The organism is Paracoccus sp. TRP (assembly GCF_000185925.1).
Lineage (GTDB): Bacteria > Pseudomonadota > Alphaproteobacteria > Rhodobacterales > Rhodobacteraceae > Paracoccus > Paracoccus kondratievae.
In genome coordinates this window covers 1-54,300 of sequence record NZ_AEPN01000021.1, presented here as the reverse complement: position 1 = coordinate 54,300, position 54,300 = coordinate 1, and the positions used below count along the sequence as shown (strand labels likewise).

The following is a 54,300-nucleotide window of genomic DNA, read 5'->3' as shown; positions in this document are numbered from 1 at the left end:
GATGATCTCCGCGGGGTGCCGTCTGACGCGACATCTTTCCGATCAGCCGATGTTGCGCCGCAGGCGGGCGGCGGTCTTGGCGCGGGGTGCAGATAAACTTGTCTTGCGTGCACCACCGCCCATCCGCACGGCAGGATCGGGCGCAGATGGGCAATCCCCCACCCCGGTATGCGAGTTTTCTTTTGCCCGACGGGTCCTGCGCGCCACGAAGCGTCCAGTCGATGCGGGGAGGCGTATCATGGCCGTTGAAAGCTACAGCAACGCCGACCGCTGCGCCAACCGAACGCGCGGCGCAGCGGTCTGCCCTCATCGCGGATACTTATTTTCCGCCACAGCTCAGCTATCGGGACCCGGGTACCTTTCAGGGTCGGCTAGAGCGGCGCAGCACCGGTCGTGTCTCGCTGTCGCGGCTGTGCACCGAGCCCACCTGTTACAAACGGGTGCCGGGGTTGATCCGTCAGGGCGAGGCCGGGGAATATCTGGTCACCATTCCCAGCCTTGTGCCGGTCCTGTTTCGCCAGCCTGGCCGCGACATCACCTGCACGCCGGGCGGCTTTATCATCGGACACGGGGATGAACCCTATCGCTTTGCCTGTCAGGCCCGCAACGATCTGCTGGTGATGAAGATTGCGCGCAGCGCGCTGGCTGAACGGCTGTGCGCCACGTTTTTTGACGGGCGCAAGGGACTGGGCGGGCTGTTTGCCAAGACGGTGCACCGCGCCCATGCCATACCGACGGACCCCGCCGCAGCCGAGGTTCTTGGCCGGCATCTGATCGAGCTGCTGGCGCTTGACCGACATGCCGAGGTCGACAGCGGGGCGGCCACCGTCATCCGCGCCGCCCATCTTAAGCGTGCGCAGGATGTTGTCCTGCGCCAGCTCACCGACCTTTCGCTGGCGCCCGAGACGGTGGCAGCCGCCTGCGGCATCTGGAAACACGATCTGCACGACCTGTTTGGCGATATCGAAACCACGGTGGTGCAATTCATCCGCGAGGCCCGGCTGAAGGCCCCGCGAGATGCCGGAGGTCTGTCGCTGGCCTTGATCGCCTATCGCTTAGGCCTCAGCGATCAGGCGCAGTTTTCGCGCCTGTTCCGGGCCATGTCCGGCCAGACCCCAAGCAGCTGCCGCACCGCCTTTCGTGAAGGGCGGCGCGGCAGCGACTAGCTTTCAAAGCGCCATTCGCCCTCGCCCAAGGACGGGGCGGCACGGTCGGTAACAAGCGGGCTGCGCGAAAAGCGCAAGGGGCTGCGCAGACCGGCGATGCCTTCGGGGGCGACGCGCAGACCACGCGCCTGAACCTGCGGATCAGCCAGCGCCTCGGCCAGATCATTGACCGGACCGGCGGGGACACCTGCCCCCTCCAGCGCGGCGATCAGATCTGCCCGGGTCCGAAGACGGGTGGCATCCGACAGCAACGGAACCAGCCGGACACGATTTGCAACCCGTGCGGGGTTGGTCGCATAATCGGGATCGTCCGCCAGACCGGTCAGCCCAAGCACGCGGCACAGGGCAGAGAACTGGCGGTCATTGCCGCAGGCAATAATCAGGTGCCCGTCCGAGGCCGGGAACAGCTGATAGGGAACGATATTCGGGTGGGCATTGCCCAGCCGATGCGGCACTACCCCACCCAACAGGTAATTCGTCGCCTGATTGGCCAGCACCGCCACCCCGCAATCCAGCAGTGACAGGTCCAGATGCTGACCAAGGCCCGAACGCTGGCGTTCGGCCAGCGCCGCCTGTACCGCGATCACGCCGTAAAGGCCGGTAAAGATGTCGATCCAGGCGACACCGACCTTTTGCGGCTCGCCCTGCGGCTCTCCGGTCAGGTCCATGATGCCGCACATGCCCTGGATCAGGAAATCATAGCCCGGCTGGGCGGCGCGTGGGCCATCCTGACCAAAGCCGGTAATCGAGGCATAGATCAGCCGGGGATTGCGCCCCGACAGCGTTTCGTAATCAAGGCCGAACTTGCGCAGGCCGCCCAGCTTGAAGTTCTCGACCACCACATCTGCCTGATCAATCAGCGCCCGCAGACGCTCAAGATCAGCGGGATCGTTGAAATCGCAGGTGACCGAGCGCTTGCCGCGATTGGCGGCGTGGAAATAGGCCGCGACCCGTTCGGTCGTACCATCGGCGCGCGCCCGCTCAATGAAAGGTGGGCCCCAGCGGCGGGTGTCGTCGCCCTCGGGCGCCTCGACCTTGATCACCTCGGCACCCAGATCGGCCAGGGTCTGGCCGATCCACGGTCCGGCAAGGATGCGCGCCAGTTCGACGACGCGCAGCCCCCTGAGTGCCGGCTCTGCCATCAGGAAAAGGCCTGAATGCCGGTCTGGGCACGGCCAAGAATCAGCGCATGCACGTCATGGGTGCCCTCATAGGTGTTCACCGTCTCAAGGTTTTGCGCATGGCGCATGACGTGATAGCCGATCTGGATGCCGTTGCCGCCGTGCATGTCACGGGCCATGCGGGCGATATCCAGCGCCTTGCCGCAGTTGTTGCGCTTGATGATCGAGATCATCTCGGGCGCGAACCTGCCCTCATCAAGCAGCCGCCCGACGCGCAGGCTGGCCTGCAGGCCCAGCGCGATCTCGGTCTGCATATCGGCCAGCTTTTTCTGGTAAAGCTGCGTCGCGGCCAGCGGGCGGTTGAACTGGTGGCGGTCAAGCCCGTATTGGCGGGCACGGTGCCAGCAATCCTCGGCCGCACCCATCGCGCCCCAGCTGATGCCATAGCGCGCCCGGTTAAGACAGCCAAAGGGGCCGCTCATCCCCTCGACATTGGGCAACAGCGCGTCTTCGCCAACCTCGACATCCTCCATCACGATTTCACCAGTGATCGAGGCGCGCAGGGACAGCTTGCCCTCAATCTTGGGGGCGGACAGGCCCTTCATGCCCTTTTCCAGCACAAAGCCACGCACCTTGCCGCCATGGGCTTCGGACTTGGCCCAGACCACAAAGACATCGGCGATGGGCGCGTTCGAGATCCACATCTTGGACCCGTTCAGCACATAGCCACCGTCAACCTTGCGGGCGCGGGTTTTCATGCCAGCGGGGTCCGAACCCGCATCAGGTTCGGTCAGGCCGAAACAACCGATGAATTCGCCTGTGGCAAGCTTGGGCAGGTACTTCTGCTTTTGCTCTTCGCTGCCATAGGCCTCGATCGGGAACATGACGAGAGAGCTTTGTACCGAGGCCATCGAGCGATAGCCCGAATCGATACGCTCGATCTCGCGCGCGACAAGGCCGTAAGAGACGTAAGAGGCGCCGACACCGCCGTAAGCTTCGTCAACCGTGACGCCCAAAAGGCCCGACGCCCCCATCTCACGAAAGATCTCGGGGTCGGTTTCCTCATTGAGATAAGCCGCCTCGACCCGCGGAGCCAGCCGGTCGGCGGCAAAAGCCGCAGCGGTGTCGCGGATCATCCGCTCTTCTTCGGTCAGCTGATCGTCAAGCAGGAACGGATCGGACCAGGAAAAGGCGCCGCCCTTATGCGATTTCGTCGTCACGTCATGCCTCATGCAATAATGCTGTCACTTTATTCATTACCGCTTTCAAACCCGGCCGGAAAATGGATAATCCTCATTAGTTCATGCATAGGATGAATGTTCTTGCGGCAAAGACGCTTTCTTCCCAACCTCAGCCTGCTGCTGGCCTTTGACGCGGTGATGCGCACCGGCTCGGTCACCGGGGCGGCGCAGGATCTGGGGCTGACGCAAAGCACCGTCAGCCGCCTTTTGCAGAGCCTTGAGGCACAGCTGGGCCAGCCCCTGTTTATCCGCCACAAAAAGCGCCTGACCCCGACCGAAGCGGCCGAGCGTTATTTCCGCGACATTGCAGCGGCGCTGGATCTGGTCCAGCGCGCCAGCATGTCGCTGATAGCCAATCCCGATGGCGGCAGCCTGGATCTGGCGGTGCTGCCGACCTTTGCCACGCGCTGGCTTGCGCCACGCCTGCCCGATTTCCTGTCGGCACATCCCGGCGTCTCGATCAACCTGACGACCCGCTTTCGCCGCTTCAGCTTTGATGAAGAGCCCTTTGACGCGATGATCTATTATGGCCAGGACGACTGGCCCGGGGCCGAGCATCTGAAGCTTTTCGATGAAAGACTGACCGCCTGCGCCGCGCCCGGGCTTTTGGCCCGCCGGCCGGTCGCCTGCGCCGCCGATCTGGCCGGGATGGTGCTGTTGCAGCTGCCGACGCGACCCGATGCGTGGCAGGCATGGTTTCGCGGACAGGGCGCCCCACCGCCCCAGCCGCTGAACGGGATGATGATGGACCAGTTCTCGATGATGATTCAGGCGGCGATCTCGGGTCTGGGAGTGGCGCTGTTGCCCGATTATCTGGCCCGCGTCGAAATCGCCGAGGGCAGGCTTGCGCCGCTGCTGCGGCAGGGGGTGCCGGGCAGCGGCGCTTATTGGCTGGCATGGCCCACCCGCAAATCGGGGCTGAAACCGCTGGCCGCCTTTCGGGACTGGATCGCCGTCCGCATGGCGCGGGACGGCGAAGGTCTTGATGATCAGGCCGGGACCAATGCCGCCTCGATCGAGGCTTCAAGGATGTCCAGCGCCTCGGACAACTGATCCTCGGGGATGGTCAGCGGCGGCAGCAGGCGGATGACATTGTAACGCGTGCCGCAAGACAGCAGGATCAGCCCCCTCGCCTCGGCCTCGGCAACAATGACGGCGGTCAGCTGCGGATCGGGCTGGCTGGGGTCATCTGTCCGCACCAGCCCAAACGCATTCATCGCGCCAAGCCCGCGCACGTCACCGATAGCAGGGAAGCGCCCGGCGAGCTTTTGTAACCGCCCGGATCGCCAGACCGATCTCTTCGGCACGGGCGCAGAGATCCTCGGCCGCGATCACCTCCGGCACTACCAGCGCCGCCGCAACTGCCAGAGGGTTGCCGGCATAGGTGCCACCCAATCCGCCGGGGGCCGGCGCATCGACGATCCCGGCCGGCCCGTCACCGCCGGCAAGGGAACGCCCCCTGCCAGACCCTTGGCCATGGTCACAAGATCCGGCGCGATACCGGAATGCTGAAAACCGAACATGCGCCCGGTCCGCGCCATACCCGCCTGAATTTCATCCCCGATCAGCACGATGTCATGGGTGTCGCAGATGCGGCGCAGCGCTGCCAGAAACTCGGGCGGAGCTATGTTAAACCCGCCCTCGCCCTGTACCGGCTCAACGATGATCGCGGCAACACGGCGGGGATCGGCGGATGAGGCGAAAAGCGCCTCAAGATGCGCGACTGCCTGCGCAACCGAAACCCTGGTCATGGGTTGGGGAAAAGGCCGTGATGGACCACGGGCGGCATGGCGCCGAAACCTGCTATAGGGCGCAACCTTGCCGGTCAGCGCCATGCCCAGCAACATGCGCCCATGGAAAGCACCGTTAAAGGCGATCGCCCCCGAACGCCCGGTAAAGGCACGCGCCATCTTAACCGCATTCTCGACCGCCTCAGCCCCGGTGGTGGCAGGCATGGTTTTCCTGGCGAAATCACCGGGGGTCAGGGCATTCAGCCGCTCGGGCAGATCGACATAGGTTTCATAGGGCGCGACATGAAAGCAGGTATGGGTAAAGGCCTGCATCTGGCGCTGAACCGCCTCGATCACCTTAGGGTGGCGGTGGCCGGTGCTGGTCACGGCAATCCCGGCGGCGAAACCCAGCATCCGCCGCCCCTCGGCGGTCCATAGCCCGGCATTCCCGGCCCAGACGGCATAGATATCCCGCGTACCGACCCCGCGCGCGCGACCGCCGCCTGACGGGGGTGCTCAACTGCGTTGATTCCATGTCCAGATCTCCGAACTGATGGAATCGGCTTATTTCATGCTCGATATATTGAGCATAGATTTTCAGGAAATCTCGTATCGGTATGGAGTTGGAACGCATCACCCCGCCCTGATAAGCTGCGCAAAAAAGGATAGGGGCAAGGATGAGCGATTTCGACGCCGGCGCACGGCTCAGGGAATTGCGCACCGCTGCGGGCATGTCCCAGCGGCAGCTGGCCGAAGCCTCGGGCGTGCCGCATGGCCAGATCTCGATGATCGAGACTGGACGATCCAGCCCCTCGGTCGCCTCGCTGCGCAAGATCCTTAGCGGGCTAAGCGTCACCATGTCCGAATTCTTTGAACCCGATCTGCCGCAAAGCCCGCAGCCCTTCTTTACCCCGGCTGAATTGCGCGACCTGACCTCGCGGCTGTACAATCTGCAAATCCTGCATGAACGCTATGAACCCGGCGCCGATACCGGCGAGACCATGCTGGCCCATCACGGCAGCAAGGGCGGCATCGTCATCGCCGGAGAAGTCGAATTGACCGTTGGCGATCAAAGCCGGGTGCTGAAAGCGGCGACAGCTATCTGTTCGCGTCGAACCAGCCGCACCGCTTTCGCAATATCCCGGACCGAGAGGCGGTCGTCGTCTCGGCCTGTACGCCGCCCTATCTTTAACCCTTGCGGGTGACAAAGCGGGTTTGCAGATAGGCGTTGATCGCCTCGGACCCGCCCTCGGTCCCCATGCCGGAATCGCCGATGCCGCCAAAAGGCACCTCGGGCAGCGACAGCCCGATATGGTTGATGGTCAGCATCCCCGCCTGAACCTCATCCTGCAAACGCTGCACCCGCGCCGAGCTGCGTGTCCAGGCATAGGCGGCCAGCCCGTAAGGCAGCCGGTTCGCCTCGGTAAATGCTTCGTCATCGGTGCGGAAACGGTTGATGACAGCAATGGGACCAAAGGGCTCTTCGTTCATTACGGCAGCATCGGCGGGCACATCGGTCAGCACGGTCGGGGCAAAGAACCAGCCCTTATTGCCGATCCGCTTACCCCCGGTCGCCAGCCGCGCGCCGCGATCCAGCGCATCGCGGATCAGCCGCTCGATAGCCGGGATCCGGCGTTCGTTCGCCAGCGGACCCATGGCGCTGTCAGGGTCGGTTCCGGGCCCCACCCTGGCCGAGGCAAGCGTGGCGGTAAAACCTTCGGTAAAACGATCCGCCACCGCCTCCTGCACCAGAAAACGGGTGGGCGAGATGCAGACCTGCCCGGCATTGCGCAGCTTGGACGCCGCCATGGCCGAGATCGCCGCCTCGACATCGGCATCGTCAAAGACCAGCACGGGCGCATGACCGCCCAGCTCCATCGTCGCTGGCTTCATATGCAGCCCGGCCAGCGCGGCAAGCTGCTTGCCCACCGCCGTCGAACCGGTGAACGAAACCTTGCGGATCACCGGATGCGGGATCAGATAGGACGAAATTTCGGCCGGGTCGCCATAGACAAGGTTCACCACCCCCGCCGGTACACCCGCATCGACAAAGCAACGGATCAGCTCAGCCGGAGAGGCGGGCGTTTCCTCGGCCGCCTTGACGATAATCGTACAGCCTGCTGCCAGCGCCGCCGAAACCTTGCGAACTGCCTGATTGATCGGAAAATTCCACGGGGTAAAGGCCGCGACGGGGCCCAAGGGCTCTTTCACCGTCAGTTGGGTCACGCCGGGGATACGTGGCGCAATGACCTGCCCATAGCAGCGCCGCGCCTCTTCGGCGAACCATTCGATGATCTCGGCCCCGGCCATCGTCTCGATCCGGGCCTGAGCCAATGGCTTGCCCTGTTCGGCCACCATGATCGCGGCAATCACCTCGGCCCGCTCACGCAGCAGCGCCGCCGCCTTGCGCATCAGATCCGAACGATACAGCGGAGAGCTGAGCCGCCATTCCGCAAAGGCGCGGTTCGCGGCGGCCAGCGCCTCGTCCAGATCGGCGATACCGGCACAGGCGACGCGGCCGATCTCGGCCCCCGTGGCCGGGTTCAACACCGGCAGGCCACGCCCATCGCGCGCCGGCCGCCAGGTTCCATCAATCAAAAGCTGCGTGTCCGGGTAATTCATCCTGCCCCCGCCGATCCATGCCGCCGCCTATCCGCGCCGGCTGACAGATCTGGCGCAGGGCCGGACGATTCTCAACCTGAATTGCTCAAAATCCTGAACACGTAGATTGCAGGAAATGACGCAGATATCTGGCAGACTGTTCCCATCAGATTTCGCGTGACAAGCGGTTACGGCGCGGCTATGCAGAAGGCATGTCGCAGATGAAGCCCTACACCACCTCGTTTTATTGGTTCCGCTGTCCCCAGCGGACGTGGGTGGCCGTGTAGCGCTCAGGCGCGATCACAAACCCCGAAGCCGCTGGCCAGACCGGCGGCTTTTCTGTTTGATACGCTTCCGGTCCGGCCTTTCTCTCCAGGAAAGAACCATGACCATCCAGACCGAAAACCTGCATATCGTCACCCTTCGCCCTTTGCCCGAGCCAGCCGCATTGGCGGCCGCCCTGCCCCGGGACGAGGCCATCTCGCGTACTGTGGCTGACAGCCGCGCTGCGATCCGTGCCATTCTGTCGGGACAGGATGAGCGTCTGCTGGTCATTGCCGGGCCCTGCTCGATCCACGACACCAAGGCGGCGCTGGATTACGCCGCACGTCTGGCCGAGCTGCGCCGCGCGCTTGGCGACCGGCTGGAGATCGTCATGCGGGTCTATTTCGAAAAGCCGCGTACGACCGTCGGCTGGAAGGGGTTGATCAACGACCCCCATCTGGACGGCTCGGACCGGATCGAGGACGGTCTGCCGATGGCCCGGCGCCTGCTTTTGGATATCAACCGCATGGGCCTGCCAGCGGCGACCGAATTCCTGGACCCGATCCTGCCGCAGTACCTTGCCGATCTCATCGCCTGGGGTGCAATTGGCGCACGCACCACCGAAAGCCAGATACATCGCCAGCTTGCCTCGGGGCTGTCCTGTCCGGTCGGGTTCAAAAACGGCACGGATGGCGGGGTGCAGGTGGCGCTGGATGCGATCCGCTCGGCCGCGCGCCCGCACAGCTTCCCGGCCATCACCGCCGAAGGCCGCGCCGCCATCGCCACCACCACCGGCAATGACGCCTGCCATGTCGTGCTGCGCGGTGGTCATGACGGGCCGAATTACAGCACCGCCCATGTCGCGCAGGTTGCCGAGGCCGCCAGGCGGGCTGGCATTGATCCGGGCATCGTTATCGACGCCAGCCACGCCAACAGCAGCAAGGACCCGGCCCGGCAGATCGAGGTCAGCGCCGATGTCGCGGCCCAGATCCGCGGGGGCGAGCATCGCATTCGCGGCCTGATGCTGGAAAGCAATCTGGTCGCGGGCCGGCAGGATCTGGTTCCCGGCGCGCCGCCTGTCTATGGCCAAAGCATTACCGACGGTTGCCTTGGGTGGGAGGAAAGCCGGACCCTGCTCATTGATCTGGCCGAGGCAGCCGCGACCCGGCTGCGCCGCGCGGCTTAACAGGGCAGCAAAGGCGCGCCGGTGCGGCCCCGTGCCGGTGTGGCCCTTTATCGCGAAGAATGGGCGATCGGGGCCGCACCCAGCTCGGGCCGCACGCCGCCCATGACAGGTCCGGCAGGTCGACTGGGGGCAAGCATCGTCGGGCGCAGCATCGCGGCCGCCAACAGCCCGACCGCCGCGATCACTACCGCCGACAGATATACCCAGACAAAAGCGTCGCGGAACGCCGCTGCCACTGCCTCGCGTTGCGGGGCGGCCAGCATCGACATCCGATCAGGCGTCATCTCGGCCAGCGCGCCAGCGCCATGGATGGTGGTCTGTCCCAGCCGGTCCGACAGGATGGCCCCATAGACCGAGATCGCAAGCGATGCGCCTGCCATACGGGTCAGGGTCACGGCCCCTGTCGCCGCACCCACATCCTGGGACGGAGATGCAATCTGCACGCCGATAATCGGCGCCTGCTGGCCCAGCCCAATGGCCATGCCCTGCCCCATCAGCAATGCTGCGACCGCCCAGAACGGCACATGCAGCGGCAGACTGGCAAGCCCGGTCAGGCTGGCCAGCGCCAGGCTGAGGCCAAGCACCAGCCAGGGCTTGTAACGCCCGGTGGCCGAGATCAGCCGCCCCGCCGTCAGCGAGCCGATGGCAATCCCGGTGGTGACGGCGATAAAGAACAGCCCCGCCGACGCCGGCGACAACCCGGTTGTCATCTGCAAGAACAGCGCGTGATAATTGACCATGCCGATTGCGATACCGCCACTGGTGGCCGCGACGATCAGCAACAGCGAAAAGTTGCGGTCGCGGAACAGGTTTAGCGGGATGATAGGCTCGGGCACCCGGCGCTCGATCGCCAGCCACAGCGCCAGAGCCCCGGCTGAAATCACCGGCAGCGCCAGCGCCGGGACCGAGGTGAGCGAGCCGAACAGAGACTGGCTGTCGGCCCATAGCACGATCCCCGCAATCGCGACGGCTAGCGTCAGCGCGCCCAGATAATCAACCCTGGGCTGGCGTTGGGGCCTTCTTTGCGGCAGCAGCAGCGCAAGACCCAGCAGCGCCACCATCCCAATCGGCAAGTTGATAAGAAAGATCGAGCGCCAGCCCAGATGCTGGCTCATCATGCCGCCAAGCGTCGGCCCGACCGAGCCCGAGGCCATCAGCACCAGACTGGAAAAGCTTTGATACCGTGCGCGCTGGCGCGGCTCGAACAGGTCGGCGTTGATCGAAAAGATCGAAACCATGATCCCGCCCGCGCCCAGCCCCTGAAAGGCCCGCGCGGCAATCAGGCTGTTCATCGACCATGCAAGCCCGCAAACGACCGAGCCAAGCGTGAAAAGCGCGACCGCAAAGATCATCACATATTTGCGCCCGAACAGATCGCCCAGCTTGCCATAAACCGGCATGATCGCCGCCTGTGCCAGCAGATAGGCCGAGCCAACCCAGCCAAAACGCTCAATGGCGCCGAACTCGCCCACGATGGTCGGCAACGCGGTCGAAACAACCTGGTTGTCCAGCGTCGCCATGAACATGCTGAGCATGAGGAAACAAAAAATGATCGTACGGCGCCGATGGCCGATCCCGGCGGGGCCGGGTGCTGCGGATTGTAACATAACTGGAAAAACCTGACTGAACGCCACGAAACCGGTCGCGGACCAAAACTATGCGTTGCAGAATATGTGACTTTGGCATATATATGTCAATAGCACATATTTAGCCGCAGGAAAGTCAGCGGAAAGGCAATGATGCAGGACACCAGCCGGACAGAGGGGATCGCCCGCATCTCGACCGCGATGGGGCGGATGCGCACGCTGATCAGGCGGCGTATCATTGGTCGGCTTGCCTTGCAGAACGTCGCGCCAATGCTGGATATTTCTGACCTCGATGCGCTGGGGCTGGTGCCCGGGCAGCCGGGCAGCAAGGGGCCTGACCCTTCGGCCGAGGTTTCGGTTGGCGATATCGCCCGACAGCTGCGCATTGATCCCTCACGCGCCAGCCGGCTGGTGGCGGAACTGGTCCGGCAAGGCTTTCTGATCCGCGAGGTTGCGCAAGAGGATGCGCGCCGCGCAGTCCTGCGACGCACCAAGTCGGGCGACCGCATCTTTGCCGAGATCCAGCGCGTCAAACACGAGCTGATCCGAGAGGTGGTCTCGGATTGGGCCGAACCGCGGCTGACCGCCTTTGCCGAGGATTTCGACCGTTTCGCCGAGGCGCTTGAGGCGCAGCTTTCCCGTCAGAACAGCGACGGCAGGAAAGCGACCTGATCCCCCGTCCCGCCAATATGCGAAACCGGCCACCTGCGGTCAGGCGGCCGGTTTCATGATACGGGTCAGGGCCTTGCGGTCAGGGCGGTCAGTTGCGCACCGGCAGGATCGGCGAGATCGTCGAGCACCTGAAAGTGGTCACAATCCTTGACATGCAGCAGCCCGGCCTGTTCGCCCGCCTGCTGACAGGCGGCGGCATATTCGTCGGATTGGCGGATCAGTTCGGGCAGCTCTCCACCGCCGACCGTGATCAGCATCGGCGCACCGGGGCCGATGTGATGCTGGGGACTGTAGGCAGCGATTTCTTCCGGAGTGAGGCGCAGATTGTCGTTCAGCTGACCAAGGCTGATCGGCTCAAGATCGTAAAGCCCGCTGATCGGCATGACCCGGGTCACGGCGGGATGGCTGCGATGGCTGGCGGCCAGATGCCCGCCCGCCGAATGACCGGACAGACACAGCGGCCGTCCGGCGATCTGAGGGACAAGATGGTCCAGAAGCTGACCGATCTCGGTCACGATCCGGGTCATCGAGGCCTCGGGCGCCAGCGTGTATTCGGCCAGGATCACGTCATAGCCATGCGCCAGAGGACCGGCGGCGGAATAGGCGAAATCCTCTTTGACGCAGTTCTGCCAATAGCCGCCGTGGATAAAGACAAAGACCGGCGCATTCGGCTTGCCGCACGAAATCCAGTCATAGGTCTGGCGGGCGCTGGTGCCATAGCGCAGGTCCCGGCGGCAATCCTGCGTGGAATAGAACACCTCGCTGCGGGCACGCAATTCACGCATCAGCCCCGGGAAATCCGCAACCCGGGCCGAGTTGTTATAGGCCGCATCCAGCTGTTGCCGGTTCATACCACGATAGATTGCCATAACTTTTTACACTCCTAGATAACGATCAGTCAGATCCGGCGTGAGGTCGGTGATACCGCCTTGCCAGACCGTCGCGCCACGTTCAACAACCACTGCGCGATCTGCAACCGATGCAATCTCGGAAAGTGACTTGTCCACAAGCAGGATCGACAGCCCTTCGGCCTTGAGCTGACGCACGCCCGCCCAGATCTCTTGCCGCACCACCGGGGCCAGACCCTCGGTCGCCTCATCAAGGATCAGAAGCCGCGGGTTGGTCATCAGGGCGCGGCCAATCGCCAGCATCTGCTGCTCTCCGCCTGACAGGGTGCGCGCGATCTGGCCCATACGCTCTTGCAGGCGCGGGAACAGTGCACAGACCCGCGCCATGTCCCAGGGGCCGGGCCGCGCGGCAACGGTCAGATTTTCGGCCACGGTCAGCGGACCGAAACAGCGCCGCCCTTCGGGCACCAGCCCGACACCCAGCCGCGCCACCCGCGGAGCCGACAGGGACGCAAGGTCACGATCCGCAAACCGCAGCTCACCCCCGGAATGGGGCAGCAGGCGGCTGATACAGCGGATAGTGGTTGTCTTGCCCATGCCATTGCGGCCCATCAGCGCCACCACCTGCCCTTCGTCAAGGTCAAGCGAGATGCCAAAGAGCGCCTGCACCGGACCGTAAGAGGCCGTCAGGTCGCGCAGTTCCAGCAGCCGGGTCATGCGTCCTCTCCCAGATAAGAGCGCCGCACCTCGGGGTTGGCGCGGATCTCGGCCACGCTGCCGGTGGCGATGATACGGCCATAGACCAGCACCGAGATGCGGTCGGCCAGCGCAAAGACCGCGTCCATGTCATGTTCGACCAGCAGGATCGGGGCCTCGTTGCGCAGCTCGGACAGAATCGAGGTCAGCTGGCGCCCGCCCTCCAGCCCCATACCCGCCATCGGCTCATCCAGCAGAAAGGCGCGCGGCCGCAACGCCAGCGCCATTGCGATTTCCAGCTTGCGCCGCTCGCCATGCGACAGCTTCGCCGCCTGAACCAGATGGCGGTCGGCAAGGCCGGCCTGCTCGATATGGAACAACGCCGGCTCGGTCAGCTTGCGATCGGAAAGCGCCGGGCGGTGAAAGCGGAACACCGCACCGCTGGCCCCGGCAACCGCCAGCATGACGTTTTGCAGCACGGTAAAATCCGGGATCACGGATGACACCTGAAAGCTGCGCGCAAGCCCCAACCGCGCCCGCGCGGCGGCATCAAGCCCGTCGATCACCTGCCCCTCGAACCGGATGGAGCCGGAGTTGGGCCGGATCTCTCCGACGATCTGCTTGATCAGCGTGGATTTTCCGGCGCCGTTGGGGCCGATCAGGGCGTGAATTTCGCCCGGGCGCAGATCAAGGCTGACGTCATCGGTGGCGACCAGCGCGCCAAAAGCTTTGCGCAGGCCCCGGATTTCAAGAATGGGTTCGTTCAGCTTGGGCTCAGGCATGACGGCCCCTCCGCGTGACAATGCCGATCAGGCCGCCGGGTGCAAACAGTACGATGCCAAGCAGCAGCAGACCCAGAAGCGCCTGCCAGTAATCGCTGATCCCGCCCAGAACATGCTCCAGCAGAATATAGATCGCCGCGCCGGCCACCGGACCGCACAGGCGCCCGACTCCGCCCAGGATGACAAAGACCATGATCTCGCCCGACATGTGCCAGGACAGCATGGCCGGACTGACAAAGCGGTTCAGGTCGGCATAAAGCGACCCCGCCAGGCCGACGATCATCCCCGACAGCACAAAGGCCGTCAGCCGGATCGCATAGGGCCGGATGCCGACCGCGACGGCGCGCTGGCTGTTCTGCCGCGCCGCCTGCAAGGCAAGGCCAAAGCGCGACTGCGTAACCACAGCGGTAAAGACCAGCGCCAGCGCCAGCAGCACGGCACAGATGGCGAAATACTGGATCGGGGCAAAGGTGTTCAGCCCCGGGAACGTGTTGCGGACGTAAAAGCTTAGCCCGTCCTCGCCGCCATAGCGCGACCAGCTGATGGCGAAATAGTAAAGCATCTGCGCAAAGGCCAGCGTGACCATGATGAAATAGACGCCCGAGGTGCGCAGCGACAGCGCCCCGATCGCCAGTGCAGCCACCCCGCCCGCAAGCATGGCCACAGGCCAGATGCCCAGCATCTCGTTACTGCCCATGATGGTAAAGGGCAGCGTCACGACCGGCATGCCGCTGCTGGCATGGCTGGCAAGGATGCCGGTCACATAGCCCCCGATCCCGAAAAAGGCGGCATGCCCGAACGAGATCAGTCCGCCATAGCCCAACGCAAGGTTCAGCCCGACCCCGGCAAGGCCGAATATCGCGGCCTTGGTTGCCAGCGTGACGGTAAAGCCATCCCCGGCCAGATGCGCACCCAGCGCCACGGCGACCAGCAGGGCAAAGATCACCAGATTGATGATGGCGTCGCGGTTCAGCAGTTCGCCCATGGTTCAGCCCCTTGCCCCGAAAAGTCCCTGCGGCCGCATGATCAGCACCACGGCCATCAGCACATAGATCAGCACCGAGGCCAGCGAGGCGCCGACGGTCTTGGCGCTTGATGCCTCGACGACCTGCGACAAAAGCCCGGGCAAAAGCGCCTTGCCCAGCGTGTCGGTCATCCCGACAAGCAGCGCCCCGACAAACGCGCCCTTGATCGAACCGATACCGCCGATCACCACCACGACAAAGGCAAGGATCAGCACCGGCTCGCCCATACCGACCTGCACCGACTGGATCGAGCCGACCAGCGCCCCGGCAAAGCCCGCCAGCGCCGCGCCAAGCGCAAAGACGATGGTGTAGAGCCGGGCGATATCGACGCCCAAAGCGCCGATCATCTCGCGGTCAGCCTCGCCCGCGCGGATGCGAATGCCCAGCCGGGTACGGGTGATGAGCCACCACAACCCCACTGCCACCGCAGCGCCAAAGCCGATGATGACCAGCCGGAACAGCGGATAATGCAGCCCGCCCGGCAGCACCACCGCGCCCGACAGCGACGGCGGCAGCTTGAGATACAGCGGGAACGAGCCAAAGAGCCACCTCGCCCCTTCGGAAAAGATCAGGATCAGCGCAAAGGTTGCCAGAACCTGATCAAGATGGTCGCGGGCGTATAACCTGCGGATCACCGCGACCTCGACCAGCGCGCCTGCCGCCGCCGCTGCGGCCAGACTGGCGACCAGCCCCAGCCAGAACGAGCCGGTGGCCGCCGCCACCGCCGCACAGGCAAAAGCGCCGGTCATGTAAAGCGATCCGTGGGCAAGGTTGATCAGGCCCATGACGCCGAAAACCAGCGTCAGCCCTGCCGCCATCAAAAACAGCATCATTCCGTATTGCAGGCCGTTCAGCGCCTGCTCGGCCAGAAGCATCACCGTACTCTCTCCCGATTTGCCGGGGGGCCGGATCGCAGGGACCCGACCCGGCCAAGCTTACATCTTGCACTGCTCGGCGTAGGCATCGCCATGATCGGTCATGGCGGGGCCGATGATCTTGTTGGTGAGAACATCGCTCTCTTTCACCACCTCGCGAACGTAGTAGTCCTGGATCGGGTGCTGGTTCGGGCCAAAGCTGAACTTGCCGCGTACGCTGGGAAAATCGGCCTCGGTCAGGGCCGCGCGAAAGGCGTCGGCATCCGCCACATCCGCCTTGGCGACCGCCGAAAGCAGCAGGTTCGCGGTGTCATAGGCCTGCGCCGCGTAAAGCGAGGGCAACCGGCCATATTCCGCCTGGAAGCTTTCAACAAAGGCCTTGTTCGCCGGGTTGTCAAGATCATGCGACCATTGCGCGGTGTTCCTGACCCCCAGCGCCGCATCCCCGACCGCAGGCAGGATGTCCTGGCTAAAGCTGAAGGCAGGGCCGATCACCGGCTTGCCGACGCCGGATTCGGCATATTGCTTCATAAAGGCGATGCCCATGCCCCCGGGCAGGAAAAAGAACACAGCATCCGCGTCGCTGTTGCGGATCTGGGCGATCTCGGCGGCATAGTCGGTCTGACCGACCTGGGTATAAACCTCGTTGGCAACCTCGCCCTTATAATAACGCTTGAAGCCAGACAGGGAATCCTGTCCGGCCGGATAGTTCGGGGCCATGATGAACATCTTGCCGATGCCGGCATCGGTCGCATAGGCGCCAGCCGCCTCATGCAGGTTGTCGTTCTGATACGAGACCGAGAAATATTTCGGGTTGCACCCCGCACCGGCCAGCTGCGACGGCGCGGCATTGGTCGAAAGGTAGAACTTGCCCTGCGCCACCGCTGCCGGAACCACCGCCATGGCAAGGTTAGACCAGACAATGCCGGTCAGCACGTCCACCTGTTCGGACTGGATCATCTTGTCAGCGATCTGAACCGCGACATCCGGTTTCTGCTGGTCGTCCTCGATCACCAGCTCGACCTGTTTGGCGGCATCGCCCGCATTTTTCAGCGCCAGCAGAAAGCCGTCACGCGTATCGACGCCCAGACCGGCACCGCCGCCCGACAGAGTGGTGATCATCCCGACCTTGACGCCTTCGGCCTGCGCAGCCCCCGCAAGGGCCACGGCCGCAACGCCGCAGATCAGCAACCTTTTCAGTTTCATCTTGGACTCCCTGTTTGAAGCGACGATTGTCGTCACATGTTTTTATGATGCGGTCGCGGGCTGCAACGCCTTTCCAGCCCGCATCCGTTCTTTGTCACACCCGCCCCTGCAACAGGCGAAAGCGTTGGATCTTGCCGCTGTCGGTTTTGGGCAAACCCTCGGTAAAGACCACGCGGCGCGGATATTTGAACGGAGCGATCACGGATTTCACGTGATCCTGCAGGCATTTTATCATCAGCTCATCCGCCAGGACACCAGAGCGCAGAACAACATGCGCCTCGACGATCTGACCACGCGCCTCGTCGGGGGCGCCTACCACGGCGCATTCCAGAACATCGGGATGGGCAAGCAACGCCGCCTCGACCTCGGGACCGGCGATGTTGTAGCCCGATGAGACGATGATACCGTCGGTACGGGCGGCAAAGTGGTAATAGCCCTGTTCGTCGCGCCAGAAACTGTCGCCGGTCAGGTTCCAGCCATCCTGCACATAGGCGCGCTGGTTCTTGTGATCCGACAGATAGCGACAGCCGACCGGGCCGCGCACCGCCAGCCGTCCCGTCTCACCCGCTGGTACCTCTTTGCCGTCCGGACCGATGATGCGGGCCTCATAGCCCTTGACCGGGCGGCCCGTACAAGCGGGCCGGCTATCCCCGAAACGGTTGGTCAGAAAGATATGCAGCATCTCGGTCGAACCGATACCGTCGAGCATGGGCTTGCCGGTCCGCGCCATCCATTCATCATAGACCGGAGCGGGCAGCGTCTCGCCCGCCGAGACGGCGGCACGCAGACTGGACAGATCCGCCCCCTGGTCCATTGCCTGCATCATCACGCGATAGGCGGTCGGCGCGGTAAAGCAGATGGTGGCGCGGTATTTCTGGATGATCTCGATCATGTTCGCGGGGGTTGCATTCTCTAGCAAGGTCGCCGAGGCGCCAAAGCGCAGCGGAAAGACCGCAAGCCCCCCAAGACCAAAGGTAAAGGCCAAAGGCGGGCTGCCGATAAACACATCCTCGGGCGTGACGTTTAATACCTCTTTGGCATAGCCATCAGCGATAATCAGGATATCGCGGTGGAAATGCATGGTCGCCTTGGGCTCGCCCGTGGTGCCCGAGGTAAAACCCAACAGCGCCACATCGTCCCGCCCGGTGCGCACTGCCCCGAACCGTACGGAATGGGACAGGGCCGCGCGGTCCAGTTCGGCATCGTGATTGGCGGAGCCGTCAAAACCGACCACGGTTTTCAGATAGCGGCTGTCCTTGGCGGCCAGCGCCAGTTCGTCCATCAGCCGGGTATCGCAAAGCGCGTGGGTGACCTGCGCCTTGTCGATGATCTTTTCCAGCTCGCCCGCGCGCAGCATCGGCATGGTGTTGATGACCACCGCCCCAGCCTTGGTCGCGGCCAGCCAACAGGCCACCATCGCCGGGTTGTTGGCCGAGCGGATCAGCACCCGGTTGCCGGGCTTGACGCCGAAATCCTCGACCAGCGCATGAGCGATACGGTTGGTCCAGTCGGTCAGTTCCTTGTAGCTGCGGATACGGCCATTGCCGATCAGCGCGAAATTGTCGCCAAAGCCCTTTTCGACCATGCGGTCGGTCAGTTCGACCGCGGCGTTCAGGTATTCGGGATAATCAAAACCATCGAGCAACAGCTGCGGCCACAGCTCGGCCGGCGGCAGGTTGTCGCGTGGAAAAGTATCGACATGGGCCGAGGGTCCAAGCGGTGGATTGCCGGTCATTTTCTGTCTCCCTGTTGGGCGGGCGGACATCTTGACGTGCCTTGGCCCGCGGACATGCTGTTGTTGTCAGGCGGGGATCACGGCGGTCGCCTCGATCTCGACCTTGGCCCGGTCCTCGACCACGGCCACGACCTGAACCAAAGCCATGGCCGGGTAGTGTCGGCCAATGACATCCTTGTAGGCCTGGCCTATATCCTTGAGCGCCGCGAGATATTCGCGCTTGTCGGTCACATACCAGGTCAGGCGCACCAGATGTTCAGGGCGCGCGCCGGCCTCGGCCAGAACCGCGACGATGGATTGCAGCGCCGTGCGCACCTGTCCGGCGAAATCATCGGTCTCGAACTCTTGCTGATCGTTCCAGCCGATCATGCCACCGGTGAACACCATCCGTCCGGTAGCGGCCACGCCGTTGGAATATCCCGGCGTCGCCTTCCAGTTTTTCGGATGCAGAACCTCATGCACCATCGCTTGCCTCCATGAACGCGATCATCTTGCGGCGGATCGGCTCGGGCCAGGGCGCCGCGCGGCCCTCGGGCTTAACCCATACAAGGGTCGAGGCACAGTTCAGACGGACCTGGCCGCCCGCACTTGCCTCAAGAGCCAGCTTTGCACTGGAGCGGCCGACATCTTCGACCGCCAGCGTGAATTCGACGATCTCACCCAGACGCGAGGGGGCATGAAAGCTCGCCTCGATACGCACGGTGGGAACGGCGCAGTTTTCCTCGATATGAATGCGGGTAAAGGGATAGGTCAGGACTTCGGCGAAAAAATTCTCGATCACCGAGTTCAGCATTTCAAAGTAACGGGGGTAAAAGACGATCCCCGCCGGATCGCAATGGTTGAATTCGATCTGGATACGGCGGCGATAGATCATGCTAGCACACTCCGCGCGATGACCACCCGCTGGACGTCGCTTGCCCCTTCGTAGATGCGCAGGGCGCGGATATCGCGATAAAGCGCCTCGACCGTGCTGCCGCAGCGCACCCCGTCCCCGCCATGCAGCTGCAAGGCGGTATCGATCACCTCTTGCGCAGCCTCTGTGGCATAAAGCTTGGCCATGGCCGCTTCGCGGGTAATGCGGGTCGCGCCCTGATCCTTGGTCCATGCGGCGCGATAGATCAGCAGCGCCGCCGCATCGACCTTCAGCGCCATATCGGCCAGATGGCCCTGTACGATCTGGTAATCGGCCAGCGTACCGCCACCGGCGCGCGGGCGGGCGACCCGCGCCAGCGCCTCATCAAGCGCACGCCGCGCCATGCCGAGCGCCGCAGCACCCACGGTCGGGCGAAAGACGTCAAGGACGGACATGGCGATCTTGAACCCCTCACCCGGCTGGCCGATCAGCGCCGCCTCGGGCAGCTCGACCCCGGCGAGCTTCAGCCGCGCCAGCGGATGAGGGGCGATCACCTCGATCCGTTCGGCAACCGACAGTCCGGTGCTGTCGGCGGGCATCAGAAAGGCCGACAGGCCCCGCGCACCCGGCGCCTCACCCGTACGGGCAAAGATCACATACAGATCGGCAATCCCGCCGTTCGAGATATAGGTTTTCTCGCCGCTCAACCGCCAGCCGCCGGGGGTGCGCTCGGCCGTGGTCGCGGTGCTGGCAACATCCGAACCCGCGCCCGGCTCGGTCAGCGCAAAGGCCGAGATTGCCTGTCCCGCCCGGGTCCGCTCAAGCCATTTGCGCTGGTCTGGCGTACCAAACAGCGTGACCGCCCCCATGCCAAGCCCCTGCATGGCAAAGGCGAAATCGGCCAGAGGGTCGTGGCGCGCCAGCGTTTCGCGGATCAGGCAAAGGCTGCGAACGTCCAGCCGCTCACCCTCGTTCGCACCGCTGTGACGCAGGAACCCTGCCTGGCCCAGCGCGGCGACCAGCCCCTTGCAGGCAGCGTCGGTGTCGCCGTGATCGGCGGGCAAATGCTTCACGCTCCAATCTTCGAGCGCCGCTGCCAGTTCACGGTGGCGGGCCTCGAAAAACGGCCAGTCCAGAAAGCTCTTGTCCATCTTGCGCGTTCCCATCTCGTATGAGCAGCCCTTGGCTTCTGCCGGTCAGTCCCCCTGAAACACCGGCTTTTCCTTGGCGACGAAGGCACGATAGGCGCGCTCAAAGTCGCGGGTCTGCATGCAGATCGCCTGCGCCTGCGCCTCGGCCTCGATGGCCTGCTCAAGCCCCATGCTCCATTCCTGATTAAGCTGGGTCTTGGTGATGCCATGGGCAAAGACCGGCCCGGCAGCCAGACGCCGCGCCATGGTCTGGGCAGCGTCCTCCAGCGCGCCCGGCTCGTGCAGGGTGTTCCAGAAGCCCCAGGCGTGGCCCTCCTCGGCATTCATCACCCGGCCGGTGTAAAGCAGCTCGGCCGCGCGGCCCTGACCGATGATACGCGGCAGCATGGCACAGGCACCCATGTCGCAGCCCGCAAGCCCGACCCGGGTAAAAAGAAAGGCGCATTTCGCCTCGGGCGTCGCCAGCCGCAGATCCGAGGCCATGGCAAGAATCGCCCCCGCCCCGACGCAGATCCCGTCGACCGCTGCGATGATCGGCTTGCTGCAAGCAATCATCGCCTTGACCAGATCACCGGTCATGCGGGTGAATGCCAGCAGCCCTTTCATATCCATGCCAACAAGCGGGCCGATGATGTCATGCACATCCCCGCCCGAACAGAAATTCCCGCCGTTCGAGGCCAGCACCACCACATCGACGTCGGTGGCATATGGCAGCGCGCGGAAAGTATCGCGCAGCTCGGCATAGCTTTCAAAGGTCAGCGGGTTCTTTCGCTCGGGGCGGTTCAGGCGGATGGTGGCGATGCGGTCCTGCACCTCCCACAGGAAATGCTGGGGTTTCAGCCCGGCCAGTTCGGTCATTTCGCGCCTCCCATGCGTTTGAGGATCTCGGTGAGCTGGTCGATGTCTTCTTCGGTCAGGTTGGCAAAGATGCGGTTCACCTCGGCCTCGTGATCGGCGGCAAAGCCTTCAAAGGCCGCCAGCCCTTCGGGCGTCAGCGCGACCAGCACCGTGCGCCGGTCCGTTTCGGATGGGGTGCGCCGCGCCAGCCCGTCCTTTTCCAGCCGGTCCACCACCGCCGTCGCATTGCCGTTCGAGACGAGCAGCATCCGGCTAAGCTCACCCATGGTGATACCTTCGCGCCGACGATACAGCGCCGCCATCACGTCAAAACGCGGCAATGTCGTGTCATGGCGCAGGCGCAGGAATTCGCGCAGCTCACCCTCGGCCGCGCGGGTAACGCCCAAAAGGCGGATCCACAGTTTCAGCCGCCGCTTTGACAGAGGGTCGGTCATGTCTCACCCCCCGCGATAGCGATGGCCTGACCGTTGATCCCTTCTGACCCCGGGGCGCAAAGCCACAGCGCCGCGGCACTGACCTCGGCAGGCTGGATCAGCCGTCCCTGCGGATTGGTCGCTGTCAGGGCGGCAAGCGCCTGATCGCGGCTTTTCCCGGTCTTGTCCACGATATTGGCGATCGAGCGTTCGGTCATCTCGGTCTCAAGGAAACCGGGGCAAAGCGCGTTCACGGTCACGGGCTTTTTCGCCACCTCCAGCGCAAGGCTGCGCACCAGACCAACAACGCCATGTTTGGCAGCCGCATAGGGCGCGACATAGGCATAGCCGCGCAGCCCGGCGGTCGAGGCAACGGCGATCAGCCGGCCCCAGCCGGGCAGTTGCGCCAACCCCTCGCGAAAGGTCAGAAAGGTGCCGGTCAGATTCACCGCCAGCATGGCGTTCCACTGGTCAAGCGAGGTACGGCCCAACGGCGCGCTGTCCGCCGCCCCGGCGTTGGCAATGACGATATCGCAGGGGCCAGCCTCGGCGAACATCGCCTTGACGCTGGCCTCATCCGTCACATCGGCGGTGACAGCGCGGACGCCGGTGCGTTCCGAGACCGCCTGCAAGGGCGCCATGCGGCGACCACAGATCACCACCTCGGCCCCTGCCCCGGCAAAGGCGCGCGCCAGATCGGCACCGACGCCGGTGCCGCCTCCGGTGATCAGCACCCGTTTCCCCGCGACCGATGTCATACCCGGATTGCCTCTTGTGCGCGGCTGCGCAGGCGCAGCGCCTGACTGCGGCCCGCCAGATAGGGCAAGGGCCATTGCGTCGCGTCGTCCCCGGCCTCGATGGCCGCATGCAGCGTCCAGTAAGGATCGGTCAGATGCGGTCGGGCGAGACAGACCAGATCGGCCCGGCCAGCCAGCAGGATGCCGTTCACCTGATCGGCCTCGGTGATATTGCCGACAGCCATGGTGGCAAGCCCCGCCTCGTTGCGGATACGGTCGCTGAAGGGGGTCTGGAACATCCGGCCATAGATGGGCCGCGCCCCGGTGCTGGTCTGGCCGGCCGATACGTCGATGATATCGGCACCGGCATCCGAGAACATCCGCGCGATCTCGACCGCTTCTTCGGGTGTCACGCCTTCATCGCCGACCCAGTCATTAGCCGAGATACGTACCGATATCGGCTTTTGGTCTGGCCAGACCGCGCGCATGGCACGGAATACCTCAAGCGGATAGCGCATCCGGTTTTCAAGACTGCCGCCGTATTCATCCTCGCGCCGGTTCGACAGCGGCGAGATGAAGCTTGAGATCAGATAGCCATGCGCGGCATGAAGCTCGACCATGTCAAAGCCCGCACGCGCCGCCATCCGCGTCGCGGCGACGAACTGATCGCGCACCATGTCCATATCAGCGCGGTCCATGGCCTTGGGTACCGCGTTCCCGTCTTGCCACGGGATCGCACTTGCCGAAAGCAGCGGCCAGTTCCCCGAGAGCAGCGGGCGGTCAGCGTCCTCCCACCCGACCTGGGTCGAGCCTTTGCGACCCGAGTGACCGATCTGCATGCAGATCCTGGCCCGTGTCTCGGCATGGGTGAAATCGACGATGCGTTTCCACGCCGCCTCATGTTCGGGGGCATAGAGGCCAGGACAGCCGGGGGTGATCCGCCCCTCGGGCGAAACGCAGGTCATCTCGGTATAGACCAGCCCCGCGCCACCCTTGGCACGTTCGGCATAATGGACAAAGTGCCAATCGGTCGGACAGCCGTCCACCGCCTTATATTGCGCCATAGGCGAGACGACGACGCGGTTTTCCAATTGCATATCGCGCAGTTTGAAAGGCGCGAACATCGGCCGCCGTCCCTTTTGCCCGCCTGCGCGTTCCTGAAACCAGTCCTCGGCCTGACCAAGCCATTCAGGATCACGCAGGCGCAGGTTTTCATGGCTGATCCGTTGCGAGCGGGTCAGCAGGGAATAAGCGAACTGCACCGGCTCCATGTCAAGGTAACGCTCGACCTGCTCAAACCATTCAAGGCTGTTGCGCGCCGCCGATTGCAGGCGCAGAACCTCAACCCGGCGCTCTTCCTGATAGCGCTCAAAGGCGCGCTCCATGGTTGGTTCGGAATGCAGGTATTCAGCCAGCGCGATGGCGCTGTCAAAGGCCAGTCGCGAGCCGGAACCGATCGAGAAATGCCCGGTGGCTGCCGCATCGCCCATCAGGACGACATTCTCGTGATACCACTTTTCGCAGATGACGCGCGGAAACTGGATCCAGACTGCCGAGCCGCGCAAATGCGCCGCATTCGACATCAGCTCATGGCCGCCGAGATGACGTTCAAAGATCCGGCGGCAGGTTTCAACCGATTCCTCTTTGGACATGTCGGCAAAACCAAGCTTGTCCCAGGTCTCGGGCAGGGTTTCGACGATAAAAGTCGCGGTGTTGTCATCGAACTGATAGACATGCGCCCAGACCCAGCCATGCTCGGTCCGTTCAAAGATAAAGGTAAAGGCGTCGTCGAATTTCTGATGCGTGCCCAGCCAGATAAACTTGCAGCGGCGCAGGTCGATGTCGGGCTGGAAGACATCGGAATATTCCTTGCGCACAAGGCTGTTGATGCCGTCGCACCCTACGACGAGGTCATATTCCTTGCGATATTCCTCGGCCGAGCGGAACTCGGCCTCAAACCGCAGATCGACGCCCAGTTCGCGGGCACGCTCTTGCAGCAGGATCAGCATCTGCTTGCGGCCGATACCGGCAAAGCCATGCCCGCCCGAAACGGTCCGCACGCCGTCATGTACGACGGCGATATCGTCCCAATAGGCAAAATGGCTGCGGATCGCCTCGGTGCTGACGGGATCGTTCTTTTGCATCCGCCCCAGCGCGTCGTCGGACAGAACCACGCCCCAGCCAAAGGTGTCATTGGCCTTGTTCCGCTCCAGCACCGTGATCTGATGCGACGGGTCGCGCAGTTTCATCGAGATGGCGAAATAGAGGCCCGCAGGTCCCCCACCCATACACAAGATTTTCATCCGGCACCTCCCCGTGCAACGACGACCCTTGAAGAAAAGCTGCCTGCGAATCGGAAACATTTCAAGTTTAAAATTTCAAACTTGAAAGATTTTGCGCGGCCGGCATGATATGTGAAAAAAATGAGGTTCCGCTATGACCACCATTGCCGTCATCGGCTTGGGCACGATGGGTCTGGGCATTGCCCAGACCTATGCAGCCGCAGGCTTTGCCGTTCTGGCGACCGATGCCATGTCCGAGGCACGCGCGACCGCACCCGGCCGTTTGCGCGCCGCCCTGACACCCAGGGTTCAGGCCGGCAAGCTGACAGAGCCCGAAATGGAGGCGATTTTATCCCGTCTCACCATCGTTGAGGGTCCCGAGGCAATGGGTACAGCCGATCTGGCCATCGAAGCGGTGGTCGAACGGATGGAGGTCAAGCGCACGCTTTTTGCCGCGCTGGAGGCGGTGGTTGCACCCGATGCGGTGCTGGCAACCAATACCTCCTCGCTGTCGGTCGAGGCCATGGCCGAACAGCTTGCCCGGCCCGAACGCTTGCTGGGGCTGCATTTCTTCAACCCCGCACCGGTGATGAAACTGGTCGAACTGGTTGCCCATCCCGGCACAGCCCCCACTGCGCTTGCCCGCGCCCGCGACCTGACCGAGGCAGCTGGCAAGACGGTGATCCAATGTCCCGACCGGCCCGGCTTTATCGTCAACCGCTGTGCCCGGCCATTCTATGGCGAGGCACTGGCGATGTTGGAAGAGGGCCGCAACCCGGCCGAAATCGACGCAGCAATGCAGGCGGCTGGCTATCGGCTGGGTCCCTTTGGGCTGATAGATCTGGTCGGTGCCGATATCAATCTGGCGGCCACCGAAAGCCTTGCAACGGCGATGCAGGGTCATCCGCGTTATCACGTTTTTGACGCGCTGCGGCGACAGGTCGCCGAGGGCAATCTGGGCCGCAAGACCGGCCGGGGCTTTATCCATCCCGGACAACCCGGTCCCGCCCCCTCGGACGCGGAAGCCATCGTTCTGCGCATCGAGGCCGCCCTGGTCAACGAAGCAGGCTGGTTGCTGGCCGAGGGTGGCACCACGCGCGAAGGTATCGACACCGCGCTGAAGCTGGGCCTGAACTTCCCGCGCGGACCGTTCGAGATACTGAATGCGCGCGGCCACGCCGAGGTGCTGGGACAGCTTGAGGCGCTTGCCTCGGCGGCACCGGCCTATCTGAATGGCCGCTATCTGCCCGCGCCGGTGCTAATGCAATAGGCCGGTTCAGGTAAGACGGGCAAACACCCCTGCCCCATCCACTGTTGCCCGGGCTGTCCGCGCATCGCCAAGGGGCAGCGGCCCGATCCGCGCCCCGGTGATGATCACGTCACCCCGGCCAAGCGGCAGCCCCTGCGCAGCCGCGTGACTGGAAAGCCAGGCCAGAAAATCCACCGCCTCGGCCAGGCTCGCTGCCACTTCGGGCGCGGTAACCTGCCGGTCGTCGAGCCAGAGCGTGATCCCCAGCGGATCGCGCATCCCGTCGCGCCAGCCGGGCAGCGGATCGCCAAGCACGATCCCGGCCGAGGCAAACCCGTCAGCCATCAGCTCAAGCGGGCTTGCCGTTCTGCGGTCGGCAAGGCGCGGGGCGATCAGCTCAAAGGCCAATCTGACCTCAGCAATCGCATCCATCGCCGTCAATGCAGACACGCCTGCGGGCAGATCAGCACCAAGGATCAGTGCCGTTTCGACCTCGATGCAGGCATCTGATGGCAAGCGTGGCAGTCTGACCCCTGCGGGCCAGACCATCCGCCCCGGCAAGGCGGCCGCATGACGGTCCCGTCCGGCAAGAAGCGCCATTTTCCACGCGCCCGCTTTGCCCAGCCCCTGAATGACATGGCGCTGAACCGCATAGGCCGCGTCTGGATCAGGGGGCGGCGGCACTAAACCCGGGAAGCGCGCCGCACCGCGATGAACCGCTAGCAGAGCTTGCGCAGCGGCCACGGCATCAAAGCCCGAGTTCATGCGCTGATCCTCAGCCCCAGATCGGGCATCGCATCGCACGGGATCACCGCGCCGGGATGTGTGACGACGACCGAGGCAAGCTGCGCCGCCAAAGCCACCGCCCGATCAGGGGGCAGACCCGCATCCCGCGCGACAAGCCAGCCGGCGTTGAAGCTGTCGCCCGCACCTGTGGTATCGACAGCCGCGACCATGGGCGGCAGCGGATAGGTCTGGATCGCGTCCTGGCCGGGCGGGCGATACATCACCTCACCGCCCCCGGTGGTCAGGGCGATTTCGGCCCCGCCAAGGCTGGTCAGCGCATTCATCGCAGCGGCAGGATCAGTAGCGCCAAAACAACCCGCCAGATCGTCAAGCGAGGGCAGGATCAGGCTTGCCAGCGAAGCTGCCCGCCCGATCACCGCCTGTGCCGTCGCAACATCGGGCCAAAGCGCGGGGCGATAATTGGTATCAAGGACAATGCGCCCCCCTGCCCCGCTGCGTTGCTCCAGTGCCCAGAAAAGCTGTTCGCGGCTTTCAGGTTCAAGGATCGCCAGAGTGATCCCGGACAGAAGAACGGTTCCGGCATTGGCGACAGCATCACGCGCGTCCCCGCCATTCAGAAACATGCGCCGCGCCGGGGCTTGTTCGCGCCAATAAAGAAAGCTGCGCTCACCCCTCGCATCGGTCGAGATGAAGCTGAGCCCGGGACGCCCGCCCGCCTCGGTCGAGCACAGATCGCTGATACCTTCGGTCGTCATGACGTTGCGCAGCCATATGCTCATCGCGTCATCGCCAAGGCGCGACAGGTAACCGACCGAACCCGGAGGCAAAAGCCGCGCGAGATAAATCGCGCTGTTCAGCGTGTCACCCCCGGCGCGCCGGTCAAAGGTCGAAGGGGCATCGCGACGGGCTGTGAACTCGACCAGCGGTTCACCGATGCAAAGGTAGCGCATCTTATACCTCATAGGGGGTAAGCAGCGGCTGGCCTGCGAAATAAGCCGCGATATTGTCCAGAACCAGCTGCGCCATGGCGCGTCGCGCCTCGGCAGTGGCCGAACCGATATGCGGGGTCAGCACGCAATTTGGCGCGTCCCGTAGTGCCTGCGGCACATGCGGCTCATCATCAAAAACATCCAGACCGGCCCCGGCGATGGTCCCGGCATTCAACGCCGCAACAAGTGCGGCAGTCTCGACCACCGGGCCGCGTGCGACATTGACAACAATCCCCCCCTGCCCCAGCGCAGCCAGCACTTTGGCATCGACAAGGCCGCGCGTCTCGCTGCCCCCCGCTGCGGTCACAAAAAGCAGGTCGCAATCTTGCGCCAGCATCAGCGCATCGGGGCGAAAGGTGTCGGGACTGTCTGCCCTTTCGCTGCGAGCGGTATACAGAACCTCCATCCCCATGCCACGCAGCAGATCGGCGAGCCGCCGCCCGATGCGGCCATAGCCGAGGATGCCCGCGCGCCGCTCAAGCACGGAAAGACCCAGCGGAAGCTTGCCGCCCAAAGCCCATTTGCCTGCGCGCACAAAGCGGTCGCCCTCGGCAATGCGGCGACCTGCGGCCAATGCCAGCGCAAGCGCGGTTTCAGCCACTGCAAGCGACAGAACATCCGGGGTGGTGGTAACTGCAATGCCGCGTCGCTGTGCCTCGGCCAGATCGACGGCATCAACGCCGACCCCGTTCACAGCGATCAGCCGCAACGCCGGCAGCTGCGCCATCTGCTGCGCCGAAATACCGACATTGCCCGCAGTCAGGACCACCTCGGCATCCGCTGCCTCGGTAAGGTCGTGGATGAGATGATAATCGGCATCAAGCCGCGCAGCCATTTCCGGGGGCTTTATCTCGGCCAGGGCGAGAACGCGGGGACGGGTCATGCGATCTGTCCCAGAAAATTCTGCAACCGCTCATTCTTTGGGTTGTTAAAAAACTCTTCCGGGGCGTTTTCCTCAACGATCACACCCTTGTCCATAAAGATGACCCGGTCCGCGACCGCACGGGCAAAGTCCATCTCATGGGTAACGCACAGCATGGTCATCCCTTCGCGGGCAAGGTCGATCATCGTGTCGAGGACCTCTTTGACCATCTCGGGGTCAAGGGCCGAGGTGGGTTCATCAAAGAGCATGATCCGCGGTTTCATGCACAATGCCCGTGCGATGGCGACGCGCTGTTGCTGACCGCCGGACAGCTGGGCGGGATATTTGTCGGCCTGTTCCGGGATGCGCACCCGCTCAAGATATTTTCGCGCCGTCGCCTCGGCCTCGGCACGCGGGATCTTGCGCGTCTTCATCGGTGCGAGGACGCAGTTTTCCAGCACGGTCATATGCGGAAACAGGTTGAAGGACTGAAAGACCATGCCGACATCCTGACGCACCCGGGCCACGTTTTCGCCCCCTGCCGTCAGCTCGACCCCGTCGACAACGATCGTGCCGGATTCAATCGGCTCAAGCTGATTGATGGTGCGGATAAGTGTCGATTTTCCCGAACCAGACGGCCCGCAGATGACGATACGTTCGCCCCGCGCAACGGTCAGATTGATGTCGACCAGCGCATGATAGGCACCGTAATATTTGTTCACAGAGCGCATGATGATGGCGGCTTCGGTCATAGCTGCTCTCTCCCCTTCGGATGGCGCGCGGCCCTGCCGAGGCCGCGCGGCGGGTGTCACTGGGCGTTCTTGACGAAATCGGGAAGCGGCTCACCCAGCCATTTTTCATGGATCTGGTCCAGCGTGCCGTCGGATTTCGCCTGCTCGACAAACGCGTTGATCTGTTCAAGCAGCGCATCCGATCCCGGCGCGACCGCAATGCCCTGAACCTGGCTCGACAGGTCAAACTTTTTATCGAAACGGTCCCCGGCAACGCCGGTAAGCTGTGAGAACACCACGTTCGACAGGCCGATCAGCTTGACCTGACCCGACATCAGGGCCTGTACGGCGCTGGCGTCATCGTCAAAGCGGCGGATGTCGGTGCCCTGCGGCGCCACCTCGGTCACACCGGTATCCTGGGTCGAGGCCCGGGCCACGGCGACCGACTGTCCGGCAAGCCCAGCTGCGTCCTTAACCTCCACCCCGCTGTCGCCATAAATGGCGATGCTGATCCCTGCATAGGGCTTTGAGAAAGAGACCTTTTCGGCCCGTTCCGCCGTGATGCCAAGCGAGGCGACTAGCACATCGACCTGTCCCGAAAGCAGATAGGGAATGCGGTTCGGCCCGGTCACCGGCACGATCTGGGCCTGGACCCCCAGAAATTCGCCAAGCGCCTTGGCCACATCGGCGTCATAGCCATCGGGCTTGCCCGAGACATCCTGGACGCCAAAGGGCGGAAAATCGACAAGCATACCGATGCGAATGGCCCCTGCCCCCTTGATCGTCTCAAGATCGGCGGCACTGGCGGACAGGCCCATCCCCATGGCCAAGGCCCCGGCGGCAAGCACGGCAAAAGTGCGGCGGTTCAGTTTCATGGTCTCCTCCCTTTCATGATATCTTGCGGGACGTGTCATCGGGTGACAGCCAGCCGCATACGTGCCTCGATACGCCGGGCCAGAAGCGACAGCGGCCAGCACAGGATGAAATAAAGCGCGGCCACCGTGCCAAAGACCAGAAACGGCTTGAAGGTCGCGTTGTTGATGATCTGTCCGGCCCGGGTCAGCTCGGTAAAGCCAATGATCGAGGCAAGCGAGGTGCCCTTGATCAGCTGGACAAGGAAACCCACGGTTGGCGCAGTCGCAAGCCGCATCGCCTGCGGCAGCACGACATAGCGCATCCGGTCGATATAGGACAGGGAAAGCGCAGTCGCAGCCTCGGTCTGGCCCGAAGGGACAGCCTCGATCGCGCCGCGCCAGATTTCACCCAAGTAGGCGCTGGCATGAAGGGTCAGCGCCACAGTTGCCGCCAAAAGCGGATCTATGGGCAGGCCGATCACCGCAAGGCCGAAATAGACCAGAAACAGCTGCATCAGCAGAGGCGTGCCCTGAAACACCTGAATAAAGGCCGCGGCCACCCGCCGTCGCATCCGTCCCTGTGCAGTTCGTGCCAATGCGACAACCATTCCGCCAACGGCCCCGCCCAGAAAGGCGATGACTGACAGGATCAGCGTCCAGCGCACAGCCGAAATGATGAAGAAGAGGTCGGCAGAGGAAAACGCGCGGATCATCTCAGCGGCTCGCAGGATAAGAGAAAAAGATGCGCCGAATGCCCGCAAACAGGGTCGAAAATCCCAGAGCCAGCAGAAAATACATGATCGTCAGGACCAGATATATTTCAAAATTGGCAAAGGTACGCGCGCTCAGATCGGCCCCGGCCGCGGCAAGATCATTTGCAGAAATCACCGAAACGACGCTTGAGGTCAGCATCAGGTAGATGAACTGGCTGGTCAGCGAGGGATAGATGTTCCGCAGCGCTGGAACCATGATGACATAACGAAATATCTGCACGGGGCTCAGGCCAAGCGCCCTGCCCGCCTCGACCTGACCGCGGGGGATGGACTCGATACCGGTGCGGATGATCTCGGTTCCATAGGCACCGACATTGACCACCAACGCGACCAAGGCCGCGACATTCGGTGACAGGCTGATCCCCGCCGCAGGAAGGCCGAAAAAGATAAAGAAGATCTGCACGAGGAACGGCGTATTCCGGATCACCTCGACATAGATGTCGGCCATCCACCGCAAAGGCCGGATGCCCGAGGTTTTGGCCACCGCACCAAGGACCGAAACGATCAGCCCGAGCATCATCGCCATCAGCGACAGTTTCACCGTCAGCCACGCGCCATGGATCAGCAGATCCAGATTGGCGAGTACTGGCTGGAAGTTGAACTGATACATCTGCCCTCCCTTGCGGATGCCTCGATTCCCTTAATTTAGATCGTTCTAAAACAAAATGAAGAAAAAAGTCAATTCACGTTTATCGCGCTGCTGTCCCGGACAATCAGTCGTGGAGCTATGATGGAACGTTCAACCGGGGCATCAGCATCTGCAAGGCGGCGTGCCAGCAATCTTGCTGCAGCGGCCCCAATCCCTGCGGGGTTCATGGCGACACTGGTCAAAGGCGGATAGGTCAGCTTTGCCAATGGCAGATCGTCCAGACCGACTACCGCCAGATCACGGCCCGGCTCTACTCCGGCATCGCGCAGACCCAGCATCAACCCTGCGGCAAGAATATCATTAAAGCACAGAACGGCATCGGGGCGATTGTCGAGTGCAAGCACTGCGGCGGCGGAATTGGCGCTACCCTCCCAACTTAGATCAGTCTCGACAATGCCGCCATCTTCGGCACAGGTTTCGGCTATAGCACGGGCAAAACCGATAAGCCGCTCTTCTCGTGCGGAGGTTTTTGCAGCGACCGAGAGGAAGGTGATGCGGCGGCGTCCAAGGTGAACCAGATGCTGGACTGCTAATCTAACACCCTCGACATAATCCGCGCCGGCGTAATCGGTGCTGCCCTGTCCTACTTCACGCAGCGACTGCACCACCGGCAATCCCCAGCTGTGCAGTTGTGCCGGAAGGTCCGCACTGGTCCCCTCTGCCGGGCACAGGATTACGCCATCAACACCATGGCCGCGAAACCGCTGAAGTATCTCGCGCTGACGGTGCAAATCGTCCTGGCTATTGGCAAGCAGCACAACGCGATCTTCTTCGCCCATCACCTGTTCGACGCCAGCCAGAAATTCGGTGAAGAATGAGTTCACGAGGTTTGGTACAATGACGCCCACCGTACGGCTGCTGTTATTGCGAAGCCGCGCCGCACCAATATCGCGGACGTAATCAAGTTCGGCCATGACTTGCTCGACCCGTTCCCGGGTTTGCTCAGCGACCAGGGGTGATTTTCGAACCACCAGCGAGACGGTAGCCCGCGAAACCCCGGCAACTTGTGCAACTTGGCCAAGCGTGACTCGTTTGCGCTGCATTCTTTCCTCCCATTTATTGTTGCTATCTGCCTTCCCCTGAAGGGCTGATGTCAAGACCAGGGCGACCGAGCAACAGGTGGTGGATGTTCATACCGAAGCTTTGGCGCGTGTGGATCAAGCATGCCAGGAATAATCACACAGTTTCCCTGCCTGCCGCCAAGGTTCACAGTTGTGAACTCAGGCCGCCAGACACCGATCCAAAGCACGCACCATGGGCATTGAAGAGAAAGCTCCTGCCGCTGCTTTTGCAGAAAGGCTTCGCAAATATGCCCCTGGTGAGCGGATAACGGCGAACCTCTCAAGCATTGCAGCAAGCGTAACCGAGGCCTCCTCTGCGCCCATTCTGCGCTTTGCCTCATCCCAGGCAGATGAGCATATCCCCATCATGGGTCTGACTTTCTCGGCAAGCTTTACGAAATCGGTCCAGTGCTGAATTGGTTCGGATGAATAGCCTCTTATCTCCTGGCACGCTGACAGTACCAACCCAAGTGGCATCCGTCTCTGTTCAGCTGATGTCACACAAGTATTTTCGCCTTTTTCAGATTCATAGGATTCAGAGTTTGAATTCTGATAGTGCTGCTCATTTTCGATGTCATTGCTGCTCATTTCCTCTGTTGGGGACACGATGGCAGGCGGCTCTAGCTGGTCGTGCAGCATGTCCAGGGCTTGCTGAAGCTGCGTTTCGATTTGCTTTAGCTCATCACAGTCCAGCTTGCGGCGCAGAGCACGACCGGTCAGAGACAAGAGGTCGTGAAAGCGATCCGCGTGGGAAGGAAGATTTTCGACAGCTACGTAGTCAAGCAGTCCGCGCAAATCACGCCGCATCAGGCTGATGGTTTCGCGCAGTGCGGCAAGCTGTTGTTCTTCTGCGCGCACTTCATCGGCTGCGGCACTGATTTCGGCAAAGCGACGCACGAGTGGTGAGAGGTCAAAGCCAAAGGCATGCGGTCCCGTTGGTCCACGCCGCACATAGCGTTTGCCGTTCGGGCTGTCGCGGCGCAGAATTACGCCCGCATCGATCAGATTGCCGAGATGCCGCCGCATGGTCGAACAGGGCATGCCATTCAGCCGTTCGCAGATCGTAGCGTTTGAAGGATGAACGACCAGCTTTTCGGGGGCGGCAAGCTCATTCCCGGGGTGAAAGCTAAGCAAAGCCTGCAACACCGTAATGTCCCGGTCAGACAGTCCAAATCGGCTGCGAGCTATCGCAAGTTCGCGCAATACCTGCCATTTGTCCACCGGACGCGCGGGCAGGGGCTGCGCCTGCTGTCCAAGATGCTGCAATTGGACAGCATCCACCATTCGCCGAAACGACGTTATGGGAATATAACCCATTTTTCTATCACGAAGACAAAAAAATCCCGTACTGCGAATCACTTCGGACTTGCAGTTGACGCCAACGACGACTACCTTGGATTTGCTACGATCAAAGGGGTCTCGTAAGGTGTATGCTTTGCGGGACCTTTTCTTTTGCCTGCTCGTGCCTCCTTGCCTGTTTTCTTTTTACTACTGCTCTCTCCTCAGCCCTTATTTTTCCAGCGGGCGTGAAGCTCTTCTAATGCGGTATTGGCCTGTTCCTGCAGCCAGTCCGCAAAATCCTGATCCTGGGTCCTGATCTCTAACCGAAGCCCATCCCTGGTGCGGGTGACGCGGCCCGCGGCCTTGCCGGCAAGCGTCAGCGACCGTGACGCGGGACGAGTCGTCGAAGAGGGCAGGGTGGCAGCCTTTCTTAAACGACGGGTAACCGCCTCGAACGCTGCAACCGACGGATCGGCAACATCTGGGCCAGATTCGCGATGCGTGCGCTCAGCAATGGCGATCAGTTCGGCGGTATCAAGCCCCGTGGCCTGCATATCCTTGACCAGAGCTTCCCACCGCGGACGGCCGATGCCATGGGCCGGACCAATCGCGCGGGCAAGGTCCTGACCGACAGCGCGCGCCACTGAAAGGGCCATCGAAATCGCCGATTTGGTCACGTTCAAGATCTCAGCGACCTCGGCTTGCGAGCCGAATCCGTTCTCGGTCAGCTCCTGGGCGAACAGCGCTCGTTCTATGAAACTCAGATCACGTCTTGCTGTGTTTTCAGATGCTTGCGCCCTCAGCGCTGCCTTGTCATCCATCGCGGCGATCATGGCGCGGACCTTGCTGACCCGCTCTGATGCGCGCACTGCCTCCAGCCGCCTGCGGCCATAGACCAGCAGATAGCGATCAGGATCAGACGGATCACGACGCACCAGAATTGGCACGGTTTGTCCCACTGCCTCGATCGAGGCGCGCAGATCGTCGATGTCTTTTGGGTCCAGACGGTCGGCTGCCCGATCATCGGTGATCTGCTCGGGATCCAGCTCCCAGATCCGGTGGCTGTCCACGGCATCACGGGCCGAACGCAGGGCCCTATTGGTGGTCATCATCGAGCTGACGCCGCCTCCGGCACTGGCCTGTGCCAGATTATCGAGCAGCGACATGCGCCTTTTCTTGCTGTCGGTCATGAACGCCCCCAGGTCTTCTGGATAAGCTGGGCGATCTCGTCATTGACTGCGTTCAGGCTTTCAATCGCGCGGTCATAGGTCGACCGGGTGAAGGCCGTGCGGTCCACCTCATAAAGCGTCTGCTTGGTCAGACCGGCATCCGAAATCGCCGTCGATTTCAGCATCGGTGCATTCAGCACCTTGTCGCCATACATAGTGCGCAAAAAGGCGACGATGCGGTTTTGCGGTGCGTCCGTCGGCTCATAGCGGGTCAGCAGATAGCGCATCCAGTCATGCGACATATCGGCGCCGCTTTCCGCGATCACGTCCATCAGATCGGCTGTCATGCGCAGGAACTGGCTCATCGACATGACGTCCAGCATTTCGGGGTGGATGGTGACAAGCACTCCGGTCGATGCCGATAGTGCCGACATGGTCAGGAACCCCAGTTGCGGCGGGCAGTCTATTACCACCACATCGTAATCATCGTCGACCTGAGCCAGCGCCTCCCGGACACGGAAAAAGAACAGGCCGGCGTTGCCTTGCGACAGGGCGCGAGGGGTCTCGTGCTCAAACTCCATCAGCTCAAGGTTACCCGGGATCAGGTCCAGATTCGGGATATAGGTCTTGCGGATCACCGAACGGATCGGGGCAGGGTCGTCATAGCGGATAGCGTCGTAAAGCGTGCCGCCGTCCAGCAGGTCGAACTCGGGCTGAACGCCATGCAGCGCCGTCATCGACGCCTGCGGGTCAAGGTCGATTGCAAGCACCCGGTAACCCTTGAGCGCCAGCCGCTGCGCGAGATGCGCCGAGGTGGTGGTCTTGCCCGAGCCCCCCTTGAAGTTCATCACCCCGATGATCTGAAGGTGGTCCCCCGGTCGCCGCCCGGGCAGATAGTCACCCGGCTTTCTTGCGGTCTTTTCAAGTAGTTGCCGCAGGTCCTGGATATCCTGCGCGGAATAAAGCCGCCGGTTTCCAGCCGTCAGTTCGGGCGAAGGGCCTTTGCCGTCCAGATGCAGTTTGCGCAGATAGCTGTCATTGATCCCGAGCAGCGCCGCTGCCTCGCCCGAGGTGAATTTCCGCATCGACTTGTGGGCATCCGGCGGGAACAGACTTTCCCGCTGGGCATGCAACTGCGCCGCCAGCCATTCCGAATGTTGACGGATCACGGAATTCAGGTCTTCCTGACCGCTGTCCTTGCTCATCTGCCTGCTCCGGTTGCGGCGTGTTCACGGTTTTTGTCGTTTGGCCGCGCTTTTTCGTGACTATTCCTTGATTCACCCATTGTTGCAAGCATTTTTGCCCAGACAGCCGGGCAGGGGGTGGGAGAGCATCTCATCCGCCGCGCGATCAGCCCGATCAGACGGGCAGGGCAGGGCCTGTCCGGGGCGGATTCAGGCCTGGGTTCATGTGAAATGCAAACAGGCTGAAAACTGCGGATATGAGCATATAAGATATTGTAAATATGCTGAATTTAAAACGCAGCCGATTGAGTAAGAAAGCCACAGAAAGGGGCGCACAGCGTCGCAGACAGAATAACATCCCTCATCAGAAAGCGCCAGCAAGGAACTGAAGTTGTGGGTTCTGGTGCCCGGACTTTCAGTCGGGCCCTTTGTCGCAAAGCCGACGCCCCCCCATTGATCTTAACTAATCCGATTCGTGAATCAGTCGCCACAAAAGCAAAGGACCGGGGAGGTACGCCTCCTCGGTCCTCTGCAATCCGCCTGCGGACATCTTCAGTGATGGCCAACGGCAATCAGCGGTACCTCATTGCCTTCGGCGTCGTAAAGTTTGCCGTTGACATAATAATCCCCGTCCTGCAGCTGCGCGATATCGGCATAGCGGATCGTCCGTTCAGAAGCCGCGCCAAAGACCGAGGGCTGATCGGGGTTGCCCGAGGTGAAGTGGTTGAAGAGCAGGTTCAGCGTGATCGCCATCAGCGCCGAAGAGCTGATCCCCGAATGGAAGATCGTCTCGACCCAGGCCGGGAACTGATCATAAAAACCAGGCAGCACGATCGGGATGGTGCCAAAGCCGATTGATGTCGCGACGATGATCAGGTTCATGTTGTTGGCGTAATCCACCCGCGACAGGGTGCGGATACCGCTGGCGGTGACGGTGCCGAAAAGAACGATCCCCGCGCCGCCCAGAACCGGGCTGGGGATGGCCGCGACGACCCGGCCCATGATCGGGAAAAGTCCCAGCGCGACAAGGATCAGCCCGCCGGTGGCGACGACATAGCGGCTCTTGACCCCGGTGACGGCGACAAGGCCGACGTTCTGGGCGAATGCGCTTTGCGTGAAAGAGCCAAAGACCGGCGCGAGCATGCTCGACAGCATATCTGCACGCAGCCCGTCCCCCAGACGCCGCGAATCGACCTTGGTGCCGACGATCTCGCCCACGGCAAAAATATCGGCCGAGGTCTCGACCAGTGTCACCAGGATGACGATGAACATCGAAATGATCGCTGCCACGCCAAAGGTCGGATAGCCAAAGTGAAAGATCTGGGGCAGGGCAAAGACCGGTCCTTCGGACACGCGCGAGAAATCGGTCATGCCAAAAGCATAGGCGATCAGCGTGCCGATCACCAATGCCAGCAGGATGGACAGCCGCGAAATCGCCGCGTTGCCGACCTTGCTTAGCAATAGCACGATCACCATGGTCACGGCGGCAAGCAGGATATTGGCCTGACTGCCGAAATCGGCTGCGGCGCGATTGCCGCCCATGGCCCATGACCCCGCGACCGGCATCAGCGTCAGACCGATGGTGGTGATGACGATGCCCGCGACCAATGGCGGAAAAAACCGCGTGATGCGGGAAAAGACAGGTGTGATCAGCAGCCCCAACAGGGATGAGGCGATGACCGCGCCAAAGATCGCCTGTATCCCGCCATTGCCCGAAATCGCGATCATTGTGGCGACACCTGCAAAGGACACGCCCTGCACCAGCGGCAACTGGCAGCCAAAGAACGGCAGGCCGATGGTTTGCAGGATGGTCGCGGCTCCGCCGGCAAAAAGCGAGGCCGTGATCAGCAGGCCGATGTCGCTTGCCGATAGCCCCGCTGCTTGCCCGACGATCAGGGGAACGGCGACGATGCCGCCGTACATGGTCAGGATGTGCTGGATGCCATAGGCCAGATTCGCAAAAAGGCTCAGCCTTTCATCCTCTGGCCGTAATGCAATTTTGGTCCTGGCAGTCGCTGGGTGTTCCAAGGCGTTCTCCCCCTCTTTCCGCAAATTTGCTCTCTCCCCTTGAGGTTTGGGGAACTTATAGGGATCCGGCGGGGACGACCTTAAAGGAAACCTTTATGCTGAGTTAAGATTTGTTAAAAACTGAACTGTTCACCTCGCGGCGCCCGGCCCCGCTCCCGGTTGGCAAGCCGTGCGCGCAGTGCCAGGCTGCCTGTTGATGGAGGAAATCATGGAGCGATTCACCGGCGGTTGCCTGTGCGGAGATGTCCGCATCGAGGCAAGGGGCCAGCCTTCCCGCGTCGGCCTATGCCACTGTCTTGACTGTCGCAAGCATCATGGTGCGGTTTTCGCCGCCTATGCGATCTTTCCGGATGCGGCGGTGACGGTCAGGGGGAAAACCCGCGACTTTGCCGGCCGGTTCTTTTGCCCGCGCTGCGGCTCTTCGGTCTTTGCGCGCACCGGCGATGAGGTCGAAATCGGCCTTGGTGCTCTCGACAGTCCCGGCCAGCTTGGCCCCAGCTATGAGCTATGGACCATCCGGCGCGAATCCTGGCTGCCGCCGTTCCCAAAGCTAAAGGGTTATCCCCGTGACCGCGATCCGATCAGTCATGACGAAGGCGGGGCGTCGTGAACGATCCATGTGATTGACGATCCGGTCCGATATCCGTGTTGCGGCGGCTCTTGCCTTTGCCGGCACGGGCCGCAATATTGCGCCTGTTCTCGGGGCGGGGTGAAACTCCCCACCGGCGGTGATAGCCCGCGAGCGCCTGCATTCCGCAGGGTCAGCAGATCCGGTGAAATTCCGGGGCCGACGGTATAGTCCGGATGAAAGAGAATGGACGGACCGACGCTTTGCGTGTCGGCACCGGCCGCGATCGCCTTGGGACCGTTCTGGATACAGGAGGTTCCTAAATGACCCAAAAACTGAAAATTGCCTTTATCAAGGCGCGTTGGCACGCTGATATCGTCGATCAGGCGCTGATCGGCTTTCGGCAGGATATGCAGCAATCGGACCGGGAGACCGAGATTGTGACCTATGACGTGCCTGGCGCGTTCGAAATGCCGCTGCTGGCTAAAAAGCTTGGCCAGTCGGGCGATTTTGATGCCATCGTCGCTGCCGCGCTGGTGGTTGATGGCGGCATCTATCGCCATGATTTTGTCGCGCAAGCGGTGGTTTCGGGGCTGATGCAGGCGCAGATGGAAACGGGGATACCGACATTCTCGGTCAGCCTGACCCCGCATAACTTTCAGCCAAGCGCCGAGCATCACGGCTTTTTCCATGCTCATTTCGTGAAAAAGGGCGCCGAGGCGGCTCAGGCCGTCCGCCAGATTGCTGATCTGAAAATCTGATCCTGAAAACCTGATCCCCGCCGCCCGGGTTGCCCGGCGGCGGGGATCAGGTCCCCTGCCGCGCCCGCGGGGCCAGCCGGTCGCGGACCAGCGCCAGCGCCTGGGCGTTCAGCGCGCTGGCCCGTGCCTCACTCTCTGCCTCGGTATAGACACGCAGTTCGGGTGCATTGCCCGAGGGCCGCAGGTGGATGATCGCGCCGCCCTCGAAATGCATACGCAGCCCGTCGGTCTGGTCGATACGGGACAGGGCCCCACCAGCAAGGCCCGCGAATTCTGCGTCGATCCGGGCGCGCTGTTCGGTCTCGGATCCCAAGGTCAGCCAGGCAAGGATCGCCTGAGAGTCGCTGGTCGGAAAGTCCTTCAGCCGGTCGCTGAAGGTCACACGTGGGGGCAGATCGGCGCAAAGCTCGGCCAGACTGCGCTGCTTTGCAGCGGCCAGGACGCTGACGACGGGCAGGACTGCATCGCGCGTCGGCAGGGCCGGGATTTCTTGTCCGTCACGGGCGATATCACTACCAAGCAGAAAGCCGCCGTTCGCCTCATAACCGCAGACGATGCCTGCGCCGTCCTGTCCGGCCTCATCCATCGCGGCGATGACATAGGGCGATCCGATGCGGGTGCGGATGGTGCGGGCGAAAGCGCCGCTCAGCTCCAGCGCAGTATTGCTGCTGACAGGGGTGACCACGCAATCCGCGCCAAGCGCCCGGGCGCAAAGCAGCCCAAGGATATCGCCGCGCAACCATTCCCCACGATGATCGGCAAGCAAAGGCCGGTCGGAATCGCCATCCGTCGAGATGATGGCGTCAAGTTGATGCTCGGAGGCCCATTCGCGGGCAAGTGCGATATCCTCGGGACGCAGCGCCTCGGTGTCAACGGGGATGAAACTGTCCGATCGGCCCAAAGGCACGACCTCGGCCCCAAGAGCGGCAAGGATCCGGGCGATAATATCGCGCCCCACGGCCGAGTGCTGGTATAGCCCAAGCCTCAGCCCCGCCAGTGCCTCGGGTCCAAAGAAGTCGACATAGCGGCGGACATAGCCCTGTGTGATATCGACAGGCTCGCCCAAGGGGGGCGGGTTGATCAGCGCGCCATCCGCATCAAAGCGCGCGCGGTCCAGCGTCAGCACCTGACGGGTCATTCCGGCCTCGTCAGGTTTCAGAATCTCGCCTTTCGCGCGGTGGAACTTGATGCCATTGCGGTCGTCGGGGATATGGCTGCCCGTGACCATCAGCGAGGGGATGGCGCGGGCAAAGGCGTAATCGGCCAGCGCGGGGGTCGGGACATGACCACAAAAGACCGGCTCGCCGCCTTCGTCGCGGATGGCCGCGGCACAGGCGCGCAGGATGTGCGGGGTCGAGGGGCGCAGATCGCCCGCCAATGCGACCTTGGTGCCGGGCCGGAACTCGCCGACATCACGCAGGTGACGCAAAAAGCCCTGCGTATAGCCATAGGCGACGCGGTCGGTCAGGGCGCTGACCAGTCCGCGCGCTCCGCTTGTGCCGAAACCCACGCCGCTTTCCGCCATCAGGTCGCTGGTGGTAAAGGGTTTTTCAGTCATGGTCGAACCTCGATGCAGGACGGTCAGTCCAGCGATTCGACAAGCGCGCCGGGCCGGACAGTGGCGAAACCGACGGCGCTGTCGGCAATGTCATAGGGCATGAACAGATGCCCGGGCATGGACCAGTGCGCCGCAGGTATAAACGATATTGGGCACATGACTTCGCGCCCGGCATCCGAAGGCGAAAGCAGCGGCACCCGTGACCGACCCAATACGCGGGTGGGATCGGCCTTGTCCAGCAGCATCGCCCCGATGCAATATTTACGCATGGCGCCGACGCCATGGGTCAGGATCAGCCAACCCTCGTCCAGTTCGACCGGAGCCCTGCAACTGCCGATCTGCGCCAGTTCCCATGGGTACAGGGGGCTGCGGTCCTTTCGCCTTCGGGCCTGTGAAGCAGGTCGTCCGAGCGGATCGGGAACAGGTTTTCATTGTCCTGTCGCGCGATCATGCCGGAATGCCTGTCCAGCCGGCGGGGGAACAGCGCCGTCCCCTTGTTGCGGCTGGACGGACCGGTCAGAGGCCGCAGCCGGAACCGGCGGAAATCATGGGTGATAAGCAGCTCTGAAGTGATGGCTGTGCCGCTATAGGCGTAAGGCGCCGGGGCGGGGTATCGGCGACATACCACCATCCGTGCTTTCGCCCCGCGCCCCGCTGTGGGTGCACCTGAATGGAAAGCGGCTCATTGGTTTGCAGCCATTTGACGACCAGCCCCGTCTTGGCTGCGTCAAAGATCATCTCGCCCAGCGGCTGGGCGTCCGAAGGGGCCGGAATACCGTCATCGCGGCCCCAGGGCTTTGCCCAATATTGCGGCGTCAGCCGCTTTGCGCGATGGGAAAGGGTTGAGGATGGAGGGTGAAATTCGGTCCTTGTCTTGTGCGTCTCGATCAGCATCGGCCCGGTCTCCCAAACAGATGATGGTGGATGACGAACATGAAGAGATTGGAATCGCAGGATAATCCTGCCATCCGGGCCTAAGATGGTGGCCGGTCAGCCTTTTTCAGGAGGGGGAGGGGGCGCCCTTGGCGTACGGCGTGCCAATATCTCATCAAACCGCGCGCGTGACTTTGGCGGCAGATCGTCGGGCAGGGCGGGGGCGTGGGCCTCGCCCACCTCGATCAGCATCACCATGCCCATGGCGAAATGCGGGCTGCACTTGATGCCATAGCTGCCGGGGACGGTCAGGGTGACGCTGAAATCCTCATTGATCCGGGATTTGAAAGGCTTGGCCCCTTCGGGGATCATCCCGTCGATGGACGCGGCATTATGGCCAGGCTGGGTCGGGACAAAGCGTACCGTGTCGCCCGGCGCAATCCGCAGAAACGATGGCTCATAGACCATCACGCCCCGGTCCGAACGGTTGAACATCCGCACCTCATGGGTTTCGGCAAGGACGGGTGTGCCCAGCAGCATGAAGGCAAGAAGGGCGGATTTCATCAGTCACTCCTCAAGACAGCGGAAACGGAAAAGGACGGTGTCGTCGACAGGATCGGTCAAAGCTGTCGCGCCAACGCGAAAGGTTTTGGCCAGCTGTTCAGGGGTCAGGACTTTGGCGGGCGGACCGCAGGCGATCAGCCGGCCCTGGGCCATGACGCCGATACGGTCACAGCCCAATGCCTGATTAAGGTCATGCAGCGCCAGAACCACGGTTACTGGCAGGCGGTGGACCAGCCGCAGCAGTGCAAGCTGGTGATGGATGTCCAGATGGTTTGTCGGTTCGTCCAGAAGCAGCAGGCGTGGGCGCTGGGCCAGAGCGCGGGCGATATGGACACGCTGGCGCTCTCCGCCTGAAAGGGTTTGCCATTGCGCCCCGGCCATATGCTCCATTCCAACCGCACATAGCGCATGCTCAACGATGGCCGCATCGCCCGCGCCAAAGGGGGACAGTGCTGACAGCCATGGTGTTCGACCCAGCCCGACCGCGTCGCGGACGGTAAGTGCCTCGGTCGTTTCGGCCTGTTGTTCGACAAAGGCGATCCGGCGCGCGACCTCGCGCCGGGACAGGCTGGCAAGCGGGGTCTCACCCAGCCACACCCTTCCGGCTGAGGGGGGCAACAGCCCGGCAATCAGCCGCAGCAGCGTGGATTTGCCCGAGCCGTTCGGCCCGATCAGGCCAAAGGTCTCGCCCGGCGCGATTTCCAGCGTCACACCCTCGACAATGGGACGGGTACCGGCCCTCCAGCCCAGATTGGCGGTCCTCAGTCTCATGTCCGGCCCCGGCTGCGGATCAGGATCAGGGCAAAGCCCGGTGCACCGACCAGCGCAGTTACCACGCCGATGGCTACCACCTGACCGGGGATCAGTATGCGTGACACAATGTCGGCCGCGATCAGAAAGACCGCGCCTGCAAGCGCCGACCATGGCACCAGCCGGCCATGCCGGGGGCCGACGGCAAAGCGCATGGCATGGGGCACGACCAGCCCGACGAAACCGATCGAGCCGACAAGGCTGACCATGGTCGCGGTCATCAGCGTGGTCGTGCCGATCAGCATCCCCTGCACCCGGCGCAGGGAAATGCCCAGTGCCGCTGCCGATTGCGCACCAAAGGAAAAGGCATCCAGCGCCCTTACATGCCAAAGGCAGGCCAGAAAGCCGATCAGGGCTGCCGGAGCCGCCAGCGACACATCCGGCCAGCGCACGCCCGACAGATTGCCGAGCAGCCAGAACATGATGCCCCTTGCCTGTTCGGCATTGGCCGACCTGGCGATGAAAAAGCTGGTCAGCGCGTTGAACAGCTGCGAACCCGCGATCCCCGCCAATACCAGCTGGGCGGGGCCGCCTCCGGCAGCTCGCGCCAGCGCCGCGACCAGGCCAAAGGCCAACAGCGCCCCGGCAAAAGCGCCCGATGACAGGCCCAGCGCGCCGCCGCCAAGGCCAAGGATCGTCACCGCGACCGCGCCGGTCGACGCCCCTGCTGATACCCCCAGCAGATAGGGGTCAGCCAGCGCGTTGCGGATCAGCGCCTGCAAAACCACCCCGGACAGCGCCAGTCCCGCGCCGCAGGCAGCCGCGACCAAAGTGCGCGGCATGCGATAATTCCAGATGATCGCCGCATTGATCGAGTCCACCGGATATCCGGCACCAAACAGCTTGTTGGCCAGCACCGCCAGCACGGTATCAGGCGGCAGGGGCATTTCGCCGATGATAACCCCGGCAAGGATCGCCACCGTCAAAAGGCTGCCTGCCAAGATCCATCGCCACGCGGGCGCGCGCGGGCGATAGCTGCGGACCGTCGCGACCGTCATTCGAGGTTAAAGGCCGGCAGCGCCCCGGCCAGTGTTTCAAGCGCCGAGACATTGCGGATCGAGGGGTCCATCGAATGGGCGTCAAGCACCACGATCCGGTCATTGCGAACCGCCTCCATCTGGCTGGTTACCGGGTCGGACTTCAGGAACTCGATCTTCCGTTCGTAATCGTCAGCCTCGAACCGGCGACGGTCCATCCGGGCGATGACGATGACCGAAGGATTGGCGCGGGCGATGGTCTCCCAGCTGACGGTCGGCCATTCCTCATCGCTTTCGATGACGTTCTTCAGCCCCAGTTTTTCCATCATATAGGCGGGTGGTCCCTTGCGGCCCGCGACATAGGGATCAACGTCCATCTCGGCCGACGAGAACCAGAACACGGCCGAGGCATCTTTCAGGTTCAGCGACCGGGCGTTTTCAACTGCCGCCGCCTCGCGCGCCTTCAGATCGGCGACCAGTGCCTCACCCCGTTCCGGCACGTCAAAAATCTGTGCCAGTTCAAGAACGCCGGCATGAACGGATTCCATCTGGAACATGGCATTGCGGGTCCCGTCCGAGCCGCTGCTGTTGTCTTTGTTCCAGCAGTCCGCGGGCAGCACATAGGTCGGGATGCCGACATCGGCAAATTGCTCACGCGTGGCGACGATTCCTTGAGGACCGATGTGCCATTCGTATTGCACAGTGACCAGGCCGGGCTTTTTCGCCACCACCGATTCAAAGCTCGGATCGTTGTCGGCCAGCCGCTCGATCGAGGCATTCACCTCGCGGTATTCGGGCAGGACCTCGCTGAACCAGACGGCAGTGCCCTGGACCTTGTCGGCCAGCCCCAGCGAATAAAGGATCTCGGTCGCGGCCTGTCCGACACTGACCACGCTGTCAGGTGCATGGCTGATGGTCAGATCGACGCCGCAGTTTTGCAGCCTCAGCGGATATTGGGTCTGTGCGCCTGCGGGCAGGGTGGCAAGGATCATGGTGGCCGCGCCAAGCAGCGCGGCAGTCAGTGTGCGGGCAAACATGAATTGTCTCCGGTTGTGAGGGCAGCCAGGGACGGGAGGAGAGGAGCGGCCCAAAAACTGACAAGCGCCCTTGCCTTGCGGCAGGGCCTGATGCTGGCTGGGACGGGCGCGGCAAGGCACCCTTTGGGCAAATTCATCGAACACCTCCCCGGACACCCCGCCCGGGCTGCGTTGAAACGGGTGTCGGCAGGTCTCCTGACTGGCGGGTCGCGGGGCTTTCCACGGCCTTCCCGTGGCGCATGGCCACAGTGGCATTTTCGTGGATGTCCTCGCCGCCTACAGTTGCGGGGGCAGTTCCGGTTCACCGGACAGGTCCGGTGGCGGATTCCCTTTCAATTCCATATGGAAACCGACACCGGGCAACTACCCGCCAAATTGCGGATGAACAAGGTAAATCTGGCTTCCATGGCAGGGACTGCCCCCACAGGCCGGGAAGGGCCAAGGAAAACCGCGTCAGGATGGGGGAGTGGTGTATCCTGTCGTGGCCTTTCCGGCCCTCGCATGATGCGCGTCACATAGAGCCCGGCCGGCGCATCTGAAATTGTCAGGTCATGAAAGCGGATCAGCTGTTATATCAGTGGGTTACGCCACTGCCGCCGACCACGGCAATGTTATATGGCCTGCCTTCGACCGGTACGGTGCCGACCTCGCTGAAATCCTTGGTCGAGATGCGCCGGATCAGCCCGGCATTCGGGTCGCTCAGCACGATCTCGTCCCCGGCGACGGCAATGCGCGGGCGCGGATCGTTCCAGTGGCCGTCCATCGAATATGGCGCGGTGACCTTGGTGCTGTCGCTGAGAGCGGCGTCAAGCAGGTTCACACGATGCAGGCTGCCATCTTCGGTCAGGACATAGCCTGTCGCGGGGCTGGCTGGGTCTAGCGCGAAATCCACCCGGCGGAACGGCAGGTCGATATAGCGATAATGCGGGGCCTCTTCGGGGTCGATGACAACCAGGCCCTTGGGTCCGAAATTGCCCAGAAAGATCTGCATCCCGGATGAGCCAAGCAGGGTCCCGGTGGTCACATCTTTGGGCAGATCCTCGGGATAGGGCAAAAGCCTGTATTCCGGCCCCTGATCACCCGCCTTGACGGTCAGCACGCCCTCTTTGCAACCGGCGGCCAGATAGGCGCCCGAGAAAGCCTCGCCATGGATGGCGGTGCAGGTGGCCAGATTGCCCGTGGGGTTGCCTTTGGCGTCAAAGGCTTGCAGGCCCAGACGCGGTACCGAGGCATCGCCCTCGACCGGTTCGTCCGAGGCGACGGTCGAAAGCCAGCTTTTTCCCAGTGGCGTGACAAAGCCATGATGGGCGCGGGCCTGTGGGAACTTCACCGGCTCGACCTTGCCCGCGGCCAGCGCGGCGCTGTCGAGAATCTCGGCATAGCTGCCCTTGTCATAATTCAGCACCACCTTGCCGTCGTGCGCGACAAGGTGAAAGGGCCGGGGTCCCGACAGGTGCAGGTCGATGGCTGCGGGTTCTTTGACCTCAAGGTCCTGATGATCGCCATGATCGTGCAGTGAGATACCGCTGCGGATGAATTGCACGGTATCGGCCTCGGACTGGACTGCGGCGACCACCGCACCGCCCGCGACCGGATAAAGCTTGACCTGTCCAGTGGTCTGGAAAGTCCAGCGATGCGCGGGCTTGGACAGGTCAAAGGCGGTGATCTGCCCTTTCTCATGATCGCCCACAAAGACACGGTAAACGGTGTCATCCTTGTGGTCATGGGCAATGCCGGTACCAGCAAGGATCAGGGTCAGGGCGCTGGCACCCGCAAATTGTCTGAGCATGATTAGCCTCCTTGGTCGTTCGGAATGGGTTGCGGTTAGCTTGCCCGGTTTCCGCTGGTCCCTGCAGGGCAGCAGGGACCGGCTGCAGAAAACTGCAGTTCCGGGGCGGGACCGGAGCATCGCTGGCGACGGACTCAGTTTAGTAATGTTATTACATTACCAAAATGGAACGACAAGAGACTTGCCTCGGGAAAATGCCGCCGGATCTGCGGATCAGGGGGAGCGCCGCTTGCTCCCGGACAAAACAGAGATCGCCATCGGAGCTTCCATGCGGCGGACAACATGTGTTCGCTGTAGCGAGGTTCTGAGCCCGCCTTTCACCATGATCGTGATACAGCATCACGCATGACCTGACGGGCAGGGCCGATCAGGAGCATTTCCGCGCCAGCGGCGGTTCAGTGCCAATTACCGCACAAAGGCTTGCCGGGGATAGGCCACAGAGCCGCCGAATGCTGGTCGAGAAGCGGGCGTCGCTGTCCGGCGGTGCGGGCAATGGCGGCGGTTTGGCTACGATCTCGACCACGCTGATGCGGTCCGTTGCAAGACCTGCTAGGCTGGCCCGGACATCGTCATAGCAAGAGCAGGAGGCTCGGATGAGCTGGAACCCCACTCAGAACCCGGATTGCCCCGAAAACATGGGTCTCGACTCGATCGAGACGCTGATCATCCCGCGCGCCCGCGATCTGGGCGGGTTCGAGGTGCGCCGCGCTTTGCCCGCGCCGCGCCGGCAGATGGTGGGGCCGTTCATCTTTTTTGACCAGATGGGCCCGGCCGAGTTCCTGACCGGGGGCGGCATCGACGTGCGGCCCCACCCTCATATCGGGCTGGCGACGGTGACCTATCTTTATCAGGGCGAGTTTCACCACCGCGACAGCACCGGGGCCGATCAGATGGTTTATCCGGGCGAGGTGAACTGGATGATCGCCGGCAATGGCGTCACCCATTCCGAACGCACCAGCGCCGAGATGCGCCAGCGTCCCGGTTCGCTCTTTGGGATCCAGACCTGGGTTGCGCTGCCTGAAAGCCAGGAGGACCGCCCCGCCGCCTTTGAACATCACGGCAAAGAAGCGCTGCCTTTCCTTGAGGCCGAGGGCAAGCAGGCCCGCCTGATCCTTGGGACGGCGTGGGGTGAACGCGCCCCGGTCAAGACCTTTACCGAGACCTTTTATGCCGATGTGATCCTGTCTGCGGGTGCCGCATTGCCACTGCCGGATGAGCATGAGGACCGCGGTGTCTATGTCGTCGAAGGCAGTATTCTGGTAGCGGGAGAGACCTTTGAGGCCGGTCGGATGATGGTGTTCCGCCCCGGTGACCACATCAGCCTGAAGGCGGGCGAGACGGGCGCGCGGCTGATGGTTCTGGGCGGCGAGACGATGAACGGGCCGCGCTATATTTCGTGGAACTTTGTCGCCTCGTCACGCGAACGGATAGATTCAGCCAAGCAGGCCTGGGCCGAGGGCGATTGGGATCACGGCCGCTTTCGCCTGCCCCCGGGTGATGAGAATGAATTCATCCCATTGCCTGACAGCCTGCGTTAAGCGGCTGTCGGCAGGCTGCGCTGTCACCAGATCTCTTGCTGGACATGCGTGACCAGCAGGTTCGTCAGCCAGTCGAGGCCCGGGTCCTCTAGCGTCCGGCGATGGCGTAACAGGCCATAGGGAAAGCTCGGGATTTCGACCGGCAGAGGGAAGGCCGCAAGGCGGAAGGTCTTGGCGATCGGCAAAAGCCGGCGGGGCAGGGCCATGATCAGCCGCGCGGGCGCCAGCGCCGCCATTGCCCCCGAATATGAGGGGCTGATCAGGGTGATCTGTTCCGATATCCCCAGCGCCGCCAGCGCCCTGTTGATCGGATTATGCGACATGCTGCCATAGGCGACGATGGCATGGGACTGCGCGACCCAGGTCTCGATGCCGATTTCTTGTCCACCAGCAAAGGGATGGTCCGGCCCGCAGACCCCGATCAGCGTTTCATCCAGCAGGGGGGTCAGCGACCAACCCTCCCCCGGCGGGCCTCCGGTCCAGAAACTTGCATCAAGATTGCCTGCCGACAGATCGGCAAGGTTTTCGGGATTGGCGGGTTGCAGTGCCAGTTTGACGCCTGGCGCCTCGCGCCGCAGGCGAGCGGAAAAACCCGGAATGATCGACAGCAGCGGATAATCCGAGGCCGCGATGCGAAAGCTGCGCTTACTTGCCTGTGGATCGAACTGTTCTGGCGCCAGCATGACGGCGGCCTGCTGCAAAAGGCTGCGCACCGGGTTGATCATCGCCAGCGTGCGCGATGTGGGGACAAGCCGGTTGCCTGACCTGACGAACAGCCGGTCCTTGGTCAGGTTGCGCAAACGTCCAAGGGCATGGCTGACAGCAGGCTGGCTAAGGTGCAGTTCCCGCGCTGCGTCCGAGACCGAGCCACGTCTGGCCACGGCATCAAGCACGGTCAGCAGATTCAGGTCCAGGCGCTTATTATTCATTTTGTGCATTCCGCATGCAACGTTACTTCATTTGAATTCGTTAACAAGCTGCTGCAAGAGAGTGATGCTTCTGCAGTATATGAATTTTCGGCCTGGGCGCATCTTCGCGGCCATGCCTTCACTTTTTCGAACGATATTTTGCAATGCGAGGAGAGATTAATGATTGAAGCGGTAAGCCTGCGCGCACGTCGCCGGTCGCCCGAGTTTCTGGGCAGCCCGGACATGGTCGCCTTTACGGTTGGGCAGATCGCCCTTGCATCCATCGCCGAGGATGGGGAAATTTCGCTGGAGGCCATGCGCCGGTATCTCTCTCAGATTGCATCGGGGACGGGACAGCTGACCACGCGGGTCAACACCGATATGGCGCTTGAGGCGCTGTGCTACATCGACGCCAGCCTGCGGGCGGCGGGCAAGTAGCTGGCAACAAAGGGCCTTGCGCGGGCATGGCCGCTGGCTGTGCCCGTCTGATTTCAGAAAATCGCAGCATTTATGCTGCCATGGCATGGGCATCCGATTAGATGGATGCAATTTCCGGCTGTATCTGCTAGACTGATACTGAGGACGGTTCGGCCCGGCATATGCACGGGCGGGGGCCGGGTTCTCTGGCTGATGCCTTGCCCGGTTCCGGGCCCTTCGGGAAAGGGAGGATGCAGCCATGCACCGAGAAACTATAGGAAATCCGTTAAGCTGGAGCGCGCAGAGGCTGGCCCTTGTGGGTCGTGGCGTCGGCGCGGCGGTCGATGGGATCGGCAGCCATGAGATGGCCCCACCCGCCGTCAACAAGATCGACGCCGAGGATATCGGCATCGCGTTGCGCAAGGGCATCGCCGATTTTGCCGCTCTGAGAACAGATGTGATCACGGCCGTCGCGCTTTATCCTGTGATCGGCTTTGTCCTGGCGGTCTGGGCCTTTCACGCAGGGCAAATGCATCTGCTTTTCCCGCTGGCCGCTGGCTTTCCGCTGATCGGCCCCGTCGCGGCAATCGGCCTGTATGAGATGAGCCGCAGGCGCGAACGGGGCGAAGAGGTCGGCTGGGGCGCGGCCCTCTCTGCCCTGACTGGTCGGGTGCTGGGGCCTGTTCTGGCATTGGGCATGCTGCTGGTCGCGATCTTTGTGCTGTGGCTATTCGCCGCGCATGAGATCTGGGCCGCGACGCTGGGGCCGATGCCACAGGAAAGCCTGCGCGCATTCCTGACCGCCACCTTTACCACCGAGGCGGGCTGGACCATGGCCGTGATCGGCATTCTTGTCGGATTTGTCTTTGCGGCGGTGGTGCTTTGCGTCAGCCTTGTGTCATTTCCGATGCTGATTGACCGATCGGTGGGCGTGCCTGTGGCGCTGGCAACCTCGCTTGCCGTCGCGCGTCGCAACCCGGGCGCGACCCTGCTATGGGGGGTGATCGTTGCCGTCTCGCTGCTTCTTGGGATGATTCCGTTTTTTGCCGGGCTGATCGTCGTGCTGCCCATCCTTGGCCACGCGACCTGGCACCTGTACCGCCGCGCGGTCGCCTGACTTCAGGGGGCGGCGTGTTTTCAGATTGCGCCGCTCTCATCTTCTGCGCAGGCTGCGGTCAGCCATTCGCGGAATGCGGCCTGCCCCGCGGTTTCGGGGCTGGCATGCAGCCGTGTCAGCCAGTAGTCACCAGCGGCAAGCACGGTATCAAAGGGTCGCACCAGCCGCCCGTTCTGCAGCCATGGCGCAAACAAAACAACCGGCACCAGCCCCGCGCCATACGAGCGCGCGGCCATTTCGGCAATCGCCAGTGAGCTGTCAAAGACCGGCCCGCGTAACAGTGGCGCGGGCAGGCCCTGACTGGCGAACCAGCGTTCCCATTCGCTGGCGCGGTAGGATCGCAGCAGGGGTATCGAAGGTAAGTCCTCGATCCAGCGCAGGCGGCCTGCTGTCTCGGGGCTGCAGACCAGCATCATCGCGCCACTCATCAGCCGGGTCGCGGCCACGCCATGCCAGCTGCCGTCGCCGAAACGGATCGCCAGATCCAGCCCTTCGCCAGCCAGGTCGACGCGGTTGTTGTTGGTGTGGATGCGCAGGTCAACCGAGGGGTGGAGGCGCTGGAAATCCTCGATCCGCGGGATCAGCCATTCGGTCGCAAAGCTGCTCACGACGCCAAGATTGATCGTCTCATGATAATGTCCCGAGGAAAAGCGATCGAGAGCGCCCGACATTTCGTCAAAGATCCGGGTCAGAACCGGGGCGAGCATGATCCCCTCTTCGGTCAGGACCAGCCCGCGCGGTACGCGGCGAAACAGGGTGACGCCCAGTCGCTCTTCTAACCCGCGGATCTGGTGGCTAAGCGCGGCTTGCGTCACGCAAAGCTCGATGGCGGCGCGGGTCAGGTTCAGGTGGCGCGAGGCCACCTCAAAGGCGCGCAGGGCATTCAGGGGCAGTTGTGGTCGGTCCATGAGATGAGATTAGATTATCTCATGACGAAAGTGAAATATGATCGTTTGTGCCCGCCGTTTGCTTTGTCTTAACTGGCAGACATGGCACGCGGCACAGCGTTTGCCCCAATTTTAACAGAGCAGAAACATGAAAATGAATTATGGATGTGCGGGCATTGGCCTGATCGCAGCGGCTTTGGCCGTGCCCGCATCGGCTATGACCGAGGCAGAGTTTCAGCAGGCGGCAAGCGAGATTTTCGCCCCCGTCATGTCAGAATACGACATTCCCGGGCTTGCTGTCGGTGTGACCTGGCAGGGACAGGACTATGTCTTTACCGCCGGTGTGGCCGACCGCGATGGCGGTGTCGCGGTGACGGACCGGACGATCTTCGAGCTGGGCTCGATCAGCAAGACCTTTAACGTGACCCTTGCCGCTTTGGCTGAGGTCGAGGGGCGCCTGTCACTTTCCGATTCCGTCGCGACCCATCTGCCCGACCTGAAGGGCAGTGCGATCGGAAAGGTTTCGTTGATGGATCTTGCCACCCATCAGACCAGCGGCCTGCCCATTCAGGTCCCCGATGAGGCCAGCGATGACGCCAGCCTGATGCGCTGGCTGCACGACTGGCAGCCCGTGCCGGGGGGTGAGAGGTCCTATTCCAATATCAGTATCGGCCTCTTGGGTCGTATCTCAGCCCAGTCCTTTGGCGCGACTTACGATAAGGCGCTGCAGGATCATGTCCTGAAACCGCTGGGGCTTGGCAGCACTTTTGTCGATGTGCCGCAGGCCGAGATGTCGCGCTATGCCTGGGGCTACTCGCGTCAGGATGATCGGGCTGTCCGCGTCAATCCGGGGATGCTGGATGACGAGGCTTACGGGATAAAGTCCGACCTGCGCGATATGCTGCGCTTTCTGCACCTTAACCTGGATGGGTCCGGGGCGCCGCCTGAGCTGCACAAGGCGATGGCACAGACCCATGCGGGCCAGACGGAAACGCAGTATTTTCAGCAGGCGATGATCTGGGAACGCTATCCGTGGCCGATGCCGCTAGATCAGATTCTGGCCGGTGCCGCGCCCGGGATGGCGATGAAAAGCCAACCTGCGACACGATTGCCGAAGCCAGCCCCGGGCGGTGAGGTGCTGCTTGGCAAGACCGGCTCGACGAACGGTTTTGGCGGTTATGTCGCGCTGATCCCGGGTGAGGATCTGGGTCTGGTGATCCTTGCCAACCGCAGCATCCCGAACCCGGCTCGGGTCGAGGCGGGGCTGGCGCTGATCAAGGCGGTGTTGCCGGCGGGCCAATAACCCAAGGTTCCTGCGGCGATGTGTCGGCTCTGGATGGACCGGCCCCTCATTACGTGAGGGGCCGTGCCGTTAGGTTCTGCTGGCGGAGGTGCATCCTGCGTGCCTGCGGTCACTCTCAGCCCGAGGGGCGCCCGTTGCCGGGCCGCCGGGCCCGGCTTTGTTATGCGTCCCGGGTGCCGTGCCTTATCCCACCTGATCGGCGGCGGTGACGTATCAGGCGGTCCGGCCATTGCTCTTTACAGAGGGATGGCCGGTACTTGGCCCCTCGCCACCAGCAACCTCATGGTATGGGGTCAGCCCATTGTATCGGCCTTCCAGGGTATGAACCTGCCCGGGAACAGAGGATACGGCTGCGCGCCATTCGAGGACCGGCTTTGCAATAGCCTCCCTGGTGGCGAAAACCGGGGTCGCTGTTCAGCTCTGGCGCGAGGGGCCGACCTTATGTGGTGTCCTGCCAGTCATTTCGTTTCTCATCTGCTTATGGGGCGCTGGGAGGTGAGATGCCTTTGTTTCCCTCAGCAAGGGTCTGACAAGCTTGCGTTTTCCCTCTGCGCTGGCGTCCAGCCGCCGCCTCAGGGTGGTGGATGA

52 protein-coding genes, 1 pseudogene and 2 riboswitches are annotated in these 54,300 nt (G+C 62.7%); of the genes and pseudogenes, 12 read left to right on the top strand and 41 right to left on the bottom strand.

Annotated elements, in window-relative coordinates:
• Positions 1 to 245: 245 nt before the first annotated feature.
• Positions 246 to 1,166 carry a helix-turn-helix domain-containing protein gene (locus tag PARACOCCUSGL_RS0112450; RefSeq protein ID WP_010397038.1) on the top strand — a complete coding sequence of 307 codons (921 nt, stop codon included), beginning with the start codon at positions 246 to 248 and terminating at the stop codon, positions 1,164 to 1,166.
• On the opposite strand, the gene PARACOCCUSGL_RS0112445 is transcribed toward PARACOCCUSGL_RS0112450, so the two are convergent.
• Positions 1,163 to 2,308, bottom strand: coding sequence for a CaiB/BaiF CoA-transferase family protein (locus PARACOCCUSGL_RS0112445; protein WP_010397036.1), 1,146 nt, complete (start codon positions 2,306 to 2,308; stop codon positions 1,163 to 1,165). The genes PARACOCCUSGL_RS0112450 and PARACOCCUSGL_RS0112445 overlap by 4 nt on opposite strands.
• Complete coding sequence (locus tag PARACOCCUSGL_RS0112440; protein WP_010397032.1) at positions 2,308 to 3,519, bottom strand: acyl-CoA dehydrogenase; 1,212 nt, start codon at positions 3,517 to 3,519, stop codon at positions 2,308 to 2,310. Before PARACOCCUSGL_RS0112440 ends, PARACOCCUSGL_RS0112445 begins: the two co-directional genes overlap by 1 nt.
• An 84-nt stretch (positions 3,520 to 3,603) precedes the next feature.
• On the opposite strand from PARACOCCUSGL_RS0112440, the gene PARACOCCUSGL_RS0112435 reads away from it, so the two are divergent.
• Positions 3,604 to 4,581 (top strand): LysR family transcriptional regulator, encoded by a 978-nt coding sequence (locus PARACOCCUSGL_RS0112435; RefSeq protein ID WP_010397030.1) that lies wholly within the window; start codon positions 3,604 to 3,606, stop codon positions 4,579 to 4,581.
• Here the strand turns inward: PARACOCCUSGL_RS0112435 and PARACOCCUSGL_RS22710 are convergent.
• A complete protein-coding gene (locus PARACOCCUSGL_RS22710) occupies positions 4,518 to 4,835 on the bottom strand; it encodes an aminotransferase class III-fold pyridoxal phosphate-dependent enzyme (protein ID WP_353888801.1) in 318 nt (105 codons plus the stop codon). The genes PARACOCCUSGL_RS0112435 and PARACOCCUSGL_RS22710 overlap by 64 nt on opposite strands.
• Positions 4,765 to 5,672 (bottom strand): annotated as a pseudogene (locus tag PARACOCCUSGL_RS20600) (aminotransferase class III-fold pyridoxal phosphate-dependent enzyme). Before PARACOCCUSGL_RS20600 ends, PARACOCCUSGL_RS22710 begins: the two are co-directional and overlap by 71 nt.
• A gap of 263 nt (positions 5,673 to 5,935) precedes the next feature.
• Between PARACOCCUSGL_RS20600 and PARACOCCUSGL_RS20595 the strand changes: the two are divergent.
• A complete protein-coding gene (locus PARACOCCUSGL_RS20595) occupies positions 5,936 to 6,463 on the top strand; it encodes a helix-turn-helix domain-containing protein (protein ID WP_010397025.1) in 528 nt (175 codons plus the stop codon).
• On the opposite strand, the gene PARACOCCUSGL_RS0112420 is transcribed toward PARACOCCUSGL_RS20595, so the two are convergent.
• Complete coding sequence (locus tag PARACOCCUSGL_RS0112420) at positions 6,447 to 7,880, bottom strand: NAD-dependent succinate-semialdehyde dehydrogenase (protein WP_010397023.1); 1,434 nt, start codon at positions 7,878 to 7,880, stop codon at positions 6,447 to 6,449. The genes PARACOCCUSGL_RS20595 and PARACOCCUSGL_RS0112420 overlap by 17 nt on opposite strands.
• 364 nt (positions 7,881 to 8,244) lie before the next feature.
• Between PARACOCCUSGL_RS0112420 and PARACOCCUSGL_RS0112415 the strand changes: the two genes are divergently transcribed.
• Positions 8,245 to 9,309: a 3-deoxy-7-phosphoheptulonate synthase gene (locus PARACOCCUSGL_RS0112415; RefSeq protein ID WP_010397021.1), complete on the top strand. Its 1,065-nt coding sequence runs from the start codon at positions 8,245 to 8,247 to the stop codon at positions 9,307 to 9,309.
• Positions 9,310 to 9,356: 47 nt separating this feature from the next.
• On the opposite strand, the gene PARACOCCUSGL_RS20590 is transcribed toward PARACOCCUSGL_RS0112415, so the two are convergent.
• Positions 9,357 to 10,916, bottom strand: coding sequence for an MDR family MFS transporter (locus PARACOCCUSGL_RS20590; protein WP_083825836.1), 1,560 nt, complete (start codon positions 10,914 to 10,916; stop codon positions 9,357 to 9,359).
• A gap of 129 nt (positions 10,917 to 11,045) precedes the next feature.
• Here PARACOCCUSGL_RS20590 and PARACOCCUSGL_RS0112405 point away from each other — a divergent pair, with 129 nt between their 5' ends.
• Complete coding sequence (locus tag PARACOCCUSGL_RS0112405; RefSeq protein WP_010397016.1) at positions 11,046 to 11,567, top strand: MarR family winged helix-turn-helix transcriptional regulator; 522 nt, start codon at positions 11,046 to 11,048, stop codon at positions 11,565 to 11,567.
• 65 nt (positions 11,568 to 11,632) lie between these two features.
• Here PARACOCCUSGL_RS0112405 and PARACOCCUSGL_RS0112400 read toward each other — a convergent pair whose 3' ends face one another.
• The 14 genes from PARACOCCUSGL_RS0112400 to PARACOCCUSGL_RS0112335 all read right to left on the bottom strand — a co-directional run bounded on the left by PARACOCCUSGL_RS0112400 (position 11,633) and on the right by PARACOCCUSGL_RS0112335 (position 25,049).
• The gene (locus PARACOCCUSGL_RS0112400) at positions 11,633 to 12,436 is read right to left on the bottom strand and encodes an alpha/beta hydrolase (RefSeq protein ID WP_010397013.1); all 804 of its coding nucleotides are present in this window, start codon (positions 12,434 to 12,436) and stop codon (positions 11,633 to 11,635) included.
• 6 nt (positions 12,437 to 12,442) lie between these two features.
• Complete coding sequence (locus PARACOCCUSGL_RS0112395; protein ID WP_010397011.1) at positions 12,443 to 13,132, bottom strand: ABC transporter ATP-binding protein; 690 nt, start codon at positions 13,130 to 13,132, stop codon at positions 12,443 to 12,445.
• Positions 13,129 to 13,893 carry an ABC transporter ATP-binding protein gene (locus PARACOCCUSGL_RS0112390; RefSeq protein WP_010397009.1) on the bottom strand — a complete coding sequence of 255 codons (765 nt, stop codon included), beginning with the start codon at positions 13,891 to 13,893 and terminating at the stop codon, positions 13,129 to 13,131. The genes PARACOCCUSGL_RS0112395 and PARACOCCUSGL_RS0112390 overlap by 4 nt, the downstream gene beginning before the upstream one ends.
• The gene (locus PARACOCCUSGL_RS0112385) at positions 13,886 to 14,878 is read right to left on the bottom strand and encodes a branched-chain amino acid ABC transporter permease (RefSeq protein WP_010397007.1); all 993 of its coding nucleotides are present in this window, start codon (positions 14,876 to 14,878) and stop codon (positions 13,886 to 13,888) included. Before PARACOCCUSGL_RS0112385 ends, PARACOCCUSGL_RS0112390 begins: the two co-directional genes overlap by 8 nt.
• 3 nt (positions 14,879 to 14,881) lie before the next feature.
• Positions 14,882 to 15,793 carry a branched-chain amino acid ABC transporter permease gene (locus PARACOCCUSGL_RS0112380; protein ID WP_010397004.1) on the bottom strand — a complete coding sequence of 304 codons (912 nt, stop codon included), beginning with the start codon at positions 15,791 to 15,793 and terminating at the stop codon, positions 14,882 to 14,884.
• A gap of 60 nt (positions 15,794 to 15,853) precedes the next feature.
• Positions 15,854 to 16,999 carry an ABC transporter substrate-binding protein gene (locus PARACOCCUSGL_RS0112375; RefSeq protein ID WP_010397002.1) on the bottom strand — a complete coding sequence of 382 codons (1,146 nt, stop codon included), beginning with the start codon at positions 16,997 to 16,999 and terminating at the stop codon, positions 15,854 to 15,856.
• Positions 17,000 to 17,093: 94 nt separating this feature from the next.
• Positions 17,094 to 18,734: an AMP-binding protein gene (locus tag PARACOCCUSGL_RS0112370; RefSeq protein WP_010396998.1), complete on the bottom strand. Its 1,641-nt coding sequence runs from the start codon at positions 18,732 to 18,734 to the stop codon at positions 17,094 to 17,096.
• 66 nt (positions 18,735 to 18,800) lie between these two features.
• Positions 18,801 to 19,199, bottom strand: a complete 399-nt coding sequence (locus PARACOCCUSGL_RS0112365) for a RidA family protein (RefSeq protein ID WP_138918342.1) — start codon at positions 19,197 to 19,199, stop codon at positions 18,801 to 18,803.
• Positions 19,189 to 19,608: a thioesterase family protein gene (locus PARACOCCUSGL_RS0112360; RefSeq protein ID WP_010396995.1), complete on the bottom strand. Its 420-nt coding sequence runs from the start codon at positions 19,606 to 19,608 to the stop codon at positions 19,189 to 19,191. The genes PARACOCCUSGL_RS0112365 and PARACOCCUSGL_RS0112360 overlap by 11 nt, the downstream gene beginning before the upstream one ends.
• Positions 19,605 to 20,753, bottom strand: a complete 1,149-nt coding sequence (locus PARACOCCUSGL_RS0112355; protein WP_010396993.1) for an acyl-CoA dehydrogenase family protein — start codon at positions 20,751 to 20,753, stop codon at positions 19,605 to 19,607. The genes PARACOCCUSGL_RS0112360 and PARACOCCUSGL_RS0112355 overlap by 4 nt, the downstream gene beginning before the upstream one ends.
• Positions 20,754 to 20,783: 30 nt before the next feature.
• Positions 20,784 to 21,596: an enoyl-CoA hydratase family protein gene (locus PARACOCCUSGL_RS0112350; RefSeq protein ID WP_010396991.1), complete on the bottom strand. Its 813-nt coding sequence runs from the start codon at positions 21,594 to 21,596 to the stop codon at positions 20,784 to 20,786.
• Positions 21,593 to 22,030 (bottom strand): MarR family winged helix-turn-helix transcriptional regulator, encoded by a 438-nt coding sequence (locus PARACOCCUSGL_RS0112345; RefSeq protein ID WP_010396985.1) that lies wholly within the window; start codon positions 22,028 to 22,030, stop codon positions 21,593 to 21,595. The genes PARACOCCUSGL_RS0112350 and PARACOCCUSGL_RS0112345 overlap by 4 nt, the downstream gene beginning before the upstream one ends.
• The gene (locus PARACOCCUSGL_RS0112340; RefSeq protein WP_010396983.1) at positions 22,027 to 22,767 is read right to left on the bottom strand and encodes an SDR family NAD(P)-dependent oxidoreductase; all 741 of its coding nucleotides are present in this window, start codon (positions 22,765 to 22,767) and stop codon (positions 22,027 to 22,029) included. Before PARACOCCUSGL_RS0112340 ends, PARACOCCUSGL_RS0112345 begins: the two co-directional genes overlap by 4 nt.
• Positions 22,764 to 25,049 carry a bifunctional salicylyl-CoA 5-hydroxylase/oxidoreductase gene (locus tag PARACOCCUSGL_RS0112335; RefSeq protein WP_029372173.1) on the bottom strand — a complete coding sequence of 762 codons (2,286 nt, stop codon included), beginning with the start codon at positions 25,047 to 25,049 and terminating at the stop codon, positions 22,764 to 22,766. The genes PARACOCCUSGL_RS0112340 and PARACOCCUSGL_RS0112335 overlap by 4 nt, the downstream gene beginning before the upstream one ends.
• A 133-nt stretch (positions 25,050 to 25,182) precedes the next feature.
• Here PARACOCCUSGL_RS0112335 and PARACOCCUSGL_RS0112330 point away from each other — a divergent pair, with 133 nt between their 5' ends.
• Positions 25,183 to 26,298, top strand: a complete 1,116-nt coding sequence (locus PARACOCCUSGL_RS0112330) for a 3-hydroxyacyl-CoA dehydrogenase NAD-binding domain-containing protein (RefSeq protein ID WP_010396978.1) — start codon at positions 25,183 to 25,185, stop codon at positions 26,296 to 26,298.
• 6 nt (positions 26,299 to 26,304) lie between these two features.
• Here the strand turns inward: PARACOCCUSGL_RS0112330 and PARACOCCUSGL_RS0112325 are convergent, their stop codons facing one another.
• From PARACOCCUSGL_RS0112325 to PARACOCCUSGL_RS0112270, 12 genes are all read right to left on the bottom strand, one after another.
• Positions 26,305 to 27,042: a fumarylacetoacetate hydrolase family protein gene (locus PARACOCCUSGL_RS0112325; protein ID WP_010396975.1), complete on the bottom strand. Its 738-nt coding sequence runs from the start codon at positions 27,040 to 27,042 to the stop codon at positions 26,305 to 26,307.
• On the bottom strand, positions 27,039 to 27,974 hold the full coding sequence (locus tag PARACOCCUSGL_RS0112320; protein ID WP_010396971.1) for a sugar kinase: 936 nt from the start codon (positions 27,972 to 27,974) through the stop codon (positions 27,039 to 27,041). Before PARACOCCUSGL_RS0112320 ends, PARACOCCUSGL_RS0112325 begins: the two co-directional genes overlap by 4 nt.
• A 1-nt stretch (position 27,975) precedes the next feature.
• Entirely contained in the window at positions 27,976 to 28,896 is a 921-nt protein-coding gene (locus PARACOCCUSGL_RS0112315) for a 2-hydroxyacid dehydrogenase (RefSeq protein WP_010396968.1), read from the bottom strand.
• Positions 28,893 to 29,627: an amino acid ABC transporter ATP-binding protein gene (locus PARACOCCUSGL_RS0112310; protein WP_010396966.1), complete on the bottom strand. Its 735-nt coding sequence runs from the start codon at positions 29,625 to 29,627 to the stop codon at positions 28,893 to 28,895. Before PARACOCCUSGL_RS0112310 ends, PARACOCCUSGL_RS0112315 begins: the two co-directional genes overlap by 4 nt.
• A 56-nt stretch (positions 29,628 to 29,683) precedes the next feature.
• Positions 29,684 to 30,481: a transporter substrate-binding domain-containing protein gene (locus PARACOCCUSGL_RS0112305; protein WP_010396964.1), complete on the bottom strand. Its 798-nt coding sequence runs from the start codon at positions 30,479 to 30,481 to the stop codon at positions 29,684 to 29,686.
• A 35-nt stretch (positions 30,482 to 30,516) separates the two neighbouring features.
• Positions 30,517 to 31,173 carry an amino acid ABC transporter permease gene (locus tag PARACOCCUSGL_RS0112300; protein ID WP_010396961.1) on the bottom strand — a complete coding sequence of 219 codons (657 nt, stop codon included), beginning with the start codon at positions 31,171 to 31,173 and terminating at the stop codon, positions 30,517 to 30,519.
• 1 nt (position 31,174) lies between these two features.
• The gene (locus PARACOCCUSGL_RS0112295; protein ID WP_010396959.1) at positions 31,175 to 31,843 is read right to left on the bottom strand and encodes an amino acid ABC transporter permease; all 669 of its coding nucleotides are present in this window, start codon (positions 31,841 to 31,843) and stop codon (positions 31,175 to 31,177) included.
• A 68-nt stretch (positions 31,844 to 31,911) separates the two neighbouring features.
• Positions 31,912 to 32,925 (bottom strand): LacI family DNA-binding transcriptional regulator, encoded by a 1,014-nt coding sequence (locus PARACOCCUSGL_RS0112290; protein ID WP_010396957.1) that lies wholly within the window; start codon positions 32,923 to 32,925, stop codon positions 31,912 to 31,914.
• A gap of 177 nt (positions 32,926 to 33,102) precedes the next feature.
• Positions 33,103 to 34,260 carry a plasmid replication protein RepC gene (repC, locus tag PARACOCCUSGL_RS0112285; RefSeq protein ID WP_029372169.1) on the bottom strand — a complete coding sequence of 386 codons (1,158 nt, stop codon included), beginning with the start codon at positions 34,258 to 34,260 and terminating at the stop codon, positions 33,103 to 33,105.
• 185 nt (positions 34,261 to 34,445) lie between these two features.
• A complete protein-coding gene (repB, locus tag PARACOCCUSGL_RS0112280; protein ID WP_010396953.1) occupies positions 34,446 to 35,414 on the bottom strand; it encodes a plasmid partitioning protein RepB in 969 nt (322 codons plus the stop codon).
• A complete protein-coding gene (gene repA, locus PARACOCCUSGL_RS0112275; protein ID WP_010396950.1) occupies positions 35,411 to 36,598 on the bottom strand; it encodes a plasmid partitioning protein RepA in 1,188 nt (395 codons plus the stop codon). Before repA ends, repB begins: the two co-directional genes overlap by 4 nt.
• Positions 36,599 to 37,129: 531 nt before the next feature.
• A complete protein-coding gene (locus PARACOCCUSGL_RS0112270) occupies positions 37,130 to 38,605 on the bottom strand; it encodes a nucleobase:cation symporter-2 family protein (RefSeq protein ID WP_010396947.1) in 1,476 nt (491 codons plus the stop codon).
• Positions 38,606 to 38,813: 208 nt separating this feature from the next.
• Between PARACOCCUSGL_RS0112270 and PARACOCCUSGL_RS0112265 the strand changes: the two genes are divergently transcribed.
• Together PARACOCCUSGL_RS0112265 and PARACOCCUSGL_RS0112260 are read left to right on the top strand one after the other, a co-directional pair.
• Positions 38,814 to 39,215: a GFA family protein gene (locus PARACOCCUSGL_RS0112265; RefSeq protein WP_010396945.1), complete on the top strand. Its 402-nt coding sequence runs from the start codon at positions 38,814 to 38,816 to the stop codon at positions 39,213 to 39,215.
• 81 nt (positions 39,216 to 39,296) lie between these two features.
• Positions 39,297 to 39,425: riboswitch (FMN riboswitch) on the top strand.
• 71 nt (positions 39,426 to 39,496) lie between these two features.
• Positions 39,497 to 39,934, top strand: coding sequence for a 6,7-dimethyl-8-ribityllumazine synthase (locus PARACOCCUSGL_RS0112260; protein WP_010396943.1), 438 nt, complete (start codon positions 39,497 to 39,499; stop codon positions 39,932 to 39,934).
• Between the two features lie 46 nt (positions 39,935 to 39,980).
• Here the strand turns inward: PARACOCCUSGL_RS0112260 and PARACOCCUSGL_RS0112255 are convergent, their stop codons facing one another.
• The 7 genes from PARACOCCUSGL_RS0112255 to PARACOCCUSGL_RS0112220 form a co-directional block, all read right to left on the bottom strand.
• Positions 39,981 to 41,492: a phosphomannomutase gene (locus PARACOCCUSGL_RS0112255; RefSeq protein WP_010396941.1), complete on the bottom strand. Its 1,512-nt coding sequence runs from the start codon at positions 41,490 to 41,492 to the stop codon at positions 39,981 to 39,983.
• A gap of 23 nt (positions 41,493 to 41,515) precedes the next feature.
• Complete coding sequence (locus PARACOCCUSGL_RS21255; protein WP_255348782.1) at positions 41,516 to 41,839, bottom strand: hypothetical protein; 324 nt, start codon at positions 41,837 to 41,839, stop codon at positions 41,516 to 41,518.
• A gap of 643 nt (positions 41,840 to 42,482) precedes the next feature.
• Positions 42,483 to 42,929 carry a pseudoazurin gene (locus PARACOCCUSGL_RS0112240; protein WP_010396934.1) on the bottom strand — a complete coding sequence of 149 codons (447 nt, stop codon included), beginning with the start codon at positions 42,927 to 42,929 and terminating at the stop codon, positions 42,483 to 42,485.
• Positions 42,930 to 42,932: 3 nt separating this feature from the next.
• Positions 42,933 to 43,700, bottom strand: coding sequence for an ABC transporter ATP-binding protein (locus PARACOCCUSGL_RS0112235; RefSeq protein WP_010396932.1), 768 nt, complete (start codon positions 43,698 to 43,700; stop codon positions 42,933 to 42,935).
• The gene (locus tag PARACOCCUSGL_RS0112230) at positions 43,697 to 44,737 is read right to left on the bottom strand and encodes an iron ABC transporter permease (RefSeq protein ID WP_010396929.1); all 1,041 of its coding nucleotides are present in this window, start codon (positions 44,735 to 44,737) and stop codon (positions 43,697 to 43,699) included. Before PARACOCCUSGL_RS0112230 ends, PARACOCCUSGL_RS0112235 begins: the two co-directional genes overlap by 4 nt.
• The gene (locus PARACOCCUSGL_RS0112225) at positions 44,734 to 45,753 is read right to left on the bottom strand and encodes an ABC transporter substrate-binding protein (protein ID WP_010396927.1); all 1,020 of its coding nucleotides are present in this window, start codon (positions 45,751 to 45,753) and stop codon (positions 44,734 to 44,736) included. The genes PARACOCCUSGL_RS0112230 and PARACOCCUSGL_RS0112225 overlap by 4 nt, the downstream gene beginning before the upstream one ends.
• 167 nt (positions 45,754 to 45,920) lie before the next feature.
• A riboswitch (cobalamin riboswitch) is annotated at positions 45,921 to 46,122 on the bottom strand.
• A gap of 205 nt (positions 46,123 to 46,327) precedes the next feature.
• Entirely contained in the window at positions 46,328 to 47,542 is a 1,215-nt protein-coding gene (locus PARACOCCUSGL_RS0112220) for a metallochaperone AztD (RefSeq protein ID WP_010396925.1), read from the bottom strand.
• A gap of 593 nt (positions 47,543 to 48,135) precedes the next feature.
• On the opposite strand from PARACOCCUSGL_RS0112220, the gene PARACOCCUSGL_RS0112215 reads away from it, so the two are divergent.
• The gene (locus PARACOCCUSGL_RS0112215; protein WP_010396914.1) at positions 48,136 to 49,080 is read left to right on the top strand and encodes a pirin family protein; all 945 of its coding nucleotides are present in this window, start codon (positions 48,136 to 48,138) and stop codon (positions 49,078 to 49,080) included.
• A 23-nt stretch (positions 49,081 to 49,103) separates the two neighbouring features.
• Here the strand turns inward: PARACOCCUSGL_RS0112215 and PARACOCCUSGL_RS0112210 are convergent, their stop codons facing one another.
• Positions 49,104 to 50,009, bottom strand: coding sequence for a LysR family transcriptional regulator (locus PARACOCCUSGL_RS0112210; protein ID WP_010396911.1), 906 nt, complete (start codon positions 50,007 to 50,009; stop codon positions 49,104 to 49,106).
• Positions 50,010 to 50,168: 159 nt separating this feature from the next.
• Here PARACOCCUSGL_RS0112210 and PARACOCCUSGL_RS0112205 point away from each other — a divergent pair, with 159 nt between their 5' ends.
• Together PARACOCCUSGL_RS0112205 and PARACOCCUSGL_RS0112200 are read left to right on the top strand one after the other, a co-directional pair.
• Positions 50,169 to 50,426, top strand: a complete 258-nt coding sequence (locus PARACOCCUSGL_RS0112205; RefSeq protein ID WP_010396909.1) for a hypothetical protein — start codon at positions 50,169 to 50,171, stop codon at positions 50,424 to 50,426.
• A gap of 238 nt (positions 50,427 to 50,664) precedes the next feature.
• Positions 50,665 to 51,522 (top strand): DUF2189 domain-containing protein, encoded by an 858-nt coding sequence (locus PARACOCCUSGL_RS0112200; protein WP_029372160.1) that lies wholly within the window; start codon positions 50,665 to 50,667, stop codon positions 51,520 to 51,522.
• 20 nt (positions 51,523 to 51,542) lie between these two features.
• Here the strand turns inward: PARACOCCUSGL_RS0112200 and PARACOCCUSGL_RS0112195 are convergent, their stop codons facing one another.
• On the bottom strand, positions 51,543 to 52,430 hold the full coding sequence (locus PARACOCCUSGL_RS0112195; protein ID WP_010396906.1) for a LysR family transcriptional regulator: 888 nt from the start codon (positions 52,428 to 52,430) through the stop codon (positions 51,543 to 51,545).
• Between the two features lie 127 nt (positions 52,431 to 52,557).
• Here PARACOCCUSGL_RS0112195 and ampC point away from each other — a divergent pair, with 127 nt between their 5' ends.
• Positions 52,558 to 53,712, top strand: a complete 1,155-nt coding sequence (ampC, locus tag PARACOCCUSGL_RS0112190; RefSeq protein ID WP_010396905.1) for a class C beta-lactamase — start codon at positions 52,558 to 52,560, stop codon at positions 53,710 to 53,712.
• Positions 53,713 to 54,300: the final 588 nt, after the last annotated feature.

Excerpts from the sequence above, each read along its gene's own strand:
- PARACOCCUSGL_RS0112445 (WP_010397036.1), bottom strand. The coding sequence starts at position 2,308 with ATGGCAGAGCCGGCACTCAGGGGGCTGCGCGTCGTCGAACTGGCGCGC.
- PARACOCCUSGL_RS0112440 (WP_010397032.1), bottom strand. The coding sequence starts at position 3,519 with ATGAGGCATGACGTGACGACGAAATCGCATAAGGGCGGCGCCTTTTCC.
- PARACOCCUSGL_RS0112435 (WP_010397030.1), top strand. The coding sequence starts at position 3,604 with ATGTTCTTGCGGCAAAGACGCTTTCTTCCCAACCTCAGCCTGCTGCTG.
- PARACOCCUSGL_RS20595 (WP_010397025.1), top strand. The coding sequence starts at position 5,936 with ATGAGCGATTTCGACGCCGGCGCACGGCTCAGGGAATTGCGCACCGCT.
- PARACOCCUSGL_RS0112420 (WP_010397023.1), bottom strand. The coding sequence starts at position 7,880 with ATGAATTACCCGGACACGCAGCTTTTGATTGATGGAACCTGGCGGCCG.
- PARACOCCUSGL_RS0112415 (WP_010397021.1), top strand. The coding sequence starts at position 8,245 with ATGACCATCCAGACCGAAAACCTGCATATCGTCACCCTTCGCCCTTTG.
- PARACOCCUSGL_RS20590 (WP_083825836.1), bottom strand. The coding sequence starts at position 10,916 with ATGTTACAATCCGCAGCACCCGGCCCCGCCGGGATCGGCCATCGGCGC.
- PARACOCCUSGL_RS0112405 (WP_010397016.1), top strand. The coding sequence starts at position 11,046 with ATGATGCAGGACACCAGCCGGACAGAGGGGATCGCCCGCATCTCGACC.
- PARACOCCUSGL_RS0112400 (WP_010397013.1), bottom strand. The coding sequence starts at position 12,436 with ATGGCAATCTATCGTGGTATGAACCGGCAACAGCTGGATGCGGCCTAT.
- PARACOCCUSGL_RS0112395 (WP_010397011.1), bottom strand. The coding sequence starts at position 13,132 with ATGACCCGGCTGCTGGAACTGCGCGACCTGACGGCCTCTTACGGTCCG.
- PARACOCCUSGL_RS0112390 (WP_010397009.1), bottom strand. The coding sequence starts at position 13,893 with ATGCCTGAGCCCAAGCTGAACGAACCCATTCTTGAAATCCGGGGCCTG.
- PARACOCCUSGL_RS0112385 (WP_010397007.1), bottom strand. The coding sequence starts at position 14,878 with ATGGGCGAACTGCTGAACCGCGACGCCATCATCAATCTGGTGATCTTT.
- PARACOCCUSGL_RS0112380 (WP_010397004.1), bottom strand. The coding sequence starts at position 15,793 with ATGCTTCTGGCCGAGCAGGCGCTGAACGGCCTGCAATACGGAATGATG.
- PARACOCCUSGL_RS0112375 (WP_010397002.1), bottom strand. The coding sequence starts at position 16,999 with ATGAAACTGAAAAGGTTGCTGATCTGCGGCGTTGCGGCCGTGGCCCTT.
- PARACOCCUSGL_RS0112370 (WP_010396998.1), bottom strand. The coding sequence starts at position 18,734 with ATGACCGGCAATCCACCGCTTGGACCCTCGGCCCATGTCGATACTTTT.
- PARACOCCUSGL_RS0112365 (WP_138918342.1), bottom strand. The coding sequence starts at position 19,199 with ATGGTGCATGAGGTTCTGCATCCGAAAAACTGGAAGGCGACGCCGGGA.
- PARACOCCUSGL_RS0112360 (WP_010396995.1), bottom strand. The coding sequence starts at position 19,608 with ATGATCTATCGCCGCCGTATCCAGATCGAATTCAACCATTGCGATCCG.
- PARACOCCUSGL_RS0112355 (WP_010396993.1), bottom strand. The coding sequence starts at position 20,753 with ATGGGAACGCGCAAGATGGACAAGAGCTTTCTGGACTGGCCGTTTTTC.
- PARACOCCUSGL_RS0112350 (WP_010396991.1), bottom strand. The coding sequence starts at position 21,596 with ATGACCGAACTGGCCGGGCTGAAACCCCAGCATTTCCTGTGGGAGGTG.
- PARACOCCUSGL_RS0112345 (WP_010396985.1), bottom strand. The coding sequence starts at position 22,030 with ATGACCGACCCTCTGTCAAAGCGGCGGCTGAAACTGTGGATCCGCCTT.
- PARACOCCUSGL_RS0112340 (WP_010396983.1), bottom strand. The coding sequence starts at position 22,767 with ATGACATCGGTCGCGGGGAAACGGGTGCTGATCACCGGAGGCGGCACC.
- PARACOCCUSGL_RS0112335 (WP_029372173.1), bottom strand. The coding sequence starts at position 25,049 with ATGAAAATCTTGTGTATGGGTGGGGGACCTGCGGGCCTCTATTTCGCC.
- PARACOCCUSGL_RS0112330 (WP_010396978.1), top strand. The coding sequence starts at position 25,183 with ATGACCACCATTGCCGTCATCGGCTTGGGCACGATGGGTCTGGGCATT.
- PARACOCCUSGL_RS0112325 (WP_010396975.1), bottom strand. The coding sequence starts at position 27,042 with ATGAACTCGGGCTTTGATGCCGTGGCCGCTGCGCAAGCTCTGCTAGCG.
- PARACOCCUSGL_RS0112320 (WP_010396971.1), bottom strand. The coding sequence starts at position 27,974 with ATGCGCTACCTTTGCATCGGTGAACCGCTGGTCGAGTTCACAGCCCGT.
- PARACOCCUSGL_RS0112315 (WP_010396968.1), bottom strand. The coding sequence starts at position 28,896 with ATGACCCGTCCCCGCGTTCTCGCCCTGGCCGAGATAAAGCCCCCGGAA.
- PARACOCCUSGL_RS0112310 (WP_010396966.1), bottom strand. The coding sequence starts at position 29,627 with ATGACCGAAGCCGCCATCATCATGCGCTCTGTGAACAAATATTACGGT.
- PARACOCCUSGL_RS0112305 (WP_010396964.1), bottom strand. The coding sequence starts at position 30,481 with ATGAAACTGAACCGCCGCACTTTTGCCGTGCTTGCCGCCGGGGCCTTG.
- PARACOCCUSGL_RS0112300 (WP_010396961.1), bottom strand. The coding sequence starts at position 31,173 with ATGATCCGCGCGTTTTCCTCTGCCGACCTCTTCTTCATCATTTCGGCT.
- PARACOCCUSGL_RS0112295 (WP_010396959.1), bottom strand. The coding sequence starts at position 31,843 with ATGTATCAGTTCAACTTCCAGCCAGTACTCGCCAATCTGGATCTGCTG.
- PARACOCCUSGL_RS0112290 (WP_010396957.1), bottom strand. The coding sequence starts at position 32,925 with ATGCAGCGCAAACGAGTCACGCTTGGCCAAGTTGCACAAGTTGCCGGG.
- repC (WP_029372169.1), bottom strand. The coding sequence starts at position 34,260 with ATGGGTTATATTCCCATAACGTCGTTTCGGCGAATGGTGGATGCTGTC.
- repB (WP_010396953.1), bottom strand. The coding sequence starts at position 35,414 with ATGACCGACAGCAAGAAAAGGCGCATGTCGCTGCTCGATAATCTGGCA.
- repA (WP_010396950.1), bottom strand. The coding sequence starts at position 36,598 with ATGAGCAAGGACAGCGGTCAGGAAGACCTGAATTCCGTGATCCGTCAA.
- PARACOCCUSGL_RS0112265 (WP_010396945.1), top strand. The coding sequence starts at position 38,814 with ATGGAGCGATTCACCGGCGGTTGCCTGTGCGGAGATGTCCGCATCGAG.
- PARACOCCUSGL_RS0112260 (WP_010396943.1), top strand. The coding sequence starts at position 39,497 with ATGACCCAAAAACTGAAAATTGCCTTTATCAAGGCGCGTTGGCACGCT.
- PARACOCCUSGL_RS0112255 (WP_010396941.1), bottom strand. The coding sequence starts at position 41,492 with ATGACTGAAAAACCCTTTACCACCAGCGACCTGATGGCGGAAAGCGGC.
- PARACOCCUSGL_RS0112240 (WP_010396934.1), bottom strand. The coding sequence starts at position 42,929 with ATGAAATCCGCCCTTCTTGCCTTCATGCTGCTGGGCACACCCGTCCTT.
- PARACOCCUSGL_RS0112235 (WP_010396932.1), bottom strand. The coding sequence starts at position 43,700 with ATGAGACTGAGGACCGCCAATCTGGGCTGGAGGGCCGGTACCCGTCCC.
- PARACOCCUSGL_RS0112230 (WP_010396929.1), bottom strand. The coding sequence starts at position 44,737 with ATGACGGTCGCGACGGTCCGCAGCTATCGCCCGCGCGCGCCCGCGTGG.
- PARACOCCUSGL_RS0112225 (WP_010396927.1), bottom strand. The coding sequence starts at position 45,753 with ATGTTTGCCCGCACACTGACTGCCGCGCTGCTTGGCGCGGCCACCATG.
- PARACOCCUSGL_RS0112220 (WP_010396925.1), bottom strand. The coding sequence starts at position 47,542 with ATGCTCAGACAATTTGCGGGTGCCAGCGCCCTGACCCTGATCCTTGCT.
- PARACOCCUSGL_RS0112215 (WP_010396914.1), top strand. The coding sequence starts at position 48,136 with ATGAGCTGGAACCCCACTCAGAACCCGGATTGCCCCGAAAACATGGGT.
- PARACOCCUSGL_RS0112210 (WP_010396911.1), bottom strand. The coding sequence starts at position 50,009 with ATGAATAATAAGCGCCTGGACCTGAATCTGCTGACCGTGCTTGATGCC.
- PARACOCCUSGL_RS0112205 (WP_010396909.1), top strand. The coding sequence starts at position 50,169 with ATGATTGAAGCGGTAAGCCTGCGCGCACGTCGCCGGTCGCCCGAGTTT.
- PARACOCCUSGL_RS0112200 (WP_029372160.1), top strand. The coding sequence starts at position 50,665 with ATGCACCGAGAAACTATAGGAAATCCGTTAAGCTGGAGCGCGCAGAGG.
- PARACOCCUSGL_RS0112195 (WP_010396906.1), bottom strand. The coding sequence starts at position 52,430 with ATGGACCGACCACAACTGCCCCTGAATGCCCTGCGCGCCTTTGAGGTG.
- ampC (WP_010396905.1), top strand. The coding sequence starts at position 52,558 with ATGAAAATGAATTATGGATGTGCGGGCATTGGCCTGATCGCAGCGGCT.